At 34.0% G+C, this 57,671-nt stretch carries 58 protein-coding genes and 1 tRNA gene (2 of these 59 cut by a window edge); 28 read left to right on the top strand and 31 right to left on the bottom strand.

All coding sequences use genetic code 11. The features are described from left to right. From thrS to EG358_RS11975, 5 genes are all read left to right on the top strand, one after another. On the top strand, nt 1–589 hold the final stretch of the coding sequence (gene thrS, locus EG358_RS11995) for a threonine--tRNA ligase (protein ID WP_076558396.1). 1,349 nt of this gene lie to the left of the window's left edge; 589 of the gene's 1,938 nt are visible here — the last part of the coding sequence; its start codon lies beyond the left edge, outside the window; it ends in the stop codon at nt 587–589. A gap of 139 nt (nt 590–728) precedes the next feature. Then, entirely contained in the window at nt 729–1,229 is a 501-nt protein-coding gene (gene infC / locus EG358_RS11990; RefSeq protein WP_115596428.1) for a translation initiation factor IF-3, read from the top strand. Nucleotides 1,230–1,603: 374 nt separating this feature from the next. Further along, on the top strand, nt 1,604–1,801 hold the full coding sequence (rpmI, locus tag EG358_RS11985) for a 50S ribosomal protein L35 (protein WP_027385360.1): 198 nt from the start codon (nt 1,604–1,606) through the stop codon (nt 1,799–1,801). Between the two features lie 117 nt (nt 1,802–1,918). Continuing rightward, entirely contained in the window at nt 1,919–2,263 is a 345-nt protein-coding gene (rplT, locus tag EG358_RS11980) for a 50S ribosomal protein L20 (protein WP_047444038.1), read from the top strand. A gap of 97 nt (nt 2,264–2,360) precedes the next feature. Further along, complete coding sequence (locus tag EG358_RS11975) at nt 2,361–3,530, top strand: M28 family peptidase (RefSeq protein WP_076558390.1); 1,170 nt, start codon at nt 2,361–2,363, stop codon at nt 3,528–3,530. Between the two features lie 123 nt (nt 3,531–3,653). On the opposite strand, the gene hisIE is transcribed toward EG358_RS11975, so the two are convergent. From hisIE to EG358_RS11915, 12 genes are all read right to left on the bottom strand, one after another. Next, a complete protein-coding gene (gene hisIE, locus EG358_RS11970; RefSeq protein WP_076558388.1) occupies nt 3,654–4,241 on the bottom strand; it encodes a bifunctional phosphoribosyl-AMP cyclohydrolase/phosphoribosyl-ATP diphosphatase HisIE in 588 nt (195 codons plus the stop codon). Then, nucleotides 4,238–4,990: an imidazole glycerol phosphate synthase subunit HisF gene (hisF, locus tag EG358_RS11965; RefSeq protein WP_076558384.1), complete on the bottom strand. Its 753-nt coding sequence runs from the start codon at nt 4,988–4,990 to the stop codon at nt 4,238–4,240. The genes hisIE and hisF overlap by 4 nt, the downstream gene beginning before the upstream one ends. A 131-nt stretch (nt 4,991–5,121) precedes the next feature. Beyond that, nucleotides 5,122–5,835 (bottom strand): 1-(5-phosphoribosyl)-5-[(5-phosphoribosylamino)methylideneamino]imidazole-4-carboxamide isomerase, encoded by a 714-nt coding sequence (gene hisA / locus EG358_RS11960; RefSeq protein WP_076558382.1) that lies wholly within the window; start codon nt 5,833–5,835, stop codon nt 5,122–5,124. A gap of 15 nt (nt 5,836–5,850) precedes the next feature. Then, nucleotides 5,851–6,429 carry an imidazole glycerol phosphate synthase subunit HisH gene (gene hisH, locus EG358_RS11955; RefSeq protein ID WP_076558380.1) on the bottom strand — a complete coding sequence of 193 codons (579 nt, stop codon included), beginning with the start codon at nt 6,427–6,429 and terminating at the stop codon, nt 5,851–5,853. Beyond that, complete coding sequence (hisB, locus tag EG358_RS11950; RefSeq protein WP_076558378.1) at nt 6,429–7,523, bottom strand: bifunctional histidinol-phosphatase/imidazoleglycerol-phosphate dehydratase HisB; 1,095 nt, start codon at nt 7,521–7,523, stop codon at nt 6,429–6,431. Before hisB ends, hisH begins: the two co-directional genes overlap by 1 nt. Before the next feature lie 61 nt (nt 7,524–7,584). Beyond that, on the bottom strand, nt 7,585–8,619 hold the full coding sequence (gene hisC / locus EG358_RS11945) for a histidinol-phosphate transaminase (protein WP_076558376.1): 1,035 nt from the start codon (nt 8,617–8,619) through the stop codon (nt 7,585–7,587). Nucleotides 8,620–8,623: 4 nt separating this feature from the next. Continuing rightward, nucleotides 8,624–9,898 (bottom strand): histidinol dehydrogenase, encoded by a 1,275-nt coding sequence (hisD, locus tag EG358_RS11940; protein WP_076558374.1) that lies wholly within the window; start codon nt 9,896–9,898, stop codon nt 8,624–8,626. Between the two features lies 1 nt (nt 9,899). Continuing rightward, nucleotides 9,900–10,757, bottom strand: a complete 858-nt coding sequence (gene hisG, locus EG358_RS11935; RefSeq protein WP_076558372.1) for an ATP phosphoribosyltransferase — start codon at nt 10,755–10,757, stop codon at nt 9,900–9,902. Nucleotides 10,758–11,009: 252 nt separating this feature from the next. After that, nucleotides 11,010–12,110: a glycosyltransferase family 4 protein gene (locus EG358_RS11930; RefSeq protein WP_076558370.1), complete on the bottom strand. Its 1,101-nt coding sequence runs from the start codon at nt 12,108–12,110 to the stop codon at nt 11,010–11,012. Further along, nucleotides 12,094–12,768: a glycosyltransferase family 32 protein gene (locus EG358_RS11925; protein ID WP_076558367.1), complete on the bottom strand. Its 675-nt coding sequence runs from the start codon at nt 12,766–12,768 to the stop codon at nt 12,094–12,096. Before EG358_RS11925 ends, EG358_RS11930 begins: the two co-directional genes overlap by 17 nt. Nucleotides 12,769–12,778: 10 nt before the next feature. Continuing rightward, the gene (locus EG358_RS11920) at nt 12,779–13,591 is read right to left on the bottom strand and encodes a 2,3,4,5-tetrahydropyridine-2,6-dicarboxylate N-succinyltransferase (RefSeq protein ID WP_076558364.1); all 813 of its coding nucleotides are present in this window, start codon (nt 13,589–13,591) and stop codon (nt 12,779–12,781) included. Nucleotides 13,592–13,857: 266 nt separating this feature from the next. Beyond that, entirely contained in the window at nt 13,858–14,439 is a 582-nt protein-coding gene (locus EG358_RS11915) for a C40 family peptidase (protein WP_076558361.1), read from the bottom strand. 145 nt (nt 14,440–14,584) lie between these two features. On the opposite strand from EG358_RS11915, the gene EG358_RS11910 reads away from it, so the two are divergent. Beyond that, on the top strand, nt 14,585–15,235 hold the full coding sequence (locus EG358_RS11910) for a hypothetical protein (protein WP_076558358.1): 651 nt from the start codon (nt 14,585–14,587) through the stop codon (nt 15,233–15,235). Nucleotides 15,236–15,293: 58 nt separating this feature from the next. On the opposite strand, the gene EG358_RS11905 is transcribed toward EG358_RS11910, so the two are convergent. Continuing rightward, nucleotides 15,294–15,665: a hypothetical protein gene (locus EG358_RS11905; protein ID WP_076558356.1), complete on the bottom strand. Its 372-nt coding sequence runs from the start codon at nt 15,663–15,665 to the stop codon at nt 15,294–15,296. Between the two features lie 303 nt (nt 15,666–15,968). On the opposite strand from EG358_RS11905, the gene EG358_RS11900 reads away from it, so the two are divergent. Beyond that, a tRNA-Ala gene (locus EG358_RS11900) sits at nt 15,969–16,042 on the top strand. A gap of 157 nt (nt 16,043–16,199) precedes the next feature. Here EG358_RS11900 and EG358_RS11895 read toward each other — a convergent pair. From EG358_RS11895 to amaB, 10 genes are all read right to left on the bottom strand, one after another. Further along, nucleotides 16,200–16,679, bottom strand: a complete 480-nt coding sequence (locus tag EG358_RS11895) for a MarR family winged helix-turn-helix transcriptional regulator (RefSeq protein ID WP_076558353.1) — start codon at nt 16,677–16,679, stop codon at nt 16,200–16,202. A gap of 3 nt (nt 16,680–16,682) precedes the next feature. Continuing rightward, nucleotides 16,683–17,171: a GNAT family N-acetyltransferase gene (locus EG358_RS11890; RefSeq protein WP_076558350.1), complete on the bottom strand. Its 489-nt coding sequence runs from the start codon at nt 17,169–17,171 to the stop codon at nt 16,683–16,685. 175 nt (nt 17,172–17,346) lie between these two features. Then, nucleotides 17,347–18,762, bottom strand: a complete 1,416-nt coding sequence (locus EG358_RS11885) for an efflux transporter outer membrane subunit (RefSeq protein WP_076558347.1) — start codon at nt 18,760–18,762, stop codon at nt 17,347–17,349. Nucleotides 18,763–18,783: 21 nt separating this feature from the next. Further along, nucleotides 18,784–21,930, bottom strand: a complete 3,147-nt coding sequence (locus EG358_RS11880; protein ID WP_076558345.1) for an efflux RND transporter permease subunit — start codon at nt 21,928–21,930, stop codon at nt 18,784–18,786. Beyond that, on the bottom strand, nt 21,930–23,114 hold the full coding sequence (locus tag EG358_RS11875; RefSeq protein ID WP_076558343.1) for an efflux RND transporter periplasmic adaptor subunit: 1,185 nt from the start codon (nt 23,112–23,114) through the stop codon (nt 21,930–21,932). The genes EG358_RS11880 and EG358_RS11875 overlap by 1 nt, the downstream gene beginning before the upstream one ends. A 1-nt stretch (nt 23,115) precedes the next feature. Next, a complete protein-coding gene (locus EG358_RS11870; protein ID WP_076558341.1) occupies nt 23,116–23,571 on the bottom strand; it encodes a GbsR/MarR family transcriptional regulator in 456 nt (151 codons plus the stop codon). Between the two features lie 123 nt (nt 23,572–23,694). Further along, a complete protein-coding gene (locus EG358_RS11865; protein WP_076558338.1) occupies nt 23,695–24,213 on the bottom strand; it encodes a GNAT family N-acetyltransferase in 519 nt (172 codons plus the stop codon). Nucleotides 24,214–24,386: 173 nt separating this feature from the next. Further along, on the bottom strand, nt 24,387–24,617 hold the full coding sequence (locus EG358_RS11860; protein WP_076558336.1) for a DUF2007 domain-containing protein: 231 nt from the start codon (nt 24,615–24,617) through the stop codon (nt 24,387–24,389). 62 nt (nt 24,618–24,679) lie between these two features. Continuing rightward, nucleotides 24,680–26,005, bottom strand: a complete 1,326-nt coding sequence (gene lat, locus EG358_RS11855; RefSeq protein ID WP_076558334.1) for an L-lysine 6-transaminase — start codon at nt 26,003–26,005, stop codon at nt 24,680–24,682. Between the two features lie 78 nt (nt 26,006–26,083). Then, nucleotides 26,084–27,634, bottom strand: coding sequence for an L-piperidine-6-carboxylate dehydrogenase (gene amaB / locus EG358_RS11850; RefSeq protein ID WP_076558331.1), 1,551 nt, complete (start codon nt 27,632–27,634; stop codon nt 26,084–26,086). A gap of 133 nt (nt 27,635–27,767) precedes the next feature. On the opposite strand from amaB, the gene EG358_RS11845 reads away from it, so the two are divergent. Next, nucleotides 27,768–27,962, top strand: coding sequence for a hypothetical protein (locus EG358_RS11845; protein ID WP_076558328.1), 195 nt, complete (start codon nt 27,768–27,770; stop codon nt 27,960–27,962). A 50-nt stretch (nt 27,963–28,012) separates the two neighbouring features. On the opposite strand, the gene EG358_RS11840 is transcribed toward EG358_RS11845, so the two are convergent. The 3 genes from EG358_RS11840 to ccsA all read right to left on the bottom strand — a co-directional run bounded on the left by EG358_RS11840 (nt 28,013) and on the right by ccsA (nt 32,923). Next, entirely contained in the window at nt 28,013–28,201 is a 189-nt protein-coding gene (locus EG358_RS11840; protein ID WP_076558326.1) for an Arc family DNA binding domain-containing protein, read from the bottom strand. 167 nt (nt 28,202–28,368) lie between these two features. Beyond that, nucleotides 28,369–29,247, bottom strand: coding sequence for an SPFH domain-containing protein (locus EG358_RS11835; protein WP_076558324.1), 879 nt, complete (start codon nt 29,245–29,247; stop codon nt 28,369–28,371). A gap of 343 nt (nt 29,248–29,590) precedes the next feature. Then, nucleotides 29,591–32,923, bottom strand: a complete 3,333-nt coding sequence (gene ccsA, locus EG358_RS11830; RefSeq protein WP_076558321.1) for a cytochrome c biogenesis protein CcsA — start codon at nt 32,921–32,923, stop codon at nt 29,591–29,593. 250 nt (nt 32,924–33,173) lie between these two features. Between ccsA and EG358_RS11825 the strand changes: the two genes are divergently transcribed. From EG358_RS11825 to EG358_RS11800, 6 genes are all read left to right on the top strand, one after another. Continuing rightward, nucleotides 33,174–35,702, top strand: coding sequence for an FtsK/SpoIIIE family DNA translocase (locus EG358_RS11825; protein WP_076558814.1), 2,529 nt, complete (start codon nt 33,174–33,176; stop codon nt 35,700–35,702). Nucleotides 35,703–35,774: 72 nt separating this feature from the next. Beyond that, the gene (locus EG358_RS11820; protein WP_076558319.1) at nt 35,775–36,422 is read left to right on the top strand and encodes a LolA family protein; all 648 of its coding nucleotides are present in this window, start codon (nt 35,775–35,777) and stop codon (nt 36,420–36,422) included. Between the two features lie 68 nt (nt 36,423–36,490). Beyond that, nucleotides 36,491–37,945: an LptF/LptG family permease gene (locus EG358_RS11815; RefSeq protein WP_076558317.1), complete on the top strand. Its 1,455-nt coding sequence runs from the start codon at nt 36,491–36,493 to the stop codon at nt 37,943–37,945. A gap of 106 nt (nt 37,946–38,051) precedes the next feature. After that, the gene (locus EG358_RS11810; RefSeq protein WP_076558315.1) at nt 38,052–38,654 is read left to right on the top strand and encodes a hypothetical protein; all 603 of its coding nucleotides are present in this window, start codon (nt 38,052–38,054) and stop codon (nt 38,652–38,654) included. Between the two features lie 17 nt (nt 38,655–38,671). Then, entirely contained in the window at nt 38,672–39,022 is a 351-nt protein-coding gene (locus EG358_RS11805) for a hypothetical protein (protein WP_076558312.1), read from the top strand. 64 nt (nt 39,023–39,086) lie between these two features. Next, a complete protein-coding gene (locus EG358_RS11800; RefSeq protein ID WP_076558309.1) occupies nt 39,087–39,728 on the top strand; it encodes a hypothetical protein in 642 nt (213 codons plus the stop codon). Between the two features lie 56 nt (nt 39,729–39,784). Here EG358_RS11800 and frr read toward each other — a convergent pair whose 3' ends face one another. Next, a complete protein-coding gene (gene frr, locus EG358_RS11795) occupies nt 39,785–40,339 on the bottom strand; it encodes a ribosome recycling factor (protein WP_076558307.1) in 555 nt (184 codons plus the stop codon). Between the two features lie 111 nt (nt 40,340–40,450). Then, nucleotides 40,451–41,158 (bottom strand): UMP kinase, encoded by a 708-nt coding sequence (pyrH, locus tag EG358_RS11790; RefSeq protein WP_076558305.1) that lies wholly within the window; start codon nt 41,156–41,158, stop codon nt 40,451–40,453. A 166-nt stretch (nt 41,159–41,324) separates the two neighbouring features. On the opposite strand from pyrH, the gene porQ reads away from it, so the two are divergent. From porQ to EG358_RS11765, 5 genes are all read left to right on the top strand, one after another. Beyond that, on the top strand, nt 41,325–42,317 hold the full coding sequence (gene porQ / locus EG358_RS11785; protein WP_076558303.1) for a type IX secretion system protein PorQ: 993 nt from the start codon (nt 41,325–41,327) through the stop codon (nt 42,315–42,317). Nucleotides 42,318–42,397: 80 nt separating this feature from the next. Beyond that, on the top strand, nt 42,398–43,084 hold the full coding sequence (gene cmk, locus EG358_RS11780) for a (d)CMP kinase (RefSeq protein WP_076558301.1): 687 nt from the start codon (nt 42,398–42,400) through the stop codon (nt 43,082–43,084). Nucleotides 43,085–43,163: 79 nt separating this feature from the next. Beyond that, nucleotides 43,164–43,514 (top strand): YtxH domain-containing protein, encoded by a 351-nt coding sequence (locus tag EG358_RS11775; protein WP_076558299.1) that lies wholly within the window; start codon nt 43,164–43,166, stop codon nt 43,512–43,514. A gap of 79 nt (nt 43,515–43,593) precedes the next feature. Continuing rightward, nucleotides 43,594–43,902 (top strand): phage holin family protein, encoded by a 309-nt coding sequence (locus tag EG358_RS11770; protein ID WP_076558297.1) that lies wholly within the window; start codon nt 43,594–43,596, stop codon nt 43,900–43,902. 3 nt (nt 43,903–43,905) lie between these two features. After that, nucleotides 43,906–44,403 carry a phosphoribosyl-ATP pyrophosphatase gene (locus EG358_RS11765; protein WP_076558295.1) on the top strand — a complete coding sequence of 166 codons (498 nt, stop codon included), beginning with the start codon at nt 43,906–43,908 and terminating at the stop codon, nt 44,401–44,403. 83 nt (nt 44,404–44,486) lie between these two features. On the opposite strand, the gene EG358_RS11760 is transcribed toward EG358_RS11765, so the two are convergent. Further along, complete coding sequence (locus EG358_RS11760) at nt 44,487–45,212, bottom strand: TrmH family RNA methyltransferase (RefSeq protein WP_076558293.1); 726 nt, start codon at nt 45,210–45,212, stop codon at nt 44,487–44,489. On the opposite strand from EG358_RS11760, the gene tamL reads away from it, so the two are divergent. Then, nucleotides 45,198–47,795, top strand: a complete 2,598-nt coding sequence (gene tamL / locus EG358_RS11755) for a translocation and assembly module lipoprotein TamL (RefSeq protein WP_076558291.1) — start codon at nt 45,198–45,200, stop codon at nt 47,793–47,795. The two genes, EG358_RS11760 and tamL, sit on opposite strands and share 15 nt — an antisense overlap. Here the strand turns inward: tamL and EG358_RS11750 are convergent. Further along, complete coding sequence (locus EG358_RS11750) at nt 47,792–48,409, bottom strand: SanA/YdcF family protein (RefSeq protein ID WP_083676988.1); 618 nt, start codon at nt 48,407–48,409, stop codon at nt 47,792–47,794. The genes tamL and EG358_RS11750 overlap by 4 nt on opposite strands. Next, nucleotides 48,406–49,530 (bottom strand): flavin reductase family protein, encoded by a 1,125-nt coding sequence (locus EG358_RS11745; protein WP_076558290.1) that lies wholly within the window; start codon nt 49,528–49,530, stop codon nt 48,406–48,408. The genes EG358_RS11750 and EG358_RS11745 overlap by 4 nt, the downstream gene beginning before the upstream one ends. A gap of 114 nt (nt 49,531–49,644) precedes the next feature. Between EG358_RS11745 and EG358_RS11740 the strand changes: the two genes are divergently transcribed. From EG358_RS11740 to EG358_RS11705, 8 genes are all read left to right on the top strand, one after another. Then, nucleotides 49,645–50,205, top strand: coding sequence for a TlpA family protein disulfide reductase (locus EG358_RS11740; protein WP_076558288.1), 561 nt, complete (start codon nt 49,645–49,647; stop codon nt 50,203–50,205). A gap of 18 nt (nt 50,206–50,223) precedes the next feature. Continuing rightward, a complete protein-coding gene (locus tag EG358_RS11735; protein WP_076558286.1) occupies nt 50,224–51,195 on the top strand; it encodes a FecCD family ABC transporter permease in 972 nt (323 codons plus the stop codon). A 268-nt stretch (nt 51,196–51,463) separates the two neighbouring features. Then, nucleotides 51,464–52,387: an ABC transporter ATP-binding protein gene (locus EG358_RS11730; RefSeq protein ID WP_076558285.1), complete on the top strand. Its 924-nt coding sequence runs from the start codon at nt 51,464–51,466 to the stop codon at nt 52,385–52,387. A gap of 166 nt (nt 52,388–52,553) precedes the next feature. Beyond that, entirely contained in the window at nt 52,554–53,003 is a 450-nt protein-coding gene (locus EG358_RS11725) for a MarR family winged helix-turn-helix transcriptional regulator (protein ID WP_076558283.1), read from the top strand. Nucleotides 53,004–53,073: 70 nt separating this feature from the next. Further along, nucleotides 53,074–55,467 carry a 3-hydroxyacyl-CoA dehydrogenase/enoyl-CoA hydratase family protein gene (locus tag EG358_RS11720; RefSeq protein ID WP_076558281.1) on the top strand — a complete coding sequence of 798 codons (2,394 nt, stop codon included), beginning with the start codon at nt 53,074–53,076 and terminating at the stop codon, nt 55,465–55,467. 83 nt (nt 55,468–55,550) lie between these two features. Continuing rightward, nucleotides 55,551–56,015, top strand: a complete 465-nt coding sequence (tnpA, locus tag EG358_RS11715; RefSeq protein ID WP_076558279.1) for an IS200/IS605 family transposase — start codon at nt 55,551–55,553, stop codon at nt 56,013–56,015. A gap of 106 nt (nt 56,016–56,121) precedes the next feature. Continuing rightward, nucleotides 56,122–57,300 (top strand): thiolase family protein, encoded by a 1,179-nt coding sequence (locus EG358_RS11710; RefSeq protein WP_076558277.1) that lies wholly within the window; start codon nt 56,122–56,124, stop codon nt 57,298–57,300. A 35-nt stretch (nt 57,301–57,335) separates the two neighbouring features. Continuing rightward, nucleotides 57,336–57,671, top strand: the 5' portion of a protein-coding gene (locus tag EG358_RS11705; protein ID WP_076558275.1) for a four helix bundle protein. 21 nt of this gene lie beyond the right edge of the window; 336 of the gene's 357 nt are visible here — the first part of the coding sequence; the start codon lies at nt 57,336–57,338; its stop codon lies off the right edge, out of view.

Genomic DNA, 57,671 nt, shown 5'->3' with positions numbered 1-57,671 from the left:
CAGAGAAAAAGGACTGAATACCGTTACAGAATATGGCGAAGCTGCATTCTACGGTCCTAAGTTAGATTTCATGGTGAAAGATGCTTTAGGAAGAAAATGGCAGTTAGGAACTATTCAGGTTGATTATAATCTGCCTGAAAGATTCGATCTTACTTACATAGGAAGTGATAACGAGAAGCACAGACCAGTGATGATTCACAGAGCACCGTTTGGTTCTATGGAACGTTTCATCGCAATCTTATTAGAAAATACTGCCGGAGATTTCCCATTGTGGCTGGCTCCAGATCAGTTTACCATATTACCAATCAGTGAAAAATATGTAGATTATGCTAAAAAAGTTTCACAACTTTTAGAAAATCACGATATTAGCGGTCTGATTGATGACAGAAATGAAAAGACGGGTAAAAAAATCCGTGATGCCGAATTGAAGAAGATTCCATTCATGATTGTAGTGGGCGAAAATGAAGAAAAGGATGGCACAATTTCTGTAAGAAGACGTGGAGAAGGAGATCTTGGAGTAATGAGTGTTGAAGATTTTGTAGCTTACTTTAAAGAAGCTTCAAAAACAGCAGTTGAGTACCAAGCATAAGATCCAATTGTTATTCTGAACAAATTTATTTTGTTCGAATGATTTTTTAGAATAGAATTAACCAATAAAATTTAATACAATAGCACAGAGATTTAACAACAGAGGCCCACAGAGACGTCCCGTACAAGAGGACTTACACATGATAAACGATAAGATTCGCGTAAGAGAACTTCGTTTAGTGGGCGATAACGTAGAGCCGGGAATTTTCCCGATTGACAAAGCGAGACAAATTGCCAAGGAACAGGAACTAGATTTGGTCGTGATTTCAGATAAAGCTGAACCTTTCATTGCAAGAATATTAGACTATAAAAAGTTTTTATACGAGCAAAAGAAAAAAACAAAAGAACTTAAAGCAAAACAAATCAAAGTGGTGGTAAAAGAGATCCGTTTCGGACCTCAGACTGACGAGCACGATTATGATTTTAAGAAAAAACATGCTGAAAAGTTTTTGGAAGAAGGTTCAAAATTGAAAACCTACGTATTTTTCAAAGGCCGTTCTATTATCTTTAAAGACCAAGGAGAAATTTTACTTTTAAAACTGGCTCAGGAATTGGAGCACGTTGGAAAAGTAGACCAGTTACCAAAACTTGAAGGTAAAAGAATGATTATGATGATGAGTCCTAAGAAACCAGCTAAATAATACATAATTACACCAAAATATTTGGAGTTTTCAGACTTTGATATTTTTGGTTTACGATATATAAAAGAGATTTTCTTTGAAAGTCTCTTTTCGTATTATTATTTTTCGTAATTTTGCACACCAATTATCTGCGTGAGGGATCGTAATGAAAAGCCCACAGCAAGACCGGAAAATGCGGCGGAGCGAGGACTTGCAATGAAGAGCCCGACCCTAATGAGTGAATGCAGCGAAGCGGAATGAGTGAGTGAGGGACACGCCCCAATCAATGTAACAATCTAATAATTTACCAATGTAACAATTATTGGTAAATTGATAAACTGTTACAGTGGTACATTTGAAACGATATTGATAACAAAAACATAAAAAAGCAAACAATGCCAAAATTAAAAACGAAATCAGGTGCTAAGAAACGTTTTGCTCTTACCGGTTCTGGAAAGATCAAAAGAAAAAACGCTTACAAAAGCCACATCTTAACTAAGAAAGAAACTAAGCAGAAGAGAAATCTTACTACTACTTCTTACGTAGCTAAAGTGGACGAAAAAAGCGTTAAACGTCAATTAGCAATTAAGTAGTTTTTATAAATCCTATTCGGTTTATAAGAATTCAAACAAATTCAACATTTTAACCCTGAAACGGTGCCACTAAGAGTAACATATGTTGCCGCCCTTTTCAAAAAAACAATTTAAATTATGCCAAGATCAGTAAATGCAGTAGCTTCTAGAGCTCGCAGAAAAAAATTAATGAAACAAGCTAAAGGTTTTTTCGGTAGAAGAAAGAACGTTTGGACTGTTGCTAAAAACGCGGTACAAAAAGCAATGCAATATGCTTACCGTGGAAGAAAAGAGAAAAAGAGAAACTTCAGATCACTTTGGATCATGCGTATCAACGCAGGAGCTAGAGAGCACGGAATGTCTTACTCTCAGTTTATGGGAGCTCTTAAAAAGAACAACATTGAATTAAACAGAAAAGTTTTAGCTGATTTAGCGATGAACTATCCTGAAGCTTTCAAAGCAGTTGTAGATCAAGTAAAATAATGTAAAATTTTTTGTTATCAATATTAAATCCCGGGTTTTTTGCTCGGGATTTTTTTATTATCTACATTTGCTAGATTATTAAAGTATCTTATTAAAAGTGAAAAAATTAACTACTCTTCTATTATTTTCATTAGCATCTTATAGTGTTCAGGCTCAAAATTTCATTCAGGCTTATCAAGCAAGAGCCAACCAGGTAACGCAAGCTAATATCACATCACTACTGCAGGAATTTGCATCATTTGGTGTAAAAACTTCTGGTTCTACAGCAAATAATAATACTTTGGACTGGCTTAAAACTAAATACCAAACCTACGGTTATGCGCAAAGTCAAATTACTGAAGATAGTTTTACGGTAAACGGAAATACCACAAAAAATTTAGTTATTACAAAAACAGGAACTGTTTATCCAAATACGTATGTCATTATTTGCGGTCACTACGATACGATTGTTGGCCCAGGAGTTAGTGACAATGGCAGCGGAACATCTATTTTGCTGGAAGCTGCCAGAATTTTAAAAGATATTCCGACCGAATATTCTATAAAGTTTATTCATTTCTCAGGCGAAGAACAGGGACTTTTGGGTAGTTATCACTATGTAAATAATGTGGTTTTTCAGAATGGTGTACGTCAGCTAGATCTGAGATTGGTTTTCAATATTGATCAGGTTGGAGGTAAATTTTCTGCCCCGAGTAATTCGATAAAATGTGAAAGTGATCAGTCGGGTTTACCGGGAAATAACGCTGCATCTTTATCTTTTACGCAACAATTGGCAACGTGTACGACGCTATATTCTCCTTTACAGACTGTAATGTCTAATGCATATTCATCAGATTATGTTCCATTTGAAGGGAAAGGAGATATTATTACCGGTTTCTACGAAACTCCACAGAGCCAAAATGAACATACCGCTAATGATACTTTTGCCAATGTAGACCCAACGTATGTTTTCAATGTAGGAAAGGCTGCGGTAGGAGCTTTACAGCACTTTGCAGTGGCGACTTCAGTTTTAGGAACTAATGAAAGTTCTCAAAGTAAACTGGAATCTATTAAAATTTATCCTAATCCGGCAAAAGATATTTTGAATGTTGAAATTCCGAAAGAAGTTAAGAATTTCAATTTTGAAATAAAAGATATGAATGGCAGGCTCATTTCAACCCACGAAAATGAGACGACTATTAACGTTTCAAAACTATCAAGCGGGGTTTATCTATGTACTGTAAAATCTGAAGGTGAAACGGTTACCAAGAAAGTAATTATCGAAAAATAAAATGATAAAATTTATAAGCCACGAATACACAAATATTTATATTTTCTTTGATAATATTAGTGTATTCGTGGCAAAAGATAAATAGGTTGCAATCTAAACAATAAGTTTGTAGCTTGATAATAATTATTTATTTCTGTCCAAAAGTATTTCTTCAATATCTGCTAAATGTATATTTTTAGCTTTCAGTAAAATTAAAAAGTGATATAGTAAATCGGCAGCTTCATTTTTAAACAGATTTTCATTATCATCTTTTGCTTCTATTACCAATTCTACAGCCTCTTCTCCTACTTTTTGAGCAACTTTATTAATCCCTTTCTGGTACAAAGAATAAGTATAAGAGTCTTGAATCTTATCATCAATTCGCTGGCTTATTTTTTCTTCAAGCTCATACAAAAATCCTTTGCTATCTTTTTCTCCAAAACAGCTGAAACTTCCGGTATGACAAACGGTATTTGTGGGAATAACTTTAATTAGGATCGTATCCTGATCACAATCTACTTCAATATTTTTTACGCTTAAAAAGTTTCCTGACTCCTCACCTTTTGTCCATAATCTGTTTTTTGAACGACTGAAAAAAGTGACAATTCCTTCTTCTTTTGTTTTGCTAAAAGCCTCTTCATTCATATAGCCCAACATTAAAACCTGCAAAGTTCTTTCATCCTGAATAATTACCGGAACAAGACCATTTGTTTTACTAAAATCTATTTTCATCTTACATTAATATTTTTATTTTTCAATTCGTTTTTTAAATCATCAATTCTAATTTCACCAAAATGGAAAACGCTTGCAGCCAAAGCTCCCGTTGCTTTGGTCTGATTAAATACATTTTTAAAATCTTCGGTTTTTCCGGCGCCGCCAGAGGCAATCACCGGAATATTTACAGCATCTGAAATCAGTTTTGTAAGTCTCAAATCAAAGCCGTTTTTAGTTCCGTCTCCATTCATTGAGGTTAAAAGAATTTCGCCTGCACCCAATTCTTCGGTTCTTTTTGCCCAATCTAAAGTTTTTAAATCAGTTATTTCTCTTCCACCTTTTACAAAAACCCAATCGGTATCATTTATCAGTTTTGTATCAATGGCAACGACAATGCACTGACTGCCAAATTCTCTAGCTAAGTCAGAAATCAAACACGGATTTTTCACTGCAGACGAATTAATGCTGATTTTATCTGCTCCGGCTTCCAGTAATTTTCTTACATCTTCAACAGAAGAAATTCCGCCCCCAACTGTAAATGGAATACTGAGTTCTTTGGCAATATTTTTAACGAGTTCAACAAATGTTTTCCGTTCTTCAATTGTGGCGGTAATGTCGAGAAAAACCAATTCGTCAGCTCCTTCATTTTCATATTTTTTGGCTAAAACTATTGGGTTTCCGGCATTTCTTAAACCTTCAAAGTTGATTCCTTTTACGGTAGTTCCGTCTTTTATATCCAGACATGGGATTATTCTTTTTTTAAGCATTTTATTTTATTGATATGATGCAAATACACAATTTTTTGAATTATATTTTTTGATAGGACTTCATCCTATCCTTTACTAAATCGTCCCTTTGGGACTTTCGTGAAGATTAATTTTTGTAAAAACTTTTGTGGTTAAATAAAACTTTCCAATTGTTTTAGTGAAATATTTCCTTCATAAATCGCTTTTCCGATAATGGTTCCGCTGCAACCTATTTCTTTCATTTTACAAACATCTTCAATGCAGGAAATTCCGCCACTTGCAATAAGTTTAGTATTTGTTTTATCTAAAATTTCTGCGTACAAATCTTCTGAGGCTCCTTGCAACATTCCATCTTTTGAAATATCGGTGCAAATCACATTTTTAATTCCATTTTTCTGATAATTAAGAATAAAATCAATAACATCTTGATTGCTTTCTTCCAGCCACCCTGAAGTTTTTATTTTTTTATTTTCACAATCAGCTCCGAGAATTATCTTTTCTGCACCATATTTTTTGATGAGTTGAAAACAAAACTCAGGATTTTGAACGGCAATACTTCCGATTGTAATTTGTTTTGCGCCACAATTAAAAGCTGTTTCGATATCTTTTTCGCTTTTTAGTCCTCCACCGAAATCAATGTGCAAAGATGTTTTACTAGCTAAAGTTTCCAGCACTTTTTGATTAACAATATGTTTTGATTTTGCACCGTCCAAATCTACCACATGCAAAAATCTGATTCCACAATCTTCAAATTCTTTGGCAATTTCCAACGGATTTTCATTATAGATTTTCTTTGTGTTGTAATCTCCTTTTGACAGTCTTACACACTTTCCATCAATAATATCTATGGCGGGAATTATTTTCATTTTTAATAGTTTTATTTAGATTTTTAAGAAATTTTCTAGCATTTTGTTTCCTACTTTTCCTGATTTTTCAGGATGAAATTGAGTAGCAAAAAAATTATCTTTCTGCAACGATGCACTGAAAGGCAAAATGTAATCACAAACCGAAGTTGTATTTTCTGATAACTCGCAATAAAAACTGTGAACAAAATACAGATCATCTTCCTCCGAAATCTCCGAAAATAATGGAGATTTTAAATCTAAAACCGTGTTCCAACCCATGTGCGGAACAAGGTCAAGCGACGGAAACTTTTTTACATTACAATCAAAAATTCCCATTCCGACTGTATTTCCTTCTTCATTATTTTTACACATTAACTGCATTCCAAGACAGATTCCCAAAACAGGCTGCTTCAAACTTGGAATTAACTGGTCTAATCCTTTTTCCTTTAAAATTTTCATTGTTGAAGATGCCTCTCCAACTCCCGGAAAAATTACTTTATCGGCTTTTTTTATCAATTCAAAATCATCCGTAATGATAGATTCTGCTCCTAATCTGTTCAATGCATTTTGTACAGAACTTACGTTTCCGCCGTTGTATTTTAAAATTGCTATCATTATAAACTTCCTTTTGTGGATGGTAAATTATAGTTTTGATCCGTTTGTTTTACCGCCATTTTTATAGTTTTTGCAAATGCTTTGAAAATCGATTCTATTTTGTGGTGCTCATTTTCTCCTTCAGACTTGATATTCAAATTGCATTTTGCGGTATCTGAAAAAGATTTGAAAAAGTGCTCAAACATTTCTGTCGGTACATCACCAATTTTTTCTCTTTTAAAATTAACATTCCAAACCAACCAAGGCCGTCCGCCAAAATCAATGGCAATCTGAGAAAGGCAATCATCCATCGGAAGCAAAAAACCATATCTTTCAATTCCTTTTTTCTTACCTAAAGCCTTAACGAAAGCTTTGCCTAAAACGAGACCTGTATCTTCGATTGTATGATGCTCATCAACCTGCAAATCTCCTTTTACTTTAATTTTCAGATCTAAATTACCGTGTTTTGATATTTGTTCAAGCATATGGTCAAAAAAATGAAGACCTGTTGAGATTTCGGAATTTCCGCTTCCATCGAGATTGACTTCAATTTCAATTTCGGTTTCATTTGTATTTCTGAAAACATTAGCTTTTCTTGGAATTTGTTTTAAATATTGGTAGATCTCATTCCAATTTTTTGTTGTTAGTTCTGAATTTTGATTTTCTAATTCACTGATGAAAATAGCTTTTGAACCTAAGTTTTTTGCCAACTGAATATCAGTCAATCGATCGCCGATCACAAAAGAATTTTTTAAATCATAATCTCCGTAGATATATTTTCCAAGCATTCCAATTTCGGGTTTTCGATTAGGCGAATTTTCATTTTCAAAACTTTTATCGATCAAAATGTCACTGAAAACAATGCCTTCATTTTCAAAAGCTTTTAACATCTTTTCATGTGGTTTTGTGAAATTTTCAAAAGGAAAGCTTTCAGTTCCCAAACAGTCTTGATTGGTAACCATTACCAATTCGTAATCTAATTCTTTTACGATTTTTGATAAATTTTGAAAAACACCGGGATAAAATTCTAGTTTTTCCAAAGAATCAACCTGAAAATCGGTCGGTGGCTCAATAATTAAAGTTCCGTCTCGATCTATAAATAATACTTTTTTCATTTTTAAATAATTGTAAATTTATTATTTTGAAACTCTATTAAACCTTATAGGTTTTAAAAACCTATAAGGTTTCGCATTGATTTAAAACGTTAATCAATTGAATATTTTCTTCTCTATTCCCTACATTAATTCTGATACAATTTGGGATTTGAGGACTTCTTTTGCTTGTCAAAATTTCATTTTCCAACAGTTTGGCGTAAACGTTCTCTACATCTTTAAACTCAATCAAGAAGAAATTCGCATCAGTCGGATATACTTTTGTAATACATTCAATATGGGTAAGCTGATCGTTTAGCCAGTCTCGTTCTTCTAAGATTTTATTTAAATTATTCTGAAAATCTTCTACCTGATCTAATATTTCTAAAACCAAGTTCTGGCTCAGATTATTAACGTTAAATGGTGATTTAACCGTGTAAAATAGAGAAGTGATTTCTTCTGAAGAATAAGCAACTCCAACTCTTGCTCCAGCCAAACCCCACGCTTTTGAGAAGGTTTGCAAGACAATCAGATTAGGATAATTATTAATAAGTTCAAGACACGATTTCTGGTTAGAAAACTCGATATATGCTTCGTCAACAACCACAATTCCATTGAAATTTTTAATGTAAAACTCAAGATCACGGATCGAATTTCCTGTGGGATTATTTGGCGAACAGAGAAATAAGACCTTTGGCTGATTATCTTTAACGGTTTGTAGAAAATCTTCTTTTTTAATCTCAAAATTTTCATCAAGGTTGAGCGATATAACTTCATTTTCGTTAATCGCTGCATAAAATCCGTACATCGCGAATGAAGGATTCATCACTAAAACAGAATCTTTTTTTGGTTCACAAAATATTTTGATGATTAAATCAATCAGTTCATCACTGCCATTTCCTATCGCAATTTGATTTGGATATATATTTTTAAAATCTGCTATTTTATCTCTTATTTTTTTGTGTGTAGAATCAGGATAACGATGATATTCGCCGAAAGGACTTTCGTTTGCGTCCAGCAATACAGGATTTTTAAATTGATTATTATCCCTGAAACTAATGTACGGTTTGAGTTCCAATATATTTTTTCTAACGAGTTTTTTAATATTTAATGTTGTCATATTTTTATTTTAATCTTATTGATACTGCATTTTTGTGTGCCAGAAGACCTTCAGCTTCGGCCATGATCTCTATTGTTTTACCTAAATTTTGTAACCCTTCCTGTGACAAATTCTGAAACGTAATTTTTTTGACAAAACTGTCTAAAGAAACTCCGCTGTAATTTTTTGCAAATCCATTAGTTGGAAGCGTATGATTGGTTCCGCTCGCATAATCTCCGGCACTTTCACATGAGTAATTTCCGAGAAAAACAGAACCGGCATTTTGTATTTTATCGATATAGTTTTCGAAATTTTCTATGGCTAAAATCAAATGTTCAGGAGCATACAAATTGCTGAATTCTAAAGCTTCATCAACAGAATTCAATAAAATAAAATGGCTGTTATTCAATGATTGTTGAGCGAACTCATTTCTGGGAAGCTCTTTAATTTGTTTTTTCAATTCCTCAATCGTTTCATTTAAAATCCTTAAATCTGTTGAAATAAAAATCACCTGGCTGTCACTTCCGTGCTCTGCCTGAGAAAGCAAATCTGCAGCGCAATATTCTGGTATCGCCTTTTCATCAGCAATTATCAAAACTTCACTTGGTCCTGCAGGCATATCAATCGCTACATTGTATTTTTGAGCAAAATCTTTTGCTGCGACAACAAATTGGTTTCCGGGACCGAAAATTTTATAGACTTTGGGAACCGATTCTGTACCAAAAGTCATTGCCGCAATAGCTTGTGCACCGCCGGTTTTAAATATTTTTTTTACTCCACAAAGTTGAGCAGTATAAAGAATCGCTGGATTGATATTTCCATTTTTATCGGGCGGAGTGCACAAAATAATTTCTTTACAACCAGCCAATTGAGCGGTAATTGCCAGCATTAAAACCGTAGAAAATAAAGGCGCTGTTCCTCCCGGAATATAGATTCCAACTTTTTCGATAGCTCTGTTTTCTCGCCAGCAAATGACTCCTTTTGTAGTTTCAATTTTCTCAATTTTGGTAATTTGCGAAGCGTGAAATTTTGTAATATTTTCTTTTGCCTGTTGAATTGCATTTTTTAATTCACTGCTTATTACACCTTTTGCATTATCTATTTCTTCTTCAGAAACATTGATATTTTTAATTTCAGCCTTATCAAATTTTTTATTAAGATCAATTAATGCCTGATCACCATTTTCTTTAACTTTTGAAAAAATTTCAGCAATAATTTCTGTAATTTCTTCTCTTTTTATAATTGGCCGTTTTACCAATTCTGGCCAGATTTCTTTTTGAGGATATTTATTAATTTTCATATTATATGACCATTTTATCGATTGGAATTATTAAAATATCTTGGGCTCCCTTTTCTTTCAGCTCATCTATAACTTCCCAAAACCGCTCTGCATCAATTACGGAATGAATGCTGCTCCAATTCTTTTCTGCCAAAGGAATGACGGTAGGACTTTTTAAGACCGGAAGAATATTTGAGATTTCCGCAATCTTATCATTCGGAACATTCATCAAAATATATTTAGAATTTTTTGCCCTTAAAACAGACTGAATTCTGAACAGAAATTTTTCTAAAATACTTTGTTTATCATTACTTAATAATGATGTTTTAGCCAGAACAGCTTCAGATTTTAAAATAGTAACAGTTTCTCTTAAACCATTTTTAAATAAAGTACTTCCGGAGCTTACAATATCACAGATTCCATCGGCAAGACCGATATTTGGAGCAATTTCTACTGAACCGGAAATGACGTGTATGTCTGCAGAAATATTATTTTTTAAAAGAAAATTATTGAGAGTATTGGGATAAGAAGTTGCAATTCTTTTATCCTGGAAGTAAGTGATATCATCGGTTTCAATTTCCTTAGGAATGGCTAAAGAAACCCGGCATTTTGAAAATCCTAAACTTTGGATAATTTCAATATTTTTCTGTTTTTCGACCAAGAGGTTTTCGCCGACAATAGCAATATCAACTACGCCATCTTCCAGATATTGGGGAATATCAGAATTTCGCAGATACATGATTTCCATTGGGAAATTATCTACAGAAACTTTCAGTTGGTCTTTTCCGTTGTTGATGAGGATTCCGCAATCTTTGAGAAGCTGAAGAGATTCTTCATAAAGCCGTCCGCTTTTTTGTATGGCAATTTTTAATGTACTCATTTCAATTTTATTGAGTCTGAGTAAATAAAAACTGATTATCTGAAATAAATTACCGTGAAAGAATTTAGAAACAAAAAACCGTCTGTTTACTCAGACGGTTTAATTATTTTTTGATTTTTAACTGTGTTGCATATCAATCAATTCCGTCTTAGCAGAGATGATGATAATGATGTACTGTTAAAAAATTCAGTTTCATATTTCTTTGAATATTGTGGTACAAATGTAGAACTAATTTTTAATTCCACAAGAATTTTAAGAAATATTTTTTTGATAGAGACTCATCAGCTGATGCGCAATGGGCTCGTCATTGAACTTCTGAACGAACTCAAATCCTTTATCAGAACGGCGTTTTCTCTCAGATTCGCTATCCCACAAAAATTTTATTTTTGATTGAATATCCAGATGATTTTTTGGATCGATGTAAACTGAATCCGGGCCTCCAGCTTCAGGAAGGCAGCTTGTATTGCTTGTAATCGTAACCGTTTTTGAAAAAAGAGCTTCGATTACGGGAATTCCAAATCCTTCAAAAAAGCTTGGGTAAACAAAAATATCTGCCAGCTTGTAAATTGCTGCTAATTCATCCATTGAAACTCCTTCCAAAAAATGAATTTGTCCCTCCATTTTATTTTTCTCAATAAAATGCTTTATTTTTTGAAAATACTTCGTTTTCTTTCCAACAACAACCAAAGGAATTGTGGTGTCTTTTATTGCTTTAATAATGCTAAAAAGATTTTTACGTTCTTCAATCGTTCCTACATTTAAAATAAACCGTTCCGGAAGATTAAATTTTTTTTTGGTTTTCTTAATAAATTCCTCGGATTGTTCTTCTTTAAAAGCTTGATGACAACCTTGATAAATCACTTCGATTTTACTTTCAGAGACTTTTAAAAATTGAATAATATCTCTTTTTGTCTGCTCCGAAATCGCAATGATCTTATCTGCAGTATTTGCCGCTTTTTTGAATTTCCAAAGATGGATTTTTCTGTCAAAAAAAGAATAATATTGAGGATATCTTACGAATATCAAATCGTGAATTGTGACGATTTTTTTGATGGGTTTTTTATCCCATTGTAAAGGTAATTCTCCTGATAATCCATGGAAAATATCTGCACCTTCTTTTTGCGCATCTTTTCCCATTTTAAACTGGCGAGACATCGTTCCTTTAGAGGTTTCTACAAAGGTAACATCGGAGTTTTCTACAATATCGGAACCTCTTTCAGATTTGTTTTTGTTGAGTAATAAGTATTGATTTTCAGGATAATATTTAGACAGAATTCTAACTAAATCTCTCGAATAATTCCCTAATCCTGAAGTATTATGAAAAAAACGTTTGGCATCAAATGCTATCTTCATTCTCAGGTTTTATGATGTTTTGGGTGAGCTGTTTTCTTTTCCAGTGTTCAGATTTATCACTGTAAAGGAAGAATTTACCCAGCTTATATTTAAACTGCATATTATTGTCATAATGCGGTCCCATAAATCGATGCGGAATTGTGGGATCTTCCTCTAAACATGCTCTCACAGCGTCTGTATAAACGGTTGGGCCAGTCGTTTTATGTACATTATGAGGATATGGATTGTTTTTGATATTATCCATAATCATTTCTAATGTTCTCTGTAAAAATGGGTGTCCTGCAGCATATGCAAGACCCCATTGTACGTAATAAGTTTGTGGAATTTCATCCGTCACAAGAGCTACATCGTCTTCACGAATAAACTTTTTGATCGGCTTATTGATTCCGCTGTCTACATCTAAATAAACACCACCTTTTTTGTAAAGAATGGCATATCTGAAGAAATCTGCTTTGGCAGCTCCTATCGTCAGTCTGTTATAAGCTTTCAAATATTCAGGTGGAAACTCATCTTTAAAAAAAGTCTGAATTCGATTATCATCATAAAAATGATATTCGTATTCAGGGTTTTTTTTGAGCATTCTTTTGATATGAAACTTCGTAAGCCAAGGAAGCTTATCGGTTTTAAAAGTCTGAAAAATTTGTTTAGGAATTGCCATTTGCAAAAATTTAAACAGCTACATTATTTTCTCTTAAAGCATCATTAAGAGATGTTTTTTTGTCTGTAGATTCTTTTCTCTGACCTATAATCAGAGCACAAGGAACCTGATATTCTCCGGCAGGATATTGTTTGGTATAACTTCCAGGAATTACAACCGAACGAGCAGGAACTCTACCTTTTATTTCAAGAGGAGTATCTCCTGTAACATCGATAATTTTTGTAGAAGCGGTTAACACTACATTTGCACCTAAAACTGCCTCTTTTTCAACGTGAACTCCTTCTACAACGATACATCTGGAACCGATAAAACAGTCATCTTCAATGATTACCGGAGCAGCCTGAAGCGGTTCTAAAACACCACCAATACCAACACCACCACTTAAGTGAACATTTTTACCGATCTGTGCACAGCTTCCAACCGTTGCCCAGGTATCAACCATTGTTCCTGAATCTACATAAGCACCAATATTCACATAAGAAGGCATCAAAATAACGCCTGAGGCGATGTAAGCACCTTCTCTTGCAATGGCATGCGGTACAACTCTAACCCCTTTTTCTGCATAGTTTCTCTTCAAAGGCATTTTATCATGAAATTCAAACGGACCTACTTCAATAGTTTCCATCTTCTGGATCGGGAAATACATTACTACTGCTTTTTTTACCCACTCATTCACCTGCCATCCGTTTTCTGTAGGCTCAGCTGTACGAAGTTCGCCTTTGTCAACCAAAGAAATCACCTCTCTTATAGCCTTTTGGCTGTCTTCATTCTGCAATAATTCTCTGTTGTCCCAGATATTTTCAATAGTTTGTTGTAACGACATAATTATGTTTATAATTTGTTAAAAAATTCACTGCCAAATATACAAAAAAGTTAGGCAAAATCTTTTGAATGTTGTATTACAAAACTAAAATAATTGCAGCCAAAGATTAATCTTCTATCTTGTTTTATATAATCAAAAGAGTGGTTAGTGCTGTTAAATAGTTATTAAACACAATAAAAAAGTATATGAAAAAATAAGCTAAATAAAGGCACTAACTATTTTTGAAAAATTAGATCCAATGAAATTCTTTACAGAGTTTGCAGTAACTATAAAACTCTTTGAGCGTGAAGATAGGCTTTGTTCCAGTATTTTTCATTTAAAGAAGATATGATTACTCCTTTAGAAGTTGATGCATGGATGAATTTTACTTCACCATCATTTTCAATAGTGTGAACAATCCCTACGTGGGAAACCCTACTTCCGCCAGCCGTAGCAAAAAACAGCAAATCGCCTGGTTTTACGGTTTTAATATCGATAGATTTTCCTGAATCTGCCTGATCTGAAGATCTTCTGGGTAAACTGAAATTATTATCCTGAAAAACTTTCACGGTAAATCCGGAACAGTCAAAACCTGAAGAACTATTGCCTCCAAATTTATACGGAGCTCCCAAATACGTTTCTGCGTCTTTTAAAAGACTCTTTACAGAACCCGGAACTTTACCATCGAAATCAGAATCCAATTTTCTTAGATTTTCAGCTTTACTTATACTTTTCGATGATGTTTTCTTAGAATTAGAAGAAGAAACATTTTTCGAGCTTCCACAAGAAATAATTGTTGTTGAAATTATTGCTAAAACAACAAGCCCTTTATATAATTTAATTTCCGAAAAACGCAAATCCTTATTCATTTGAAAATCAATTAGATATTTATGATTACAAATATAATTTAATTTTTTTAATTATACAATAACTATACTATAACTATACTTTAATTATATAGCAATATCTTTAATTGTTATTTTTTATGTTTATCTTTGAAGCTATTTTAGAAATATGGCGACTTACGAAAGTTTCATTAAACTCAACGGATCCATTGGTGATCTGGTTTTTTATAATCTGAATGGTAAAAATATTGTTCGGAAAAAAAGTGGGTTTAATAAAGCTGCCTATAAAAAAAGCCCCACTTATGAAAAGGTGAGGCAAAACAGTTCTGAATTTGGGCACTGCTCAAAAATTGGAAAGTTAATCCGTTCCTGCATCTCAAAGTATATTGAGTTGGCAGATGACGCCCTACTCTATCAACGGTTTGCAAAGACAATGACCAAAATCAAAGATCTAGATCTTGAAAATGAAAAAGGAAAAAGATCGGTGAAAAATGGCTTAAAAGCTAAAGACGGACGAGTAATACTCCAGCAATTTGAGTTTGGTGATATTTCTAATTTTAATCATAATACTCAGATTTTCCTTGGATTGTGGGACAAAAGTCTGCATTTGGATAAAGCGATTTTTGCTGATGAAGTAGTAATTATGAGTATAAAAATTGATTTTGAAAACTATCTTACAGAGTCTTTTGAAGAAAAAATAAAGTTGCAGGAAAGTCAAAATGAAGTAATTTTTGAAAATCATTTTTCAGAAGAAGATGATGTGATTCATTTTGTTGCAGTAAAGAGAGATTCTCACGTTGTACAAATGGGATTTGTTTAAATAAAAAAAATCGGCTGCAAACTTTGTTTGCAGCCGATTTTTAATTTATAATAGTTGTCTATTTATTTTTCTCTCCAGACCAAGATCCGCTTCTGACAGGAGTTGGCGACTCGTTCGTCCAATTTCCACTTCCCTTTTCTTCAACGTTTAGTGTTCCGTTAAATTGTCCGTCTGCAGGTAAAACCAATTCAGCAGTCAACTGACCGGATCTGTCCAGGAATCCTGAAATATTGTAATTTTCATTGCTTGTTTCATTGTACATTGTTCCGGTAACTTTTCCGTCGGAAGCAACTACGAATTTCCAAAGACCTTTTTCGGTTCCTTCGTAAGTTCCAGACCATGTTCCTACATAATCAACAAGGGTCTCGTCATCTGCAGTACATCCAATTAATGAAAAAATAGTCAATAAAAGTAAAAATAGTTTCTTCATAGGTTACAATAGTTTATGAAATAAGTTTATTATTCAATTTATTCTTAAAAATAAGGGAGAAAATTTCAAGATTGTTTTTAAAATTGATGATATCTCTATATTTTTTGAATTGGGCAAATATATTAATTTAATTTTATAGTTTAATCTTTTACAGATGATAATTTTGATCTGTTTAGCGGAAAATTATCTTTAAAATTGTTTTCATGATTGTCGTTCTTTTTTTTTAAATTAAAATATTTATTTTTTTTAAAGAAGATTTGCATATTCTATATAAATACTTACATTTGCATCGATCTTAAAAAAGGGGAATTAGCTCATCTGGCTAGAGCGTTAGACTGGCAGTCTAAAGGTGACGGGTTCGATCCCCGTATTCTCCACTTTTTTTCATGAAAAAACCTTTCCGATGGGAAGGTTTTTTTGCATTTAATTCAACGCTAACTTTTGTTAATAGCTTGCCTATTTTATATTTCTGAAATAGCTTTTATGATTGAAATTATCAGTTAAAATTAAAAACAATCAATTTATTAACATTACTTATTGGTTGTTTTTCAATTGTAAAACTCTTTGTAAAAAAGACTGTTTTGCAATTTTTTCTTCTGCTTCATTAATGGCTTTCAATAAATGATTCTCATTGTCTGCTATTTCTCCCAACACTTTAGAGATAATTTCCCACACGGGTATCATTTTTTCTATCAATTCAATACCTTTTGGTGCCAATTCAATTAAGCGTTTACGTTCATCTGTTTTATCTTTTTTAGATATAATCATTTGTTGCTTTTCAAGTTCTTTTAAAAGGTTGATTGTGGAAGGATGCGTGTACCCTATTTCATTAGCAATTTCGACAACGCTGAGTGTATTTTTGTGATGTAATGTAAAGACTACCGGAAACCATTTGGGTTCGAAATCTATTCCAAATTCTTTATAAACCAAGGCTCCGTCTTTACGTAATTGCTCGCTAAGGCGTTGTAATCTTGTAGATAAAGCTAAAGTTCCGGATTCGTTGATGACATTCATAAGCTATAATTTTAGATTTAGAAAACAAAATACATTATCAGCAGTCATTAAAGGAAATTTTGAGGGAAGCTGTTCTTTTTCAATTCGTATAAAGTGATTACGTTCGTAAAAACGCAATGCAGCCTCGAGTATCGATACAGTTCCTAAATATACTTCATCTATTCCGTTTTTCTGGCAATAAGCAATAAGGATTTCCAATAGCTTCTGAGCGATACCGTATTCTTTTCCTCTGAATTCTTTTTTTACAAACATCTTTCGGATTGCCGCCGCTTTTTCATCAAATTTAACCAAAGCAATGGTTCCAACAAGTTCACCGTCTATGAAAGCTCCCCAAAAACTTCCGCCATTGGCAAAATAAAAATCTTCGATTTGCATAAGATCGGGTTGATCTTCTATTGTAATGGGAACATTAAATTCCTTTTGCTGAATATTCAGAACCAAATCTATTATTTCTTTTGAATAAGTATTGTTTACAAGATTAATTTCTAACATGACTTTTAATTTACGTACAAAACTACGTAGTTAACTACATATATGCAATGAAAAATTGAAATATAATTTTAAAATATAGAAAATCAGTTGTTTGTAATTTTAATTAAATAAAAAACGTGCACTGTTTCCAGCACACGTCTTAACAAGATTTGAATATATAATAACTAACTTTTCATTATTTCCATCCGCCGCCTAAAGCCTGGTACAAATCTACTGCAGCTTTCATTTTACTGTATTCTGCATTTGAAATATTAAGCTCGGCATTCAATGAATTTACACTTGCATTTAAAACTTCAAGATAGTTTGCCATACCATAGTTGACCAATTCCTGAGAATAATCAACTGATTTTTTGTAAGAATCCAGCTCTTTTTTCTTTAAATCTATAAAAGAATCCTGCACTGAAAATACTCTTATTGCATCAGAAACTTCTTTTCCAGCCATCAAAATAGATTTTCTAAAATTCAGATAAGCCGTTTCTTTATTTGCTAAACTTACATCGTAATTTGTTTTGATCTGTCTTCTGTTTAAAATTGGTTGTGCTAAACCGGCTACCACATTGGCAAAAAGAGAGTTTACACTAAACAAATGGTCGATGTCTACTGATTGTACTCCACCGCTTCCTGTTAATTTTAGCGTTGGATAAAACTGAGCTTTGGCAACATTTGTTAACTCAAAAGCATTCATTAAATTAAATTCTGCCTGCATCACATCGGGACGGTTTGATAATAAACTTGCAGGATATCCTAAAGCCAAACTTTCTGGTAACGACTGTGATCTTAAAGATGATCTTGCAATGGTCTGCGAAGGCTCACCCATCAACATGCTTACTGTGTTTTCCAAAAGCTGAATTTGAGTATCAATGTCGATCAGTAAAGATTTAGCATTATAAACCAAAGCTTCACTTTGCTGAACTGCAACTTCCGTCAATGTGCCTGCTTCCTTTAATGCTTTTGTGGTTTCTAAATTATTTTCTCTTACTTTAATTGTTTCTTCAATGATTCTTTTCTGATCATCATAAGTTAACAACTGAAAATAGGCGGAAGCGATTGATGCCACCAAATCACTTTTTACTGCTTTGTGAGCGGCTAAAGTTCCTAAATAAGTAGCCAACTGAGCTTTTTGCTGAGACTTCATTTTCCCCCACAAATCTGCTTCCCAACCGATTGTTGCCGTAATGTCAAACTGGTTTACATAACGTCTTTCTCCGATAATCTGACCAAACTGTGTGTTGATAGACTGTGTCTGAAACGTGTAATTCGGTCCGATTGATAAAGTGGGTTCGTATGCTGCTTTTGCCTGTTTCAAATAAGCTTCGGCAGAAGTGATATTCTGTACTGCAATTCTTACATCAAGATTGTTTTCCAAAGCTTTTGTGATGTGCCCCTGAAGAATAGGATCTGTGAAAATCTCTTTCCAGGAAACATTCGCAATACTTGTACTGTCTTGAGGCAGCATATCGGTACGGAATAGTTTTTCGTCAACTGCAGCTGCAGGTCTTTCGTACTCTTTTCTTACCATGCACGATGATAAAACGGCGAACGTGACCACTGAAAAAGCAGTTCCTTTTATAATTATTGATAATTTTTTCATTATTTAAATCTTAAAGATTTCTTATTCAGCTAAATTGATGTCTTCGTGCTTGATAGGTTTTATTTTTTCCTGTAAAGTCTGGAAAATCACATACAAAACCGGAATCACAAATACTCCTAAAATAGTTCCTATTAATAGCCCGATCGATGCACCTGTTGCAATTGATCTGTTACCAACCGCACCAATTCCGCTTGCTAAAACCAATGGTAATAAACCGAAGATAAATGCCAAAGATGTCATTAAAATTGGTCTCAATCTCGCTTTGGCTGCATTAATTGCAGATTCTACAATGGTCTCGCCATGATGCCTCCTCTGAACAGCAAATTCGATAATCAAAATCGCATTTTTCGCCAATAAACCGACCAACATAATCAATGCAATCTGGAAGTAAATATTGTTTTCCAAGCCCATTATTTTCTGTCCGAAATAAGCTCCCATTACCCCAAGAGGAAGTGAAATTACCACCACTAAAGGAAGGATATAACTTTCGTACTGCGCAGAAAGAATGAAATAAACAAACACCAAACTTAAAGCAAAGATCAATAACGTCTGAGATCCTGAATTTAATTCTTCTCTTGTAAGACCTGTAAACTCAACATCATAATTTTGATCAAGCGTCTCTTTAGCTACCGCCTGCACCGCCGTAATTGCATCACCCGAACTGTAACCAGCTTTGTTTGCGCCTGTAATTTTTACTGATGTAAAAAGGTTATAACGACCTACAGACTGAGGACCGTAAGATTTAGTCAATGTCACAAATTGTGAGATCGGTGACATCTCTCCGGAACCGGTTTTAATATAATATTGATTAAGATTATCAGCATTTACTCTGTTTTCAGGAAGAGCCTGAATCATTACTCTGAACTGTTTTCCGTATTTGGTAAAATCAGCTCCGTAAATTCCACCAATATATCCCTGCATTGTAGACAAAATATCATTTACAGAAACACCTTTTTGTTTAGCTAACGGAACATTGATTTCCATTAAATACTGTGGATATTTTGTATTAAATGAAGTCTGGGCAAATTCAATTTCCGGTCTTTGCATCAGGTTTCCGATAAACTCGTTTGATTTGGCATCAAGCTGAGCAAAATCACCTCCCGATTTATCTAAAAGTACCATCTCAAAACCTGCGCTGCTACCAAATCCCGGTACACTTGGAGGCTGGAAGAAAACAACTTTAGCATCAGGCACTTTTCCTGCAAGACCAAATAATCTTTTTGTAATCTCTTCAGATGATAAGCCGTCCCCTTTTCTGTCGTCGAAAGGTTTAAGTTTAACAAAGGCAAGACCGTTATTACTTCCGTTTCCGGATAATAACCCTCTACCTGTAGAAATAGTTACATTCTGAATTCCCGGAATTTTCATGGCATCTTTCTGCAAAGTCTTCAATACATTGTAGGTTCTTTCCATTGATGCTCCCGGTGGAAGCTGCACGTCTGTAAAGATGATTCCTCTATCTTCTGTAGGTACAAAACCTTTCTTCATACTTCCATTTGCCCAATAGATAATTCCTCCGGTAACGATAAGAATTACTAAAGTCACCCATTTATGTTTAATCAGAAAATTAAATCCTCTTCCGTAACGCTCAGTTGCCGTTTTGAAACCGATATTAAATTTATAGAAGAATTTCTGGATGAAATTTTTATTTTTATAATCTTCGTGATGATCTTCGTGTGGTTTTAAGAATAATGAGCATAAAACCGGACTTAATGTTAATGCATTTACCGCCGAAATGATGATCGCAATAATTAAGGTAATCCCAAACTGCTGATAAAATACCCCGGTAGGCCCTGTAATAAATGTAACAGGGATAAATACCGCTGCCATTACCAATGTAATTGAAATAATCGCACCTGTAATTTCGTCCATTGCTTCTACCGTTGCCTTTTTTGCATTGGAAATTCCTTGTTCCATTTTAGCGTGTACAGCCTCGACGACGACAATCGCGTCATCTACCACAATACCAATTGCTAAAACTAATGCAAAAAGCGTTAATAGGTTTAATGAATATCCAAAAAGATTCAGGAAGAAAAATGTTCCCACAATAGATACCGGAACCGCAATCGCCGGAATTAATGTTGATCTGAAATCCTGTAAGAAAATATAAACTACAATAAATACCAAGATAAAGGCTTCGATCAAAGTATGAATTACTTTTTCGATAGAAGCATCAAGGAATTCGTTGGTATCAAAGTTAAAAGTATATTTTACACCTTCAGGATAAGAACTTTCATTTTCTTTAAGCTGTTTTTTGATGTTTTCGATAATTTCCTGAGCATTGGATCCTGGAGTTTGAAATACCCCCATACTGATTGATGGGTAATCTCCGTTTTCACCAACTCCACTGTAAGATAATCCGCCTAATTCTACTTTTGCAACATCTTTCAACATTAAATTCTGTCCGTCCGGAAGAGATTTGATGATAATATCATCATACTGTTCCTTTTCACTGAATTTTCCTACATATTTAATGATATATTCAAAAGAACTTCCGCTGTTTTGCCCTAAAGATCCTGCTGCAGCTTCTCTACTCTGATCATTAATAGCCGTGGTAACTTCATTGGGTGTAATTCCGTAGGCTGCCAATTTTGCAGGGTCAAGCCAAATTCTCATTGAGTAATTTTTACCACCAAAAACGTTGGCTTCACCTACTCCGTTAATCCTTTGTAGATTTGGAATCACGTTAATATTCAGGAAGTTTTGAAGATATACATCATCAATATTCTTATTTTCTGAATAGAAAGAAAGATACATCAAAGCACTCGTTTGTTGCTTCTGAGTTACAACACCCGCACGGGTAACTTCACTAGGAAGTAACGGGCTAGCTCTAGAAACACGGTTCTGAACGTTTACCGCAGCAATATCTGCATCTATTCCTTGTTTGAAAAATACCTGAATCTGTGCTGAACCGTCATTACCTGCTGTTGAAGTAATATAATCCATCCCTTCAACCCCATTGATCTGTTCTTCCAAAGGAACAACAACACTTTTCATTACGGTTTCAGCATTAGCTCCTGTATAATTGGCTCTCACACTCACCGTAGCCGGAGCAATATCGGGATATTGTGTAACCGGAAGTGCTGTAAGTCCCAAAACACCAAGAATAACAATCAAGATGGAGATTACAGTTGATAAAACCGGTCTGTTAATAAAGTTCTTTATCATTAGAATTTCGGTTTTACTGATTGAACGAGGCTGTCCATACTTACTTTTTTAGGCTTTACGGCTGTACCCGGCTTTATATTTCCGGTTCCGGCTGCAATAATTACTTCCCCTTTTTTAACTCCGGATTTTATTAATGCTAAATTGTCGATTCTTTCAATGACTTCAACAACTGTATTTCGGGCAGTATCCTTTTCAACTTTATAAACGTAAACAATTCCTTGCTGTTCGTAAGTTGCACTTTCCGGTACTACCAAAACGTTGTCATAGCGTTTAGGGAATCTTATGGTTCCACTGTTTCCGTTACTTAAAAGTTTTTGAGCATTTTTAAAAGAAACTCTGAACTGAATAGTTCCTGTTGTAGGATCTAAAGAACCAGTAATTGCTTCGATTCTTCCTTTTTCAGGATAAATACTTCCGTTTGCCAATTCAAGTTCAACCATCGGAAGATTTTTTATTTTTTCTGGAACATTGGCTCCAACTGAATTTTCTAAGAAATCAAAATACGATTTTTCATTCATTGAAAAATAAGCGAATATCTCTGAAGTATCCGAAATCGTGGTTAAAGCAACCTGATCTGTAGGACCTACCAAACTTCCCACTTTTAAAGGAAGTTTACCAATCACCCCAGAAATAGGAGCACGGATTACCGAGTAATCAATGTTTGCTTCTACACCTTTATAGTTGGCAACAGCTTGTCTTTTTGCTGCAATAGCCTGCTGCAAACCAGCCTGAGCCTGAGCCAAATTGGCCTGCGCCGTCTGTAACTGTACGTTGCTGATGATGTTTTTCTGAACAAGTGGCTTCAGTTTATTCACTTCTACATTAGCAGCATTTACCTGAGCCTGAGCTGCGGCGATATTTGATTCGGCAGCACCAATTCCTGCTTTTGAAGCAGCAGCGTTTTCTGTAAGAATATTGGTTTCTAGTCTGAATAAAGGTTGCCCTTTAGTTACATACTGACCTTCATCCACCAAAACCTGAGTAATGTAACCCTGAATTTTTGCTCTTACATCATTATTTACTCTACCTTCAATACTTGCAGGGAAAGTGTCGTACCCTACTACATTTTTATTCTCTACCGAAACTACAGGAAAAGGTTTTGGGCCATCCTGTTTCGGAGCTTCTTTTTTGCAGGCAGTCAGTGAAAATGCTGCTACAGAAAATAGTATAAGCTTGTTTGTCATTTTATAGTTTATTAAGAGATTCCTGAATATTTGATATGTTTTTGTTTAAAAGAGCTTTGTAGACTTCAATTCTTTCTTCGTCTTCTTTATGCTCCGTTTTTCTGAAATTTTTAAGATCGTCTAGTAGTTTCAATTCATCTTGCATTTTTTGAACAATTTTCTCGAACCTTATTTTTTTGTAATCATCATTGGCAAAAAAATAACGTTTTCTTTCATCCATCTTATTAACATCAATGATTAATTCTGAATTGATAAGTAAATTGAGGTTGGTAGAAACCGAGCTTTTGCTTGCTGAAAAGACTTCAACAAACTCATCAAAAGTAATTCCCACCTTATCAAAATCGAAAATGAGGTACGAATAAATTTTTGAAGCCAAAGGCGGTAGATTAAGAACAGTACCGTAAAACTTCACAGCATCCTGAAAGATTTTCGCATCTACTTCTAAACTTTTTTTCATTATTGAAAAATTTTGACAAATGTAGAAATTAGTTCGGAACTAAACGAACAAAGGTGATAGAGTTTATAAATAAACAGTTTCTTAAAGAATCAATGAGTTTTTAATTTAACCTTTTGTGTTTTTTTAAATCAACACTTTTTCAAAGGCCTTTCTTACACCTCCTGCAAGAACAACTTCACCACAATAAGTGTATCCTTTAGATTCTAAAATCTTCAGCATGGCAATATTGTCATAATTGGTATCAACTTTTACGCTAGCAACATTCTGAGACTTTGTAAAATCTTCAATATAATCGAAAAGTTTTTTGGCAAGTCCTTGTCCTGCAAATTTTTCTGAAACTGCAACTCTGTGTACAACTACAAACTCTCCGGTTGTTAACCATTCACCATCAATTGAACTGTAGGCTGGTTCGTCGTTGAAAATCAGTGCAACGTAAACCGCAACATCATTATTAACTGTCAAAACATGGCCAAACCCTTTAGAAACATCACTTTCTATGGTTTGTAAATTGGGATATCCGTTTTGCCATTGATCACTGCCATCTTTTCTTCTGCGTTCGATAGACTGCTGTATAATTTCCCAGATGGTATCAATATCATTTGATTCAGCTTTTCTAAAATGGATTTCGTTTTTATCGGTCATAAGAAGTTTATATTACAAATTTGAAAATAAAGAAATGACATATTCAATGCTACAGATTTCACCTTAAAATTAGTAAGAATATTTTTTAAAAGCTTAACACCAAAAAAACCGAAAATTAATGAGAATTAATTTTCGGTTCCGAAGTAGTAAAATTTAAAATTATGAAATTGTTTTTATTGATTCTGATTTTGTTGAAGATAAGCATCAATAATTTCAAATGCTTTCTTCTCGTCATGTAAATCTACCATTACTTTTAAACTTGTTGCTGTAGGCGTAGTTGTAAAAGTGAGATAATTATTTTCAACATCATTAGTGATCTGTGCATCGTCTAATTTAGACTTAATTAACTGAATTTCTGCAGATTTATCGCTTTCAAAAACTGAGACTCTAGTGTTACGTTCCATATAATTACATTTTGAGTATCTAAATATAGAACGTTTTTTTTAAAATTCCAAATCTGGAAGTTTTAAATTTTATTAATATTGTTTTCGATTTTGTCTATGGCAATTTGAATTTCCTCTGTTGTAACATTCAAATGTGGTCTGAATCTGATTGACTGATCACCACAAGAAAGAATGATTAAACCATCGTTGTAAAGCTCATTTCTTAAGTGATCTCTTTGCTGAGGGGATGGTAAATCTATTGCGCACATCAAACCTTTTCCTCTTGCATTAGATAATTTTTCAGGATATTTCTGAGCCAAATTCTGAAGACCTTCCAATAGATATTCACCAACAATATTTGCATTTTCTAAAAGATTTTCTTTTTCGATAACTTCCATTACCAATTGAAAACGCAACATGTCTATAAAGTTACCTCCAAAGGTAGAATTGATTCTTGAGCTTTCTCTGAAGACATTGTTTGGTATTTCATCAAATTTTTCTTTATTCGCCAAAACTCCACACACCTGGGTTTTCTTGCCAAAAGAAATAATATCCGGTCTCACGCTTAAGTGTTCAAAAGCCCACATTTTGCCTGTAATTCCTATTCCGGTTTGCACTTCATCGAATATCAGAAGAACTTCATGCTCGTCACAAATATTTCTTAAACCGACAAAAAATTCGTCTCTGAAATGATTATCACCACCTTCAGCCTGTATTGGCTCTATAATGATGCATGCTACCTGATCAGGATTTGATAAAATAGCTTCTGTAATTTGAATTAACGCTAAATTTTCGTTCTTAATAGTTTCTTCCAAATTTTCTTCTGTGATTGGAAAATGTAATTTAGGATTCAAAATTCTTGGCCATTCAAACATAGGAAAATATTGATATTTTCTAGGATCTGAAGTGTTGGTTAAACTTAAAGTATAGCCGCTTCTTCCATGAAATGCCTGTCTGAAATGGATGCATATTCCAGCTTCAATATCCAATCCTTTGTCGAAATTTTTTCTTGTTTTCCAGTCAAAACATGCTTTCATTGCATTTTCAACACCCAAAGCTCCACCTTCAATAAAAAATGCATACTGTAATTCTTTTGGCAAAACAACTCTCTCGAAAACTTCCAGAAAATGAGCATATTCTTTAGAATAAACATCTGCCAAAGTAGGCTTGTTGATTGCCATTTTTCCCAACCAATCAGATTTTTCAACCAGATAAGGGTGATTGTACCCAATAGAAGCCGAGCCGAACATTGAGAACATATCAAGGAAATTTTTCCCAGAAACAGAATCATGAATCCAAGATCCGTGAGAGTTTTCGATATCCATTACAAAATCGAAACCGTCTGCCAAAACATGTTTACCAACGGTTTCTTTTATCTTATTTGACTGAATTTCTAATATATTGTTCATATTAATTTTAAAATTTTAATGAAATGGATCAAGAGATTCTGTACACTCATCTACAGAATCTCTTGATTCTAAATTATTTTAAAGATCAAATTTAATTCCCTGAGCTAATGGAAGACTTGCTGTGTAATTAATAGTATTGGTTTGTCTTCTCATATAATATTTCCAGACATCAGAACCAGATTCTCTACCGCCGCCAGTTTCTTTTTCGCCACCGAAAGCTCCACCGATCTCGGCACCTGAAGTTCCAATATTTACATTGGCGATTCCACAATCTGAACCTGCATGAGAAAGGAATAATTCTGCTTCTCTTAAATTCTGAGTCATAATTGCTGAAGATAAACCTTGCGGAACATCATTTTGAATGGCAATTGCTTCTTCCAGAGTTTTATATTTAATTAGATATAAAATTGGTGCAAAAGTCTCGTGCTGTACGATTTCGTAAGAATTTTTAACTTCAGCGATGCAAGGTTTTACATAACAACCAGATTCGTAATCTTTACCTTTCAGAACTCCACCTTCAACGACGAATTTTCCGCCTTCTTTCTTACATTTTTCGATTGCCAATTCGTACTGATTGACAGCTTCAACATCGATAAGCGGCCCAACGTGCATATTTTCATCCAAAGGATTTCCTATTTTTAATTGTCCGTACGCTTTTGCCAGACGGTTTTTCACTTCGTCATAAACAGATTCGTGAATAATCAATCTTCTCGTTGAAGTACATCTTTGTCCTGCAGTTCCTACCGCTCCGAAAACCGCTCCGATAATTGACATATCAAGATCAGCATCTTTAGAAATAATGATAGCATTATTACCACCTAATTCTAAGATTGATTTACCAAATCTTTCAGCAACTTTAGAAGAAACCATTCTTCCGACTCTTGTAGAACCGGTGAATGAAACCAAAGTAATTCGTTTGTCATCAACCAATTTTTGTCCGATTGTGTGGTCTGCAACCAATACACTAGAAATTCCTTCAGAAAGATTATTTTCTGCTAAAACCTCATTCATAATATTCTGACATGCGATTGCACAAAGCGGAGTTTTTTCTGACGGTTTCCAGATGGTAACGTTTCCGCAAATCCAAGCTAAAGCGGTATTCCAAGCCCAAACAGCTACCGGAAAGTTGAATGCTGTGATGATACTTACAATTCCTAGCGGATGATATTGCTCGTACATTCTGTGACCAGGTCTTTCTGAATGCATGGTGTACCCGTGAAGCTGTCTTGATAAGCCCACTGCAAAATCGCAGATGTCTATCATTTCCTGCACTTCACCAAGACCTTCCTGCAAAGATTTCCCCATTTCATAAGAAACCAGTTTACCAAGATCGTCTTTGTATTCTCTTAATTTTTGCCCAAGCTGACGTACAATTTCGCCTCTTTTTGGCGCTGGTACAGTTCTGAATTCCAGAAATGCTTTTTGAGCAGATTCTATTACTTTGTCGTAATCTTTTTCGTTTGATAGTTTTACTTTGGCTATTAATCTTCCGTCTGCCGGAGAATAACTTTCTATAGATTTTCCTGATGCAAAAAATTTACCTCCTGTAGAAGTTCCCTTATTTTCATCTTTGATTCCTAAATTTTGTAATGATTTTTCAATCCCGAAATCTTTGATTTTCTTTGACATAAAAATTTAACTTTTCGTTTCCCCTAAGATAAAAAATATTATGAACCTGGAAAATTTTAATTTTTTGAATGATTTTATTTGGACTAATTATAAACATGTTTATCTTTGTAAGTAAACCTTTATAATTGCAGAAATGGAAACGAAAGAAGCTACAAACGAAGAGAATGTGGAAAAAAAGTCAAGGTGGAAGAAAATGCTTAAGAAATTCGGTATTGGCGGAATCATCTTTTTTACGGTAAAAGGAATTATTACTTCAACGTTGATTTATTTCTTAGGGAAAAACTTTTGGAGTGTAATCAGTAGTTATTTTACCGGGATTTTTCAATAAAAAAAGCAAAGAATAATTCTCTGCTTTTAATTTTGTTTTAATTATAAAATTTATTCTTTTTTCTTTCTCCCCGAATTGACCAAATTCTGATTAAGAAGATATTCAATCTGTCCGTTGACGCTTCTAAACTCGTCACTTGCCCATTTTTCAAGAAGTTTATAGGTAGACTCATCTATCCTTATCACGAAAGATTTTTTGCTTTTGTTTTCGGGAGATTTCTGAGCTTTTTCTGATTTCATTTTATTGTTTTTCTAGTCAAAAATTTCTTTTTAACACAAAGGTCGCAAAGACTTTTTCTTAAAATTATTGAGGATATTTTTCGTTCACAAAGGCATTCACTCAGCAAAGATCTATACTTTCTTTAATAATGAGTCTTATTTTATAAATCTTAAACTTATCCTCAACCTTAATTATACAAAGTTCCTGCATTTAAAATTGGCTGAGCTGCTTTTTCCCCGCATAATACCACCATTAAATTGCTTACCATTGCTGCTTTTCTTTCGTCATCCAATTCAACAATATTTTCTGCGGAAAGCTTTTTTAAAGCTAAATCTACCATTCCCACTGCACCTTCTACGATCTTAGTTCTCGCCGCTACAATGGCGGTTGCCTGTTGTCTTTGAAGCATTGCTCCTGCAATTTCAGATGCATAAGCCAAATGTGAGATTCTCGCTTCCTGAATGATAATTCCGGCTTTTGAAAGTCTGTCTGTTAATTCCTGTTCAAGTATTGAATTGATTTTTTCACCACCTTCTCTTAAAGTAATCGGTGCGTGATCGTCTTCAAGATTATCATAAGGGAAACTCATTGCCAAATGACGTACTGCCGCCTCACTCTGCATTTTTACAAAATCTGAATATCTTTCTACATCAAATGCTGCTTTGTAGGTGTCTCCTACTTTCCAAACCATCACCACTGCAATTTCGATTGGATTTCCCATTTTGTCGTTTACCTTCAAAGTCTGTCCCTGTAAGTTTTCTGAACGTAAAGACATTTTTTGAGATGAATACAAAGGATTAATAAAAAACAATCCGTTGTCTTTTACAGAGCCTACATATTTTCCAAAGAAATTAAGCACTCTTGAATGATTGGGCTGAATAATCATTAAACCCTTCAATAAAAAAAAGGTAATGAAAAATGAAATAAGTGAAATGATAACATACGTGATATCTGGATTTTCACCATCATTGATACCATAAATAAAAAGATAAGCTGAACCTCCCAATAAAAGAAGAGAGATTACTAATGCCAAATAACCTGACATTGGTTTTAGAACTTTTTCCATGATTTTTATTTTTAAAGTGATATTATTTTGATATCATAAAGATATGTATAAATTTAATACAATTTATCCTTTTTTATTTCTTTTGTCTTGAAACAAAAGAAACAAAAGTTCAAGACTTAGAATCTTCCACTAAAAATTGAAATTAATTCTAAAATCCCAAAACTCGCACGAATTTGAAATTTGTTCATTGTTTGACATTTTGTTACGTGCTCAAACAGTTGGAATTTTTTAACGGATTAATTAAAATTTTCTTAACGTTTCAGTTTCCTATGTCACTTTTTTTTTAAAAACAAAAAATCCCGAAAATAACTTCCGGGATTCTATATAATATATATGTATGATTTTATTTTTTCTTTAAAGCAACAAACTTAAAGTAAGATACTAATGCTAAAGTAAACATAGTTGCCAAGCCGATATATACCCAAGCTGGAACCGGAACCGGATCACCTGCTGCATAAGAGTGCAATCCGCTTAAGTAATAATTAACTCCGAAATACGTCATTACCATCGAGCAAAATGCAAACATTGTTGCTACGTGGAATGCCCATCTGCTTCTCAATCCCGGAACCAATCTCATGTGTAAAACAAAAGCATATACCATGATTGAAATAAATGCCCAGGTTTCTTTTGGATCCCAGCTCCAGTATCTTCCCCAAGATTCATTCGCCCAGATTCCTCCTAAGAAGTTTCCTACTGTTAATGCAAAAAGTCCGATAGTTAAAGACATTTCAGATACAATAGCCAATTCTTTTAAAGTAGAATCATTATGAACTTTAAATAAATTCTTATCTGAGATAATATAAAATACTAATGAAATTACTGCAATAATCATTGACAATGCAAAGAAACCGTAGCTCGATACAATAATGGCAACATGTACAATTAACCAATAAGATTTCAGTACAGGAACCAGCGGTGTAATCTGCGGATCAAGCGCTGAACCTCCGTGTGCAAATCCCATCATAATAACAGCAACCATAAATCCTGCTGCAGGAATTAAAGCATTGGAAGTATTTCCTTTTTTTACAGGCTTTACTGTAGAATCTAATGTCTTTTTCCCTAAGCTTGGTTTTCCAAATCCGAAATAGAACATTAATCCTGCAGAAATTCCGACCCATGAAATGAAAATAATTGCTTCGTAACCATTACTCCAAGGAGCGTGACCTGATATATACCATCTTGCAATCAATCCTAAGAAGTGAGCAACATACCCTGCAATTCCTACATAAATAATTCCTTTGATGATTCTGTTAAGAGTTTTATTAGGCTTAAATAATTCTAAAAAACCTAAAATCAATAATAAACCTCCAATGATTGTATAGAAAATCAATAATTTGAAATTGATATCAGCTTTATTGATGAAAACCTCCAGATTCACTTTTGTTTCTGATGGAACTACTGCTTTCGCCCATTTTTGCTGATAGTCCGAAAGCTTTTTCAACTCAGCATCTGCTTTGCTCCAGTCGCCTGTTTTTTGTGCCTGAAGTGCTTCTGCGAAATACGGTCCCATTACTTTCTGAGATTCCATATCCGGCTCCATTTTTTGGTCTAACCAAGAATGCCAGGTATGATTCGGGTCATTTTTCACAGGAACGATTCTCATAAACTGTCCGCTGAAGAATTCATTAAAAATCTGTACTCTTTCGTTTAGTTTAATAATTTGCTTATCGTATTCAGATTGTTCTGCTGGTTTTTTACGGAATGCGGTGTTGTAATCGGCATCCAAAATATAAGTAAGGTTTCCGCTTCCATCAGACGGGAAAAGATTCATCAAAGAAGTGTAACCATCTTCGTCGGCTTTTGTTTTTCTCAGAAGTTCTTCACCTCCTTTTGCATCCACTTTGATTAACGGAACCATCGTCCAGCTTGGTGTATCTGTATTGATCGATAAGAACCATTGTTCAGCCGTTAGATATTTCCCGTCAGTTCCTTTAAATTTATCTCTTTTATAAAGTTTTCTTAAAACATCTAAAGCCTGCGTGTTGATCGGTACAATTCTACCTTCATAATTCTGTACCAAAAGATAACCAAACTTATCTGCATGTTCTTTAGTGATTTTATTTCTGGCAATTATTTCGTCAGGCGAAATCATTCTCATTTTCGTTAAAGGAGCTGCCAAAGAATTCTGTTGATTTCCTTGTGGCTGAACTGCTTGAGGAGCAATATCATGAGTATGACCGTCTCCTTCTACATGTACGTGTTCTCTGCTACCGTCTGAAGTACCGTGAGTTTCGATTTTCTGAGCGCTCAAACTTAAGCTTAAGAATAATAAAATTACCGTTGCAGCTCTTTTCTTGTTGATGTCTTTCAGCATTTTATTAAGCTTCCAAAAATGGGTTCCTTTCCAGAAGAACATCACAAACATACCTCCGAATAAAAATGCATAACCAATATAAGAAATTAAAGTTCCCCAAAAGTCATGATTCACAGATAATAAAGTTCCCATTCTGTCTGGCGTATAACTCGCCTGGAAAAAGCGGTAACCTTTATAATTAAGAACGTTATTCATATAGATTTTATAAGGAGTCTGTTTTCCTTCATCGATGATTTTTATGTGACTTTCGTATGCACTGGGAGATGAACTTCCGGGATAAGTTTCCATTACGAAATCATCCAGTTTTATAGCAAAAGGTGTGGTATAAATTTTAGGGCCAAAACCAACCATAATATTCAGACCATCCATTGTTACTTGTTTGTAAGCATTGGGGTTTCCTCTTTCTACAGAGAGTTCTACGATTTGTTTCGTTTTCGGACCTTCAATTTCTATCGTCATCGCATCAGGAACATTCTGATCTTTCTTTCTATCGCCTTCAAAAGCCATTAGTTTACCTTTTCTAAGACCTTCCGGAACAACCAACTTTAATTCATTAATGCTGTAAAGACTTCTCAAAACCAAAGGTTGGTATTGATCTTTAGCAGTATTTCCTGTTGCCTGAGTTGCCATCGTCATATAAGTTGCATCAACAGGAGTTTTAATCATCATTTGCCCGTTTACCTGTTTAAATTCTACAGCTCCGTCAATAGCTCTGTTGAAAGTAACCAAAGTTCCGTTGATTGATTTTGTTTCGCCGGATTTGATGTAAATATTCTGTCTTCCTGTTTCTGCAGTCGACACCAAGTGAAGATATTCTGCTCCGTTTTTATCAGCAACTAAACTGTCTTTTTTTCTCTGAACATAGTCCAAAGTTTTTATCTTAACCGGTTTTCCGTGGAAATCATAAGTTGCCTTAAAATCTTTATGTAGCGGAGACATCAAATAAGGAACATCCTGATAATTCAAGACATCACCTTTATCTTCGATCTGAATTTTAAAGAATTGTTTGTCGGTAACAATTTCGTTTGAAGTTTCACCTTCTCTGATGCTCATTTGACCTTCAAAACTGATGTATCTGGTAATAGCGCCTCCAACGAAAATAAAGATAAATGAAAGGTGAAATACCAATACAGGCCATTTTTCTCTTTTCCAAAGACGGTATCGCCCAATGTTTCCCACAAAATTAATGATGAGGAGAAGCATAATGAGTTCAAACCATTTTGCTTCATAAATTAAGGCTTTTGCGGTTGGTGTTCCGTAATCGTTTTCTAGGAACGTTGCATATGCCATGGCAAATGCATAAACTAGCAATAGAACAGCCATTGTTCTGGTGGAGATAATTATATCCTGCAGCTTCTTCATGATATTTTTTACTTGACATGCAAAAATAAGGATGATAAACCGAAAGGAGGCTAAAAAAAGCTGTTTTTTGTCACTTAAAAAGGGATTGTGCTTATTTTTAAACGTTCTTAATAAGCTTTATTTTATTAAATTAACCATAAAAATAAGGTGTAATTATCTTCCTAAAATGTCACATCAAAAAACAAACGTGTTTTCTCCTAAAAAATATTTAAAATCTAAAAAAAACATTAAATTTGCCCAGACTGACATTATGGAAAAGAAATCACAAAAAAACCAACAGGAAATGCCTGAGGCAGGCAAAATCTTATCAAAACCACGTATTTTTTTCGGACTTACATTTATTGTTTTTGCCGGAGTGCTTACGCTGTCTTTTATTTCTTATTTAATGAACTGGAAGGCAGATCAGAGCCAGGCCGGAACTATATTGGATAAGACGATAAAATCATCAAACATATTTGGAAAACTTGGCGATTGGCTTGGTAATATTTTCATTTTTGAAAGTATTGGTATTGCTTCATTTATTGTTGCTTTTCTATTTGTAGTCTTCGGAACAATGATTTTAAAGAAAAGAATCTTTAAACCGTGGATGACTTTCGGGCACTCACTTTTTTTTATTTGCTGGTTACCTATTTTATTGGGTGCTATTACTAGAGGCAATGGTAATGGTGGAGTGTTGAGCGGAGTTTACGGCTATCAAATTATGGATTCCCTTTCTGCGATTATCGGAAATGTTGGTCTTTGGATGGTTTTAATTGTGAGTATTGCCCTGTATTTTATTCTTGAATTTAATCTTCGGCCAAGCTCAATAAAAGCTAAACTTGATGTAATTAATGAAAATACCATCGGTAAAGTAAGATCGATGATGCCAAATTCTGATCAGAGTTTTGATGCCGATCAGGAATTGGAAGAGGAAGTAATTGAAGAAACACCAAATATTACCGTAACCGATCTATCCGAAAATAGAAAAAAACCTGAAACGACCAAGCAAGCTCCGGTTATTCAGGAAACTCAGCCGATTACAGAAGTAGAAACAATTGTGACACCCAATCAAACATCTTTTGAGGAAGACAAAGAAGCTGCGCCTACTTTAAACTTAAATATTACAACAACACCTACAATTCCTGTTATAAAACCTGAAGATGCTTTTGATGCTCCTGTTTCAAGCTCTTCTGAAACGGATGATATCAAATTTAAAGTTGAAGTTGCTCCGGTTATTGATATTATTGATGATGCAGACAAGCAGTCTCAGGATTTAGTTGATAAACATGGTTTGTATGATCATCGTTTAGATTTGGCAAAATTCCAGATGCCGACTTTAGATTTATTGAAAGAATACGGGAATGAAGAAATTTCGATTAATAAAGAAGAATTAGAAGAAAATAAAAATAAAATTGTCGGACTTCTAAAAAACTTTAATGTAGGAATTGCTGAAATTAAAGCGACGATCGGGCCAACGGTGACTTTGTATGAAATTGTACCCGAAGCAGGAATCAGAGTGGCTTCAATCAAAAAATTACAGGATGATATTGCTTTAAATCTTTCTGCTTTAGGGATTAGAATTATTGCACCGATGCCTGGAAAAGGAACAATTGGTATTGAAGTTCCGAGAAAAAATCCGACAATGGTTTCTATGAGATCGGTGATTGCTTCTCAGAAATTCCAGAATACAGATATGGATTTGCCTGTTGTTTTTGGTAAAACAATTTCTAACGAAGTGTTTATGGCAGATTTAGCAAAAATGCCTCACCTTTTGATGGCGGGAGCAACCGGACAAGGAAAATCTGTCGGAATCAATGCAATCCTGACTTCCCTACTCTACAAAAAACACCCAAGTGAATTGAAGTTTGTAATGGTAGATCCTAAAAAAGTGGAACTCTCATTATATTCAAAAATTGAAAGACATTATCTGGCAAAACTTCCGGATTCTGACGATGCAATCATTACAGACACCAATAAAGTAATCAATACTTTGAATTCTCTCTGTATTGAGATGGATCAGCGTTATGATTTGCTTAAAAATGCATTCTGTAAAAATCTAAAGGAATATAATAAAAAATTTACCGAAAGAAAATTAAATCCTGAAAACGGTCACCGTTATTTACCTTACATTGTTTTGGTAGTCGATGAGTTTGCAGATTTGATTATGACTGCCGGAAAAGAAGTTGAACTTCCGATTGCGAGATTGGCACAGTTGGCAAGAGCGGTAGGAATTCACTTGATTGTAGCGACACAAAGACCTTCTGTAAACGTAATTACAGGGATGATTAAAGCCAATTTCCCTGCGAGAGCGGCATTCAGAGTAATTTCAAGTGTAGATTCCAGAACTATTTTAGATTCAACAGGTGCAGATCAGCTGATTGGTAAAGGTGATATGCTTTATTTTAACGGAAACGAAATTTTAAGACTTCAGTGTGCATTTGTAGATACTCCTGAAGTTGAAAGACTTGCTGAGTTTATTGGAGAACAAAAAGGATATGCTTCTGCATTTTTACTTCCCGAATATGTTTCAGAAGAAGCAACAAGTACAGTTGGTGCATTTGATCCTAACGAAAAAGATGCTTTGTTTGAAGAGGCGGCAAGAATTATTGTTTCCACTCAGCAAGGCTCTACTTCAATGCTTCAAAGACAATTGAAATTGGGCTATAACAGAGCTGGAAGAATTATGGATCAATTGGAGGCAAGCGGTATTGTTGGTGGATTTAATGGTGCTAAAGCCAGAGAAGTTTTGATAAGTGATCTGTATTCTTTGGAACAGTTTTTGGAAGATTTGCGAAATTAAAATTAAAACATCCAATTTTAACTTTCAGATTGTACGAAAGTCTAAAGAATAGGAAAAATTAGAAAAATAGAAATGAAAAAAATAATATCAAAAATAGTTGTAGGAACATTAGTCGTGGGAAGTATTGGTTTTGTGCAGGCTCAGAAAATTGATGCTAAAGCCAAAAAAATATTAGACGATATTACGGCCAACTACAATTCTAAGAAAAACTCATATTTTAAATTTGCTTTTGGAAGCGGAATGAACGGAGCGGTTTCTAAAACTGAGCCCGGCATTTATTATTCGGCAGGCAATAAATACAAGTTGAAAATCATGGAAACCGAGCAGATTTTTGATGGAAATAAAATCTACAATATCAATACTGAAGACATGGAAGTAACGGTGGCAAAACCAAATGCAAACAGTACCATGTTCTCTCCTATCAACTATCTTACGACTTACAGAAAAGATTACAATGTTGTGTATGGCGGTAAAAAGGCTGTTGACGGTGTGAATGCAGATTTGATTAAATTAACTCCGGTAAAAGCAAACGGATTAAAGTATATTTATTTGTATGTAGACTCAGCCAAAAAACAAATGCTGAAACTAGAGCAATACGGAAACAATAAAGATATCTCTGTAATTGCGATAAAAGAATACAAAGAAAATCAGCAGCTAGACCCGAATATGTTTGTTTTTGACAAGGCAAAATTCAAAAATTATCTTGTTACAGAATTATAATTCTAAATAAATATTAAAATTTAAAAGTCACAAAGAAAACTTTGTGGCTTTTTCATTAATTTTGGCGAATGTTTAAAATCTTAGACCGATATATCATCAAGACCTTTTTTGGTCCGTTTTTATTTATATTCAGTGTACTGTTTTTTATATTTATCGTAAACATTATCTGGATTCAGCTTGGCCAGTTTATGGGTAAGGGTTTAACGACTTTACAGATCATGAAGCTCCTTTTCTATCTTGGGGTAAGTGTTGTAAGTATGGTTTTACCGTTGACGGTTTTATTGGCAAGTATCATGTCTTTCGGTGAACTGGGAGAACGCTACGAACTTGCAGCAATGAAAGCTGCCGGAATTTCTTTAACGCGAGTGATGATGCCGCTTTTAGGGGTAACAGCTGTTTTAGCAGTCATGCTCTATTTTTTCTCAAATAATATTATCCCCGACTTTCAGAGAAAAGCAAAAAATATGCTTTTTAATATTGCTCAAACCAAGCCTGCATTAAATTTTACTCCGGGACAGTTTATTGATCAGTTACCCGGCGTGATGGTAAAATTTGATAAAATTAAAGGCGAAGATGGTAGAGATCTGGAAGGTATTTTCATTCATAAAAAAGCCGGCAATTATGAAAACCAGCAGACAATAGTAGCTGAAAAAGGAAAGTTTGCTAATGCAAAAAACCGAAAATTCATGAAGCTTATTTTGTATAACGGAAGTGTCATTGAAGACAGTTATGCCGGAAAAGCTGATAATGTAAGATTAAAGCAGCCCGATCAGGCTACAAAATTTGACACCTTAACGATTCACTTCGATATCAGCGAATTGATTGATAAGGCTATCGAAAAAGAACAGATCACGGATGATTACCGTTTTCAGACCTATACAGAGCTTCTGGCCACGATTGATAAAACTAAAAAAGATAACAACAGAACAGTAGATAATATCAGTAACGATATTATTAACCAAACCAATTCTGTAGTTACTTATATGGATAAAAACAAGACCAAAGCTCCTGTAAAATCACAATATAAGCTCGATTCTATAAAAGGCGAAAAAAAATTGCAACTTCTTACGAATGCATATTTAAGGCTTGATAATCTGAAAACAAGTTTAGATACAAAAAATAAAGAGCTGGATCCAAGCGTTAAATATTTCAGTAAAGTCGTTATTTACCAGCAAAGAATCCTTACCTACTCTTTTACCTGTATCATTTTCTTTATGATTGGTGCGAGTTTAGGATCTATTATCAGAAAAGGAGGAATGGGAGTTCCGGTAATTATAGCGATTGTAATATTTATCATTTTCTACGTGATCAATGTAGGTTTTGAAAATATTGCATGGTCGGGGAAAATGAGCCCGTATTTGGCGGCCTGGCTTCCAAACATTATATTATTCCCTTTCGGAATTTTAATGACTTATAAAGCTTTGACAGATTCTCAGTTGTTTGATTCTGAAAAATACAAAGCCTTCTTCAAACCAATTACGAAACTTTTCGTAAAACAGAAAGAACATCAGCGTTATCAATAACAATAAAATCCGGAAGAAATTTCGGATTTTTTTATTTAAATTAAATACTTAAATTAATATCTTCAAAAACACATGTTAATTTGATATTTAAACCCAAACACAAAATATGAAAAGCCTTCTTCAAATACTTATTCTTATTTCTTCTTGTAATTTTATAGCTGCTCAAGACCAGTTATTAAAAGATATAGATTTTGATTCTGTGAAAGATTCGATCTTCTTAGACAGGAAAGATTCTGTAATTATTTGTAAGCTTTCTTCAAAAGATTTTAAGGTTCAAAAAAGTAAACCTATTGAATATTTAAATGAAATTTCGTCCGGATTAAGTGAAACTAAAAATGGTTTCGAACTTAATAATAATTGGATGCGCAGCGGATATTCTGCACAATTCAGGTTGGAGAAAAAGGAAAAACGTATTCGTTTAATTGGGATGAGCCGTTATGAATTTGGAAACGCAGTCAACGACGGCAGCGGAGAATCAAGCGTAAATTTGCTTATGGGAAATTATATCGGCGATTGGAATTATTTTGACCATTTGGCCAATAATGAAAATGGAGAGTTAATCAAAATCCCGACAATTAAAACTAAAATGGTATTTAGAAAAATTTATCTGGAAGATTTTAATGATGAAATTCCTTCTAATTTTACTTCTGAATGTGCGCAACTGTATGAAAAATACAAAAGTGTAGAAATGAAAAAACGCAAAAAATAATAAATAAAATTTTTAGAATGAAAAAAATACTATTTTTTTTACTGATTTCAGCGAACGTTTTCACCTTTGCTCAACAAACTGATCAGGAAGATATCAAAAAAGCAATCAAAAAAGAGAGCATCGAAGGCCGTATGGATTTCTCGAAAATGGTTGAAGAAAAATATTCTTCTGCACCATTTATCCGTTTTGGAGACACTCTTTATAATAAAAAAGATTTTGCAATTTTACTTTGGGGTGCAAAAGTCAAAAATTTGGGAATCGAGTCTTTAGATGAGACGAGCAAGTTATGGGAAGAAATCTATAAGAAAACTTTAACTGAACCAGAACGTAAAGCATTGAAAACAGGTTTTGAAACAAAGTTTGAATAAGACCAATGTTTTAGTGAATTCATTAGCATATTTTTTGTTGCTCTCAAAAAAACAAATATTATTAATGAAAAAACTCATTCTGCTACCAGGTCTTATCTTTCTGTGTTCTTGTGAAAACAAAAAGAAAGAACCGATTGATGTACATTCTCCAACAGACACTTCACAACAGATTTCTTCCAAAGATTCTCTTAATAAAAACAATTCACCGCAAACGATTGACGAAATTAAAGCAGAATATGCTTTGGTTAATAATCAATTAATTGCCAAAAAACTTGATTCTGCAAGCTTTGATTATGAATGTGATGAGGTGTCAGGAAACGTTGTTTATTACAGTTCAAATGGTGAGTTGAAAAGTATAAAGCATTTTCATGGAGACAGCCATTTTTCATCTGTAGAAAATTATTACTTGAAAAATGGAAAACCATTTTTTGTTTTCCAGGAAGAAACCGTTTGGAATTTTGACGGAGGAACACCAGAAAAACCGGAAACAAAAGATGATGTAGAAGAAAAACGATTTTATTATATCAATGACAAATTAATTTCCTGCAGAGATAAAAAATACACACTGCGAACTATAAACCAATCAAAACCTGAAAATGTTTCTGACGGAGAAAGTAAGAAATGTAATGATACAGAATTAAGAAAAACATTTGAAGTGCTTCTGAAAAACAAAGACAAGAAAGGAAAAACAGACTGTATTTTATAAAATAGAAGAGGATTCATCGCTGAATCCTCTTTTTTTATATTTTCAATAACTGAAAATCATACTTTCATAATTTCAGCTTCTTTTGTTTTAAGATGCTCGTCACAAAGTTTTACATGCTTGTCTGTAAGCGCCTGAATTTCTTCTTCAACACCTTTAATAGCATCTTCAGAAACACCTTCCAGTTTTTTCAATTCTTTGATGCCGTTTTGTCTGGCATTTCTTACAACGATTTTAGTATCTTCTGTTTCTCCTTTAGCCTGCTTTGCCAATTCTCTTCTTCTGTCCTCCGTCAAAGGTGGAACGTTAAGAATAATATTTTCACCATTATTAGAGGGCGCAAAACCCAAATTTGAATTGATAATTGCTTTTTCTATAGCCCCAATCGCAGTTCTATCCCAAGGTTGAATAGAGATGGTCATCGCATCTGGTACAGAAACGTTAGCAACCTGATTAAGAGGAGTCGGCGCACCGTAGTATTCTACCATTACATCCTGAACCATGCTCGTAGACGCACGCCCCGCTCTGATTCTTTGAAATGCATGATCCAAGTGCTTTATAGCCGCTTCCATATCATGTTTTACAGATTCTACGATAAGATCTAATTCTTCCATTATATAATAAAAATTTGATAAGTTACACATTGTATGAGCAATCAATAATAAGTAATAAGTAATTAGGGTTTTGTACTTTAAACTTTTACCTTTTTACTTTGCTCTTTTTTTTTAAAGATTCACTAATGTTCCTACATTTTCTCCGTCTACAATTTTCAATAAATTACCGTCTTTATTCATATCAAAAACGATGATTGGCAATTTATTTTCGTGGCTTAATGTAAAGGCAGTCATATCCATTACCTTAAGGTCTTTTTCAAAAACTTCTTCAAAAGTTAAAGAATTATATTTTACTGCATTTTCATTTTTTTCAGGATCGCTGTCGTAGATACCGTCAACTCTGGTGCCTTTAAGGATAACATCAGCACCTATTTCGATGGCTCTTAATGTAGCTGCAGTGTCTGTTGTGAAATAAGGATTTCCTGTTCCTGCCCCGAAGATTACTACTCTGCCTTTTTCAAGATGTCTTACCGCTCTTCTTTTGATGAAAGGCTCAGCCACTTTATCCATTTCGATAGCAGACTGTAGTCTGGTTCTGATTCCGGCATCTTCCAAAGCACCTTGTAAAGCCATTCCGTTGATAACGGTTGCAAGCATTCCCATATAATCGCCCTGTACTCTATCCATTCCTTTTGCAGCTCCTGCTACACCACGGAAAATATTTCCTCCTCCGATTACAATCGCAATTTCGCAGCCTCTGTCAACCACTTTCTTGATTTCCTGAGCATATTCTATCAGTCTTTCGGTATCGATACCGTATTGTCTGTTCCCCATTAATGCCTCACCACTCAGTTTCAGAAGGATTCTTTTATATTTCATCTTTTATTTTAATAATAGTTTTTGAGAATTAATTTCCCTAGAAATTAACTTTGCAAATATAATCATTAAAAATATTGAAAAAAAGAAAAATATTATACATAAATAATGTCAGAAATATTTTGATAAGTAGCAAAAAGGATTATTTTTGCATTAATTAAATACTGATTTGAAGAAAGTTCTAATTTTTTCACTATTTCTTTCGGGAATTGTTTCATTTGCACAAACTGGAACAAACGTTTATTCTTTCTTAAATATTCCTGTCTCTGCAAGACAGGCTGCTTTAGGTGGAGATGCTATTACCATTAGAGATTATGATGTATCTTTTGCCATTGCCAATCCTGCTTTGTTGAATAAAGATTCAGATAAACAGCTTTCAGTAAACGCTTCTACTTATCTGGCAGATTCGAAATTTGGAACGGTTGCATTTGCAAAAGATTTAGATAATGGGCATATGGTTACCTTAAATGCAAGATATTTAAGCTATGGAAATATCCCAAGAACCGATGAAAGTGGTTTTGAAATGGGCGAATTTTCTGCTTCTGATGTAGCTGTAGGCGCAGGATATGCTTATCAGTTTGAAGAAGACTGGACGATTGGTGGAGGATTAAATTTTATCACTTCAAAAATCGATACTTATACTTCTTCTGCCCTATCCGGAACTGCTGGTGTAACGTATCACAATAAGCAAAGTAAAGAAGTTGCCTCTGTGGTTTTCAAAAACTTCGGATATCAGTTTAAATCTTTCAATGGCGAACGAGAAAATCTTCCGTTTAGAATAGATTTGGGATATACAAAAATATTAAAGGCGATACCTTTAGCGATTACTATTACAGCGCACGATTTGCAGAAATTTGATATTTCTTCTGATTATAATGTTAACGGGCAAGAAATTGGTTTCGGTAGAAAAATTGCCGATCACTTTTCTCTTGGTGCCGAACTTTTCCCTGAAAAAGGGTTCAATATAAGATTAGGCTATAATGTAAGAAGAGGAAATGAGCTTGCCGTTGTTGATCAGCGAAATTTTACAGGGTTGTCTGCAGGTTTTGGTCTGAAGATTTCAAAATTCCGTTTAGATTATGCTCATGTAAGATATCATAATTCTTCAAATGTTAATCAAATAGGGATTTCTGTAGATTTGAGCGGTCACCAAGGACAGTAACGAACCGCAAAACTTAAAATATTAAACTTTATCGTTCATTCATACTTGATTTTTTAATAAAATTTCTTGAAATTTGTGATATGAAAAAACCAGTAATCGCTATTGATGGATTTTCTTCTACGGGAAAAAGTTCAATCTCAAAAATTATTGCCGAAAAATTGGGCATCGTCCATTTAGACACCGGTGCTTTATATCGAGGGATTACTTGGTTTGCTCTACAAAACTGTATGGACGAAGATGGTAAGATCGATTTACCTGAACTTTTTAAATCATTTCATTTAATTGAGCTGGAATTTAAAAGAGAAGATGAAGAATTGATTCTTTACCTTAATCATATTAATGTTTCCAAAGAAATCCGTACCAATGAAGTGTCTGATAATGTAAGTTTAATTGCCAAACAGAAAGAAGTAAGAGACTTTCTGCTCGATGCACAAAGACTAATTGCAAAAAATGGCGGCGTGATAATGGACGGAAGAGATATCGGAACTGTAGTTTTACCCGATGCCGATTTCAAATTTTTTCTTACCGCAAGCATCGATGAACGCACAAAGCGCAGATACAGCGAGCTTTTATCTTTAGGAATAGAAGCTGATGAAATAAGTGTAAAAGAAAACCTTATAAAAAGAGACCGTATTGACAGTGAAAGAGAGATTTCGCCATTGCGACAGGCAGAAGACGCTATCGTAATAGACAATACAAATCTGACAAAAAGGCAAACTATAGAAAGTATATTGCAATATCTTACAAAAATTAACAATTTTTATTAGTCATAAACCTTGATTGGTATATTAATTGTAACCTTTTAAAACGAAAACTAGTATTTATTAACTATTAAAAAAACAAAAAATGTCTAGAAAAGGAAATAATACAGCAGGTATTTTGGCAGGTCTATTAGCAGGTGCTGCAGCAGGTGTAATTTTAGGAATGCTTTATGCACCTGAAGAAGGAAAAGAAACAAGAAAAAAAATCAAGACTAAGGCTGAAGATTTGAAGGATCAGGCTAAAAATAAATATGGTGAAGTATCTGAAAAAGTAAAAGATCAGTACGATAGTATCTCTTCTACTTTCAAAGAAACTGCAAGCAATGTAGCGCATACCGTAAAAGACGGATATGACAAATACAAAGATCAAATTGTTTCTAAAACTACCGATATGGTAAAAGATGTAGAATCTGGATTGAACGATCTTAAGAATTAATATTTAATTTTTATTAAATATAAAAAAGGAACTTAGTTAAAAGAGTTCCTTTTTTTGTAACTTTTAAAAAAATATAAGGATGATTGAGACAATTAAAGAATACGCATCTAAAAGAATAGATTTGCTAAAAATTGAGGCCACAGAGAAATCTTCAATTTCTGCAGGTGTTATTGCATATTTGGTGATATTGTTGGTGGCTTTTGGTTTTTTTATCATTCTCTTCAATTTTGGGTTGGCGTTTCTTATAGGAAAAGCATTAGATAATTATTCATACGGATTCTTTATTGTTGCAGGATTTTATTTTGTAATAATGTTTTTAGTTGTTACCTTTAAGAAAAGAATCGTACACATGGTGGCAAATAAAGTAATCGAATTTTTAAATCACTAAACTATGGGCAGAAATTACGAGAGTCTGGAAGAACTTAAAAGGAAGAAGAAACTTTTGAAAAGTGAAATTAATGATCTTGAAGCTCTTTTAACTTTTAAAAATACAAAAGAAAGCCTGAGTGCATTTACCAATGGTCTTAGCGATCAGTATTTAAAGGAAAAAATTGATGAAGATGGCGAAGAAACTACAGTGATCAGAAAAGATGTCATCGCAAAACAGATCACCTCTGAGGTAAAAGATCTTTTCTTAAGTAAAAATACAGCAATGGGAATTGCCGGAAGCGCTTTTAAAGGCGATGCAATAGATACTGTTATGAAACTTGCAGTAACTGCCTTTGTGGCAAACTATGCAAAGAAAAATATGAAAAGCTCAAACTGGAAAAAGAAGATTTTGGGAGCAGCATTAATTTATGTAGCACCAATGGCTTTGAAATTTATCCGTAAAAAGTTGGAGGCTTATCAAAAAACAAAAAGTGTATCCAGCATGGAGCAGCTTATATAAATTTGTTTGAGAGTTTTAGAGTCGGAGCGTGTTAGTGTTTTTACATTCTCTCCCACTCTAAAACCCTCCAAACACTATCGCTCTTAAACTCTGAAGAGCTGTCCCAAAATTATCCCCGCTGCCATAGAAACATTCAGGCTTTCTGTAGACTGCGATTTTCCGAATCTTGGAATACTTATTTTTTGGTGAAGAAATTTTTCTGTTTCGTCACGCATTCCATTTCCTTCGTTTCCTAAGATCAAATTTATTTTTTTTGGTTTTTCGAAATGATAAATATTCTCTCCTTCCATATCGGTTCCCACATTGATGTTTTCAGTTTTTGAAAGATATTCTACCAAGTTGCAATACACAATGTTCACTCTGGTAAAAGAACCCATCGTTGCCTGAATAACTTTCGGATTGTAAAAATCTACGGTATCTTCACTGCAAATAATTTGTTCGATTCCGAACCAGTCTGCTAAACGGATAATAGTTCCCAAATTCCCCGGATCCTGAATTCCATCTAAAACCAACTGAAAATCTTTGTCAGTAAACTCAGACTTTGCAGATAACTCACAAACAGCTACAGAATCTTTAGGATTTTGTAGAAAACTTATTTTTTTAAGTTCATTTTCAGTAATGTGCGTGAATTGAACATCTTTGGAAAGAAAATTGTTAGGTTGTGTAGAAAATATTTCTTTAATTTTAAAGTTAGAATTAGGAAGTTCAATAATAGTTTTATTCCCTTCAACCAAAAACAAGTTGTATTTTTGCCTGAACTTCTTTTTATCTAAAGACTGTAAAATTTTAATTGTATGAGCTGTAAGCATTTTAAGAATTCTCCTCAAAAATATTATAAAATAATATCATTTGCAACATTTGTAGGTTTACTTTATGCATGTAGTACCACAAAAAAAGTTCCGGATGGTGAATATCTGCTTACTCAAAACAATTTTGAATTTGAAGATAAAAAGCAGTTTTTTGATGACGAGCTGGAAGATTATGTGCAGCAGAAACCCAATAAAAAGCAGTTGCTTTTCATGCCTTTAAGTCTTCTTTTCTATAATGCTGCAAATCCAAAATACGATACTATTCTTAATGAATATATGACCTATCCAAGTGAAATGAGAAATCAGAAACTGCGTGATTCTCTTTTCATTAAATATAATATGCAAAGCAGTGTGGGGAAAAGTCTTTTCATGGATAGATTATATCATAATTGGGGAACTCCACCGGTGATTCTTGATCAGACAAGAACTGAAAAAAGTGCGGAATCTATTGAAAAAAGAATGGTCTACAGAGGTTTTTGGGATGCAGAAGTGAAACACGCTCACAAGCTTGATTCAGCAGCTAAAAAAGCATCTGTAAAATATTCTATTACGCACAACAGCCCAACAAATATTAAAGAATACTATTATAATATCCCCGATTTAGGCATCAAAGGGCTTTATCAGCAAAAGATGCATGAAAGTTTGGTAAAAAGAGGGCAATTGCTTGACCAAACGGTATTAGAAAAAGAAATTACCCGAATCAATGATTGGATGCGTGAAAATGGCTATTATAAATTCAATGCTGGTAATGATGAAGTAGGTTTCGTAGCTGATTCTCTTTTGAGCCGTAAAGAAGTTCCTTTGGTTTTAGAGATTCGTAAAGACTCTGTCAATAGACCTTACAAAAGAGCTACTTTTGGAAATATTGATGTTGCAATTGTCGATAATCACAACGATTTTCCCAGAAAAACAGTGAAAGACAGTCTTCGAAGAATTCGTTTTCATAAAATGAACGAAAACTACAAGACTTCGTCGTTATGGAGAACCATTATTGTTGATAATAAAGCAGTTTACGATCAGAAAAAATTAGACCTTACCAAAAGAAATCTTTTGGCCATGAATAATTTCAGTATCCTAAAAGCTAAAGATTCTTTGCGACAAGGCGGCGCAAGTTCTCCGAATGACAGTATTGTGGATGTTTTATACATTCTAAAACCTTTAGATAAATATGAACTGAAGATAGGAACTGATATTAATTATTCACAGTTATTAAATTTAGGGATATCACCCTCGGTTGATTTAACGACCAGAAACGTATTTCATGGTGCCGAAAACCTTACAACAAGTTTAGCAGGAACTTTCGGATCTATCAGAAATCCTAAAAATCTGGATAAAAGAATTTTAGCGTATGAATATTCTGCGCAGGCTTCTCTTAGTTTCCCTAGATTACTGCTTCCGTTTAACTATTACAAATTGATTCCTAAAAGATATACTCCCACATCGTCAATCGTTTTGGGAGCATCGGTACAGAATAATATCGGGTTGGGAAGAACCAACTTTAATACCGGTCTGAATTATTTTGCCAATGTAAATGATCAGGTTTCGCACCGTTTAACGTTATTTAATACACTTTTCAGTTTAACGAAGAATAAAGACAGTTATTATGATTTCTTTATTGGTGATGATGTGGTGAGAAGAGCTGCTTTCGCAGATTATTTTCTTTATAATCCTCAGTTAGAACAGGAGTTCAATGCCGGACTTGTTACAAGAGATCAGGTTTCTCAACGAATTATAGAAGATCTCGGTTATGTAGGTACACTTGATAGAGAAAAAGCAGAGAGACTTTTAGATTTTACAGGTACTTTAGTAAACAAAGACAGGCAAACTCAGGATGTTTTAATTTCATCAATGGTTTATAATTTTATTTATAATGAAATTGGTAAAAAAGATTATCCCAATGCTTTTTATTTTAATGGAAAAGTAGAATTGGCGGGCAATATTCCAAGTATATTTAATCAGAAAAGACAAGATGAAGGCGGGATTTTAAGAAGTCCTGAAAGAACAATTTTTGGAATTCCTTATGCGCAATTTGTGAAATTTGATTTTGATGTCAGAAAGTATTTTAAATTTAATGGTAATCAGACTTTAGCACTTAGACAGTTTATAGGAATTGGTATTCCTTACGGAAATTCTTCAACAATGCCGTTTGTAAGATCTTATTTTAATGGTGGTTCTAATGATATTCGTGCTTGGGTTGCATTTGGAGGCTTAGGCCCGGGTGGCTCGCAGATTGACGAGAAAGTGCGTACTTATTTGATGGGAAATATTAAACTGACAACAAATATAGAATACAGAATTCCTTTTACCGATATGTATGAAGGTGCTATTTTCACAGATATTGGAAACGTTTGGAATACTGAAAATAATGGTTTTGATGACCAGTTTAAATTCAATAAATTCATCAAAGAGATGGGTATTGGTAGTGGTTTTGGTCTTAGAGTAAATGTTGCTTACATTACATTAAGAGTAGATTTAGCGTATAAAATTTACGATCCAAACAAACCTGATGGTGACCGATGGAGATTCCATGATATCAAACCATTAAAACCTACATTGAATATTGCTTTCGGATATCCTTTCTAATCGGAAGAAATTCCAAAAATAAAATAAACTACAGCAGCCACTCTTGCAAGTATTTCGCGGGATTGGTTTCTGTAGTAACTCTCTGGTTTTGTAACGTCTTGAGCGTCAAATCCTAAAGCATTCATATTATTGTTTCTTGCAAAAAACAAAGCTCTCAGATTGTGAAAACCCTGGGAAACAATAATCACATTTTTCTTGTTGTAAACATCTTTACAGCGCAAAATGCTTTTATAAGTATTAAAACCTTCCGGATCTTCCATTATGATTTCTTCGGGCACACCTTCCTGATAAATAAGATAATTTTTCATCGCAGCGGGCTCATTATATCCTTTACTTTTTTCACCGCTTACAATGATCTTTTTTATTTTTCCGTGATGATAAAGCAACGCCGTGGCATCCATCCTTTTGGTAAAATACGGGTTTGAAAGTCCGGAACGCATCCTTGGAGATGTTCCTAAAACCAAAGCAACTTCTCTCGGCGGAATTTTTGATATTTTGGTATAAGTTCTCCCATTGGTGAGTCCGAAAACCCAGGCATTAGACAAACATATCAGAAGAAAAACAATTTCTACTGATACAAAAAATAATTTGAATATGTTTCGGATGAATTTCAATTGAAATCAAAGTTAAGCTTTATTTTCTTACTTTTTGCAATCGACATACATGCTAATATTTTCCCTTGTGCTTCTTCTTTTTCGGTAAGATATTCGTTTTCCAAAAGCTCTACTTCGCCTTCTTCCAAAGTACATTCACAGCTTCCGCAAATTCCGGATTTGCAGGAATAAGGAACCGGAAATTTTTGAGTCAGAAGCTGCTGCAGAATTTTCTCCCGGTTATCTGGAAGCTCAGTTTGGTAGTTTTTTCCTAAAAGTTTAAAATCTACCTGTACATCTTCAATCAGCGGAAATTCTTTTTCTACAGGATAAATATCATCATTAAACTCTTCGAACAATTCAAAATGAATATTCTTTTTTGGAATTCCGTGATGATAGCATGCATTGGCCAACGTTTTTATCATTTCCCCTTTTCCGCAGATTAAAACTTCGTCAACGGCATCCCAAATTGTAGATTCTTCATCGGTATCATCCAGATGCAGGATTTGATTGATAATTAAGTTTAATTTTTTTGCGTCCAGCCTTCCGTAGAAAAATTGATCTGCTGTTTTTTCTTGCGAATAAAAATAAAAAATCTGCAGTCTGTTATGATGCTTACTTGCAAGATTATCGAGAAGCTCACGATAGACAAGTTCTTCAGAACTTTTGTTTCCAAGAAATAAAAAAAGTCTCGTTCTCGGTTCGGTATGAAGGATGTTTTTAAAATGACTTAAAATGGGTGTAATTCCGATTCCCGCAGCAAAACCTACAATCGTTCTGAATTCACTGGGTTTAGAAACTAAAGTAAATCTTCCACCAGGTTCGCTCACCAAAATTTCATCTCCAACTTCGTAATTTTCAAATAGCTGCGAAGTGGCACTTTGCACTGAATTTATTTTGATTCCCAAAACTATTTTTTTCTCATACGGAGCCGACGTCATCGAGTAATCATTGATAACATTTTTACCGTGAGACTGAAATTGAATGCTTACATACTGGCCGGCCTCAAATTGAAAATTTTCTTTTAAATCCTCAGGAATTTCGAGCTCCAAAGAAAAAGTATTTTTGGTCAGCTTTTCTTTTTTAGCTATTTTTAACCGATGAAACTGCGTGAGTTTCCCTTTATAGATTTGTTGTTCCATACTGCAATTCAAAAATAATAAAAAATAATTATGAAACCGCCATTGCTGAGATTTTCTTGATAACAGAATTGTTTGCAACGATCATAATAAATAACTAAAAATAAATAGATCCGTATGAAAAAAATAATTTTAACTGCACTTTTGGCTACTGCATTGCTAAGTTGTAAAAAAGAAGCAGAAAAAACGGAAGAAAATATCGCCGTAGCAGATTCAGCGGATATTAAAAAGGATGCAGAACCTGAAACTTCTAAAATAGCACTGAGGGAAGTTGATCAGAAAGGATTAACTGAGATTTTATCCAAAAATAATGATACTTTATATGTAACCAATTTTTTTGCAACGTGGTGTGGCCCATGCATGATGGAAATACCTCATTTTAAAAAGAAAATTGAAGAATTAAAAGACAAACCTGTAAAATTTACATTTATAAATATTTATAACAAGCCAGCTTGGGAAACCGAAGTTCCAGCTTTTGCACAAAAAAGTGGTCTGGCAGATAAAATTCTTCTTCTTGATGATAGTAAATTAAATCAAGACTTTTTTGTCAATTTTCAACAATGGAGAGGAAATAATATTCCATTTACTTTTTTCAGAAAAGGTGACAAAGTAGAAGAATCTGAAGGTTCAATGACTGAGGAAATGCTTAATTCACAAATTGATTCTTTTCTAAAGTAAGATTATTCTAGTTCGAAGATGTCTAAAAAATTTAAAATCCTGTGTTTATTTTTACTGATCGCAGTTACTTTGACAGCGCTCATTAATCTGAATACAGGATTTTTGTCTTTAAATTTCCAGGATTTTTTCCAGGATTCTACCAATAGCCAGATTGCAGAAATTCGTGTAAACCGGGTTTTAGTAATGCTTTTGGCAGGAATTTCAATTCCGACATCGGGCTTTCTGATGCAGGAATATTTTCAGAATCCTCTTGCCGGACCAGATATTTTAGGAATTACATCTGTCGCAAGCTTATCTGTCGCATTTTACATTTTCTTTTCACATAATATTTTACTGCCTGAATTTCTGCAAAACAGTTTTCTAAGTTTATCAGCAATCATTGGAAGCTTAGTTTTGATGCTTGTTTTGCTTTCAATGTCAAATAAATTTCAGGATAAATCATATCTTATTATTTTCGGCTTTTTGGTGTCGGCTTTAGCGGGAGCTATTGTTTCGTTGCTTCAGTTTTATGCAGAAAATCAAAGTTTAAAAAACTATATTTTATGGTCTTTTGGAGCCAATAATATGGTTTCGAGAAATCAGATTATCGTGCTGTCTATTTTAATTTTTATTGGATTCTTAATCTGTTTTAAAACGATAAAACCCTTAATCGGAAATTCTCTCGGAAGTTCATATGCACAGAGTTTAGGAGTTAATTTAAATCATCTGAAACTGATGATCATCGTTGCTTCTTCTTTACTTTCGGCTTCGGTTACAGCATTTTTAGGACCTATTTTATTCATCGGGATTATTGTTCCTCACTTCTGCAGATTGATTTATAATCCAGCAAAACTTTGGCAGCAATGGATTCTGAATATGTTTTTGGGAATGCTGATGATGTTGTTTTTCTCAATTATTGCAGAAAAAACGCAGATTCCTTTAAATGTTATTAGTTCGGTTTTTGGAATTCCTGTAATTTTAATGATGCTTTTGAAGCAGAATAAAGTGTAAAGTGAATGGTGAATGAAGTCAATAGTCAATTTTAAATTCTCTCGCAGATTTTGCAGATGAAGCAAATTCTTGAGAATATTACTTAAAGTTTAAATAGATGTTTGTCATTCCGCAGGAACCTAAACTAAATTTTTAAAGATGCTTCCAGCATGAAAAACAGAATGTGAAAAATTTAAAACAAAATCAAGGAGAAAAAATAAAAGTCTGTGTAAATCTGTGAAACGTAAGTTCGAGTAAGTCAAATCTGCAGAAAATTAAAAACCAACAAATGCACCTACAAATAAAACAAGCCAATATTGGTTACGATAAAACCTTAATCTCAAATGCCAATGCATCTTTGAATTTAGGAGACGTTTGCTTGTTGATTGGAAATAATGGTGTAGGAAAAACTACTTTAATTAAATCGATTCTTCATCAAAATTCTTTGCTGAATGGAGAAATTTCGATTAACAATAAAAATGTAAAACATCTATCTGTAAAAGAGATTGCCGAAAACATTGCCATCGTTTTTTCCAAAGCGATTATTCCGCAAAATTATACAGTTGAAGATTTAATTTCGTTGGGGAAATATATTTATTATCCTTTTTATTTTGAGCTTAAAAAAGAAGACCGGGAAGAGGTTTCAGATATTATTAAAGAATTAGATTTAGATGAATATAAAAATACTCCTTTAAAAAATCTTTCTGATGGAAATCTGCAAAAAGCATTTATTGGACGTGCATTAACGCAGAATTCTCCTATTATTATTCTTGATGAACCCACAACTCATTTGGATGAAAAAAATAAAATCATCATTCTAAAAACACTTCGAAAACTTGCCAAAGAACAAAATAAACTGATTTTGTTTTCATCACACGACTGGCGTTTGGCAAAAGAATTTGCCGATAAAATCTGGTATGTTAAAAACCAAGAACTATTTTCCGGAATTGTTGAGGATCTTTTACTGAAGCATGATGAGTTGACGAATGCATCTTTATTTCAGGTGAATGAAAATTTTGTGGCTCCTTCCATTATTTCACCCGAAATTCAAAAAGAAATGCTGTATTCTTTACTGCAAAAAAACTTTCAAAAAGACCTTTCATTATTTCAATTTAAATATAACAACACATTTTGGGAGATTTCATATAAAAACGAAGTGCACAAATGCGAATCCTTTGAAGAAATCATTAATTTAATCTCAAAGCTTTATTAATACGCTATTTTAATTGTTTATTCTATATACTATGCATGCATAGTATTATGCTTATCATACATTTTAACATTCTGTAATTCAACTGATTAATAAATTTTATTATTAATTAATACTATGCATGCATAATATTTACTACATTTGATAAAACCGATAAGCAAAAAATATGATGGATAACAATAAAGAGAAAACAGAAAATGTAGATCTCATTCTGAAACAGACTTGGTTGGCTGTTTCGAAAATGTATACTGAGCTCGCACAAGAGCACGATTCTACTGCCGTACAAGCCTTAACTTTATTAAAAATTGATCCCAAAGAAGGTACAAGAAGTACCAATTTAGGCCCCAAAATGGCCATCGAGCCAACTTCCCTCACAAGGATTATTAAACTCCTTGAAGACAACGGCTATATCTACAAAGAAAAAACAACTACCGATAAACGAGAAGTCATCATTAAGCTTACCGATAAAGGATTAAGTTCAAGAAATATGTCTAAAGAAGTGGTGGTAAATTTCAATAAAAAAGTAATGGAAAAAATTGCTCCCGATAAGTTGGAAACCTTCAAAGAAGTAATGAGTGAAATCATGAAAATTGCTGCCGACTTGAATAATAGAAAATAAAAAAATCCCTGCTTTGGAAGGGTGGTTAAAAGCCAATTAAATTAAGCGATAATAACTAAAATAAATATTAATGAAAAGAAGAATCAAACACGTGACGGTATTAGGTTCAGGAATTATGGGAAGCGGTATTGCTGCACACTTTGCCAATATTGGCGTGCAGGTTTCACTGCTCGATATTGTTCCGTTTGAATTGAATGAAGCCGAGCAGAAAAAAGGTTTGACCAAAGATGACAAAGCTGTTCGTAACAGAATTGCTTCAGAAAACTTTGAAAAACTGAAAAAATCAAGTCCGGCTCTACTCTATTCTCCGAAATTTGCAGATAGAATTAAGGTTGGAAATTTTGATGATGATTTAGCTAAAATAAAAGACACAGACTGGATTATTGAAGTTGTCGTTGAAAAATTAGACATTAAAAAATCAGTTTACGAAAAAATCGAACAGTTCAGAAAACCGGGAACTTTGGTTTCTTCAAATACTTCAGGAATTCCAATTAATATGTTGGTAGAAGGAAGAAGCGATGATTTCAAACATTATTTTGCAGGAACGCACTTCTTCAATCCGGTAAGATATCTTCCATTGTTGGAAATTATCCCTACAAAAGATACTGCACCGGAAATAATTGATTTCTACATGAGCTATGGCGCAAAATTCTTAGGTAAGACGACTGTTTTAGCGAAAGATACCCCTGCGTTTATTGCCAACAGAATCGGAGTTTTCTCAATGATGGATTTGCTTCATAATGTTCAGAAATTAGGTTTAAATGTTTCTGATGTTGATAAATTAACCGGTCCGGTTATCGGTCGTCCAAAATCTGCAACGTTCAGAACTGCCGATGTTGTAGGTTTAGATACTTTGGTAATGGTTGCAAACGGCGTTCGTAACAGCGGTGCTGAGGCGAATGACTTCAACAATGTTTTTGCACTGCCTGATTACATCCAGAAAATGGTTGATAACAAATGGTTGGGTTCAAAAACAGAGCAAGGTTTCTACAAAAAAGTAAAAGGAGCAGACGGAAAATCTGAAATTCACGGATTAAATCTTGATACTTTAGAATACCAACTTCAAGGAAAGTCATCATTCCCAACTTTAGAATTAACTAAAAATATTGATAAACCAATTGACAGATTTAAAGTCTTAATTGGTGGAAAAGATAAAGCTGGTGAGCTTTACAGAAAATCTTTAGGTGCTTTGTTCGCTTATGTTTCGCATAAAGTTCCTGAAATTTCTGATGAAGTGTACAAAATCGACGATGCAATGAGAGCTGGTTTCGGTTGGGAAAATGGTCCTTTTGAAATCTGGGATGCCGTTGGCGTTCAAAAAGGAATTGAATTGGCTACAGAAGCCGGTTATGAAGTTGCAGACTGGGTTAAAAATGTAGAATCTTTCTATAAAGTAAATGAAGAAGGACAAAGCATTTTCGTTGATAAAAATTCAGGAGAATACAACAAAATTCCGGGTCAGGATGCTTTCATTATTTTAGATAATATCAGAAAAAATAAAACGCTTTGGAGTAATTCGGGAGCTTCGATTGAAGATTTAGGCGATGGAATTATCAACTTCGAAATCCGTTCTAAAATGAACTCTCTTGGAGGTGAAGTTTTGGACGGATTAAACAGAGCGATTGATTTAGCTGAAAAAGAATACGACGGATTGGTGATTGGAAATCAAGGCACGAATTTCTCTGTTGGAGCGAATTTAGCAATGATTTTAATGATGGCGATTGAGCAGGATTGGGATGATTTGAATATGGCTATCGCTTACTTCCAAAAATCGATGATGAGAGTTCGTTACTCTTCTATTCCTGTAGTTGTCGCTCCTCATGGAATGACGCTTGGTGGTGGTTGCGAAATGACAATGCATGCCGACAGAGTGGTTGCAGCTGCAGAAACTTACATCGGATTAGTAGAAACTGGAGTTGGTGTAATTCCTGGCGGTGGCGGAACTAAAGAGTTTGCTTTGAGAACTTCAAGAGAATTCCACAGTGATGATGTGAAAAATAACAGACTTCGTGAAGCTTTCATGAATATTGCGATGGGAAAAGTGGCCACTTCTGCTTATGAAGCTTACGATATGGGAATCTTAGAAAAAGGAAAAGATGTAGTTGTAGTTGATAAAAAACGCCAGATTATGACTGCAAAAATGATGGCGAAAAGTTTAGCAGAACACGGTTATACACAACCTATCGAACAAACCGTAAAAGTATTGGGTAAAGATGCTTTGGGAATGTTCTACGTGGGAACAGACCAAATGTTAACCGGAAACTTCATCTCTGAACACGACAAGAAAATTGCAGATAAATTAGCCAACGTTTTGGTAGGTGGAAATCTTTCTGAACCAACTGTTGTAACAGAACAATACTTATTGAATCTTGAGAGAGAAACTTTCTTACAGCTTTGTGGTGAAAGAAAAACTTTGGAGAGAATTCAGTTTATGTTACAGAAAGGAAAACCGTTGAGAAATTAATAAGGAGCTCCGTAGGAGCGAACTGTTAATAGCAACGAATAATTTTAAAAACATCGAGCCTCGTAGGGGCGACCTGTTAATCTATGGCAAACACATACACACAAATTTATATTCAAATTGTTTTCGCTGTCAAAGGTAGACAAAACCTGATTTCAAAAGAAAACAGAGAAGAATTACATAAATTTATTACTGGTATTGTTTCCAATAGAAATCAAAAATTATTCGCTGTGTTTGCGATGCCGGATCACGTTCATATTCTTGTAAGTATGAGTCCAGTTATTTCAATTTCAGACTTAGTAAGAGACATCAAAGCTGGTTCTTCAAAATTCATTAATGAGAAAAGATGGATGAATGGAAAATTTAATTGGCAGGAAGGTTATGGTGCATTCTCTTATTCAAAAAGCAGTGTTGATTCGGTGATAAAATATATTTTAAACCAAGAAGAGCATCATAAAAAGAAAACATTTAAAGAAGAATATTTTGATTTCTTGCAAAAATTTGAAATTGAATATGATCCGAAATATGTATTTGAATGGATTGAAGATTAACAGGTCGCTCCTACGGAGCTCCTTGATTTGCAAAATACAAACAAAAGCTATGAACAGTTTGCATCTACAATGCAAAATTCTTAACTAATAATATTAATACAACAAAATGAAACAAGCATATATAGTAAAGGGTTTCAGAACAGCCGTTGGAAAAGCTCCAAAAGGAAGTTTAAGATTTACAAGACCCGATGTAATGGCGGCAACCGTAATTGAAAAATTAATGGCTGAACTTCCGCAATTAGATAAAAACAGAATTGATGACCTTATCGTAGGAAATGCAATGCCGGAAGCTGAACAAGGATTAAACGTTGCTCGTTTAATCTCTTTAATGGGCTTAAATACAGACAAAGTCCCCGGCGTTACCGTAAACAGATATTGTGCATCTGGAAGTGAGGCGATTGCGATTGCTTCTGCAAAAATTCAGGCAGGAATGGCCGATTGTATCATTGCAGGAGGTACAGAATCAATGTCTTACATCCCGATGGGTGGTTACAAACCTGTTCCAGAAACAGAAATTGCAAAAACAAACCCTGATTATTATTGGGGAATGGGTTACACTGCAGAAGAAGTTGCAAAACAATATAATATCACAAGAGAAGAACAGGATCAGTTCGCTTTTGAATCTCATATGAAGGCCTTAAAAGCTAATGCAGAAGGTAAATTTGCCAACCAGATTGTTTCGATTCCTGTTGAATACAATTTCCTGGATGAAAACCAAAAAATGCAGACTAAGAAGTTTGATTTTTCGGTGGATGAAGGTCCAAGAGCAGATACTTCTTTAGCTGGTTTGGCTAAACTAAGACCAGTTTTTGCCAACGGGGGAAGCGTAACTGCGGGAAACTCTTCTCAAATGAGTGACGGAGCTGCTTTCGTAATGGTAATGAGTGAAGAAATGGTAAAAGAATTAGGCCTTGAACCAGAAGCAAGATTAGTTGCTTATGCAGCTGCAGGTCTTGAGCCTAGAATTATGGGAATGGGACCGATTTATGCGATTCCAAAAGCTTTGAAACAAGCAGGTTTAGAATTAAAAGATATTGAGCTAATTGAATTAAACGAAGCATTCGCATCACAATCTGTTGCCATTAAGAAAGAATTAAACTTAAATCCTGATATTCTGAATGTAAATGGAGGAGCGATCGCTTTGGGACACCCACTTGGATGTACAGGAACAAAATTAACAGTTCAGCTTCTTGACGAAATGAGAAAGCGCGGAAACAAATATGGGATGGTTTCTATGTGTGTAGGAACGGGACAGGGAGCAGCTTCAATCTTTGAGTTATTATAGATAAAAAGAACAAAGAATAAAGAGAAAAGAAATAGATGAAACATAACTTTAAGAATCTAAACATTTGGAAGTTGGCTATTGAATTAGCTAATGATACTTATATTCTTACTGATAGTTTCCCGAAAAATGAAGAATTTGGATTAAAGTCTCAACTTAGAAGGTGTTCTGTTTCAGTTGCTTCAAACATTGCTGAAGGCTCAAGCAGAAGTTCAAATAAAGATTTTAATCGATTTTTGGAAATAAGTCTTGGTTCTCTTTACGAATTACAAACTCAAATTATAATTTCTTCAAACAGAAGTTATTTTGTTTTGTCTAAACTAGAAAATATAGAAAATAAAATCACAGAATTGCAGAGAATGATTTCTGGCTTT

The sequence above is a fragment of the Chryseobacterium indoltheticum genome, from assembly GCF_003815915.1.
GTDB lineage: Bacteria > Bacteroidota > Bacteroidia > Flavobacteriales > Weeksellaceae > Chryseobacterium > Chryseobacterium indoltheticum.
Note: the sequence above shows the minus strand (reverse complement) of the source record. Positions and strands in the feature narration are given on the sequence as shown.

What these genes read in the sequence shown, in the direction of transcription:
- EG358_RS11810 (WP_076558315.1), top strand. Translation starts at nt 38,052, where the DNA reads ATGAAAAGCCTTCTTCAAATACTTATTCTTATTTCTTCTTGTAATTTT.
- hisB (WP_076558378.1), bottom strand. Translation starts at nt 7,523, where the DNA reads ATGAAAAAAGTATTATTTATAGATCGAGACGGAACTTTAATTATTGAG.
- EG358_RS11930 (WP_076558370.1), bottom strand. Translation starts at nt 12,110, where the DNA reads ATGAAGATAGCATTTGATGCCAAACGTTTTTTTCATAATACTTCAGGA.
- EG358_RS11860 (WP_076558336.1), bottom strand. Translation starts at nt 24,617, where the DNA reads ATGGAACGTAACACTAGAGTCTCAGTTTTTGAAAGCGATAAATCTGCA.
- EG358_RS11805 (WP_076558312.1), top strand. Translation starts at nt 38,672, where the DNA reads ATGAAAAAAATACTATTTTTTTTACTGATTTCAGCGAACGTTTTCACC.
- tamL (WP_076558291.1), top strand. Translation starts at nt 45,198, where the DNA reads ATGAGCTGTAAGCATTTTAAGAATTCTCCTCAAAAATATTATAAAATA.
- EG358_RS11815 (WP_076558317.1), top strand. Translation starts at nt 36,491, where the DNA reads ATGTTTAAAATCTTAGACCGATATATCATCAAGACCTTTTTTGGTCCG.
- rpmI (WP_027385360.1), top strand. Translation starts at nt 1,604, where the DNA reads ATGCCAAAATTAAAAACGAAATCAGGTGCTAAGAAACGTTTTGCTCTT.
- frr (WP_076558307.1), bottom strand. Translation starts at nt 40,339, where the DNA reads ATGGAAGAATTAGATCTTATCGTAGAATCTGTAAAACATGATATGGAA.
- EG358_RS11925 (WP_076558367.1), bottom strand. Translation starts at nt 12,768, where the DNA reads ATGGCAATTCCTAAACAAATTTTTCAGACTTTTAAAACCGATAAGCTT.
- EG358_RS11825 (WP_076558814.1), top strand. Translation starts at nt 33,174, where the DNA reads ATGGAAAAGAAATCACAAAAAAACCAACAGGAAATGCCTGAGGCAGGC.
- EG358_RS11820 (WP_076558319.1), top strand. Translation starts at nt 35,775, where the DNA reads ATGAAAAAAATAATATCAAAAATAGTTGTAGGAACATTAGTCGTGGGA.
- EG358_RS11865 (WP_076558338.1), bottom strand. Translation starts at nt 24,213, where the DNA reads ATGACCGATAAAAACGAAATCCATTTTAGAAAAGCTGAATCAAATGAT.
- EG358_RS11725 (WP_076558283.1), top strand. Translation starts at nt 52,554, where the DNA reads ATGGATAACAATAAAGAGAAAACAGAAAATGTAGATCTCATTCTGAAA.
- lat (WP_076558334.1), bottom strand. Translation starts at nt 26,005, where the DNA reads ATGAACAATATATTAGAAATTCAGTCAAATAAGATAAAAGAAACCGTT.
- EG358_RS11915 (WP_076558361.1), bottom strand. Translation starts at nt 14,439, where the DNA reads ATGAATAAGGATTTGCGTTTTTCGGAAATTAAATTATATAAAGGGCTT.
- hisC (WP_076558376.1), bottom strand. Translation starts at nt 8,619, where the DNA reads ATGACAACATTAAATATTAAAAAACTCGTTAGAAAAAATATATTGGAA.
- rplT (WP_047444038.1), top strand. Translation starts at nt 1,919, where the DNA reads ATGCCAAGATCAGTAAATGCAGTAGCTTCTAGAGCTCGCAGAAAAAAA.
- hisG (WP_076558372.1), bottom strand. Translation starts at nt 10,757, where the DNA reads ATGAGTACATTAAAAATTGCCATACAAAAAAGCGGACGGCTTTATGAA.
- hisIE (WP_076558388.1), bottom strand. Translation starts at nt 4,241, where the DNA reads ATGAAAATAGATTTTAGTAAAACAAATGGTCTTGTTCCGGTAATTATT.
- hisF (WP_076558384.1), bottom strand. Translation starts at nt 4,990, where the DNA reads ATGCTTAAAAAAAGAATAATCCCATGTCTGGATATAAAAGACGGAACT.
- infC (WP_115596428.1), top strand. Translation starts at nt 729, where the DNA reads ATGATAAACGATAAGATTCGCGTAAGAGAACTTCGTTTAGTGGGCGAT.
- EG358_RS11905 (WP_076558356.1), bottom strand. Translation starts at nt 15,665, where the DNA reads ATGAAGAAACTATTTTTACTTTTATTGACTATTTTTTCATTAATTGGA.
- EG358_RS11895 (WP_076558353.1), bottom strand. Translation starts at nt 16,679, where the DNA reads ATGAATGTCATCAACGAATCCGGAACTTTAGCTTTATCTACAAGATTA.
- EG358_RS11775 (WP_076558299.1), top strand. Translation starts at nt 43,164, where the DNA reads ATGTCTAGAAAAGGAAATAATACAGCAGGTATTTTGGCAGGTCTATTA.
- EG358_RS11870 (WP_076558341.1), bottom strand. Translation starts at nt 23,571, where the DNA reads ATGAAAAAAAGTTTAGAAGTAGATGCGAAAATCTTTCAGGATGCTGTG.
- tnpA (WP_076558279.1), top strand. Translation starts at nt 55,551, where the DNA reads ATGGCAAACACATACACACAAATTTATATTCAAATTGTTTTCGCTGTC.
- EG358_RS11720 (WP_076558281.1), top strand. Translation starts at nt 53,074, where the DNA reads ATGAAAAGAAGAATCAAACACGTGACGGTATTAGGTTCAGGAATTATG.
- EG358_RS11875 (WP_076558343.1), bottom strand. Translation starts at nt 23,114, where the DNA reads ATGACAAACAAGCTTATACTATTTTCTGTAGCAGCATTTTCACTGACT.
- EG358_RS11845 (WP_076558328.1), top strand. Translation starts at nt 27,768, where the DNA reads ATGGAAACGAAAGAAGCTACAAACGAAGAGAATGTGGAAAAAAAGTCA.
- EG358_RS11735 (WP_076558286.1), top strand. Translation starts at nt 50,224, where the DNA reads ATGTCTAAAAAATTTAAAATCCTGTGTTTATTTTTACTGATCGCAGTT.
- EG358_RS11730 (WP_076558285.1), top strand. Translation starts at nt 51,464, where the DNA reads ATGCACCTACAAATAAAACAAGCCAATATTGGTTACGATAAAACCTTA.
- hisA (WP_076558382.1), bottom strand. Translation starts at nt 5,835, where the DNA reads ATGAAAATAATTCCCGCCATAGATATTATTGATGGAAAGTGTGTAAGA.
- EG358_RS11835 (WP_076558324.1), bottom strand. Translation starts at nt 29,247, where the DNA reads ATGGAAAAAGTTCTAAAACCAATGTCAGGTTATTTGGCATTAGTAATC.
- EG358_RS11770 (WP_076558297.1), top strand. Translation starts at nt 43,594, where the DNA reads ATGATTGAGACAATTAAAGAATACGCATCTAAAAGAATAGATTTGCTA.
- cmk (WP_076558301.1), top strand. Translation starts at nt 42,398, where the DNA reads ATGAAAAAACCAGTAATCGCTATTGATGGATTTTCTTCTACGGGAAAA.
- EG358_RS11745 (WP_076558290.1), bottom strand. Translation starts at nt 49,530, where the DNA reads ATGGAACAACAAATCTATAAAGGGAAACTCACGCAGTTTCATCGGTTA.
- EG358_RS11710 (WP_076558277.1), top strand. Translation starts at nt 56,122, where the DNA reads ATGAAACAAGCATATATAGTAAAGGGTTTCAGAACAGCCGTTGGAAAA.
- EG358_RS11800 (WP_076558309.1), top strand. Translation starts at nt 39,087, where the DNA reads ATGAAAAAACTCATTCTGCTACCAGGTCTTATCTTTCTGTGTTCTTGT.
- EG358_RS11760 (WP_076558293.1), bottom strand. Translation starts at nt 45,212, where the DNA reads ATGCTTACAGCTCATACAATTAAAATTTTACAGTCTTTAGATAAAAAG.
- EG358_RS11880 (WP_076558345.1), bottom strand. Translation starts at nt 21,930, where the DNA reads ATGATAAAGAACTTTATTAACAGACCGGTTTTATCAACTGTAATCTCC.
- EG358_RS11740 (WP_076558288.1), top strand. Translation starts at nt 49,645, where the DNA reads ATGAAAAAAATAATTTTAACTGCACTTTTGGCTACTGCATTGCTAAGT.
- hisH (WP_076558380.1), bottom strand. Translation starts at nt 6,429, where the DNA reads ATGATAGCAATTTTAAAATACAACGGCGGAAACGTAAGTTCTGTACAA.
- EG358_RS11885 (WP_076558347.1), bottom strand. Translation starts at nt 18,762, where the DNA reads ATGAAAAAATTATCAATAATTATAAAAGGAACTGCTTTTTCAGTGGTC.
- ccsA (WP_076558321.1), bottom strand. Translation starts at nt 32,923, where the DNA reads ATGAAGAAGCTGCAGGATATAATTATCTCCACCAGAACAATGGCTGTT.
- hisD (WP_076558374.1), bottom strand. Translation starts at nt 9,898, where the DNA reads ATGAAAATTAATAAATATCCTCAAAAAGAAATCTGGCCAGAATTGGTA.
- EG358_RS11890 (WP_076558350.1), bottom strand. Translation starts at nt 17,171, where the DNA reads ATGTTAGAAATTAATCTTGTAAACAATACTTATTCAAAAGAAATAATA.
- EG358_RS11920 (WP_076558364.1), bottom strand. Translation starts at nt 13,591, where the DNA reads ATGTCGTTACAACAAACTATTGAAAATATCTGGGACAACAGAGAATTA.
- amaB (WP_076558331.1), bottom strand. Translation starts at nt 27,634, where the DNA reads ATGTCAAAGAAAATCAAAGATTTCGGGATTGAAAAATCATTACAAAAT.
- pyrH (WP_076558305.1), bottom strand. Translation starts at nt 41,158, where the DNA reads ATGAAATATAAAAGAATCCTTCTGAAACTGAGTGGTGAGGCATTAATG.
- EG358_RS11765 (WP_076558295.1), top strand. Translation starts at nt 43,906, where the DNA reads ATGGGCAGAAATTACGAGAGTCTGGAAGAACTTAAAAGGAAGAAGAAA.
- EG358_RS11910 (WP_076558358.1), top strand. Translation starts at nt 14,585, where the DNA reads ATGGCGACTTACGAAAGTTTCATTAAACTCAACGGATCCATTGGTGAT.
- EG358_RS11840 (WP_076558326.1), bottom strand. Translation starts at nt 28,201, where the DNA reads ATGAAATCAGAAAAAGCTCAGAAATCTCCCGAAAACAAAAGCAAAAAA.